Annotated in this window: 52 protein-coding genes and 1 pseudogene (1 of these 53 running past the window's edge); 28 read left to right on the forward strand and 25 right to left on the reverse strand. The window is 59.5% G+C overall.

From position 1 onward, the window contains the following. Window positions 1-386 precede the first annotated feature (386 nt). The 6 genes from AC1DWM_RS18695 (at window position 387) to AC1DWM_RS18720 (ending at window position 6,715) form a co-directional block, all read left to right on the forward strand. Window positions 387-905, forward strand: coding sequence for an RNA polymerase sigma factor (locus AC1DWM_RS18695; protein WP_223515734.1), 519 nt, complete (start codon window positions 387-389; stop codon window positions 903-905). Further along, window positions 902-1,873 (forward strand): FecR domain-containing protein, encoded by a 972-nt coding sequence (locus AC1DWM_RS18700; protein WP_223515737.1) that lies wholly within the window; start codon window positions 902-904, stop codon window positions 1,871-1,873. Before AC1DWM_RS18695 ends, AC1DWM_RS18700 begins: the two co-directional genes overlap by 4 nt. A gap of 237 nt (window positions 1,874-2,110) precedes the next feature. After that, window positions 2,111-4,537 (forward strand): TonB-dependent siderophore receptor, encoded by a 2,427-nt coding sequence (locus AC1DWM_RS18705; RefSeq protein WP_223515740.1) that lies wholly within the window; start codon window positions 2,111-2,113, stop codon window positions 4,535-4,537. A gap of 73 nt (window positions 4,538-4,610) precedes the next feature. Next, window positions 4,611-5,741, forward strand: coding sequence for a PepSY-associated TM helix domain-containing protein (locus AC1DWM_RS18710; protein ID WP_477795842.1), 1,131 nt, complete (start codon window positions 4,611-4,613; stop codon window positions 5,739-5,741). After that, window positions 5,738-5,917 carry a hypothetical protein gene (locus AC1DWM_RS18715; RefSeq protein WP_007947719.1) on the forward strand — a complete coding sequence of 60 codons (180 nt, stop codon included), beginning with the start codon at window positions 5,738-5,740 and terminating at the stop codon, window positions 5,915-5,917. Before AC1DWM_RS18710 ends, AC1DWM_RS18715 begins: the two co-directional genes overlap by 4 nt. A gap of 168 nt (window positions 5,918-6,085) precedes the next feature. Further along, on the forward strand, window positions 6,086-6,715 hold the full coding sequence (locus AC1DWM_RS18720) for a glutathione S-transferase (RefSeq protein WP_223515745.1): 630 nt from the start codon (window positions 6,086-6,088) through the stop codon (window positions 6,713-6,715). A gap of 211 nt (window positions 6,716-6,926) precedes the next feature. Here the strand turns inward: AC1DWM_RS18720 and creD are convergent, their stop codons facing one another. The 4 genes from creD to rloA2 all read right to left on the reverse strand — a co-directional run bounded on the left by creD (window position 6,927) and on the right by rloA2 (window position 11,111). After that, complete coding sequence (creD, locus tag AC1DWM_RS18725; RefSeq protein WP_223515748.1) at window positions 6,927-8,297, reverse strand: cell envelope integrity protein CreD; 1,371 nt, start codon at window positions 8,295-8,297, stop codon at window positions 6,927-6,929. A gap of 149 nt (window positions 8,298-8,446) precedes the next feature. Further along, a complete protein-coding gene (creC, locus tag AC1DWM_RS18730) occupies window positions 8,447-9,865 on the reverse strand; it encodes a two-component system sensor histidine kinase CreC (protein WP_477795843.1) in 1,419 nt (472 codons plus the stop codon). Beyond that, a complete protein-coding gene (creB, locus tag AC1DWM_RS18735) occupies window positions 9,865-10,545 on the reverse strand; it encodes a two-component system response regulator CreB (RefSeq protein ID WP_477795844.1) in 681 nt (226 codons plus the stop codon). Before creB ends, creC begins: the two co-directional genes overlap by 1 nt. Window positions 10,546-10,604: 59 nt before the next feature. Further along, complete coding sequence (gene rloA2 / locus AC1DWM_RS18740) at window positions 10,605-11,111, reverse strand: retropepsin-like aspartic peptidase RloA2 (protein WP_223515756.1); 507 nt, start codon at window positions 11,109-11,111, stop codon at window positions 10,605-10,607. Between the two features lie 311 nt (window positions 11,112-11,422). On the opposite strand from rloA2, the gene AC1DWM_RS18745 reads away from it, so the two are divergent. After that, window positions 11,423-12,304: an acyltransferase gene (locus AC1DWM_RS18745; RefSeq protein WP_477795845.1), complete on the forward strand. Its 882-nt coding sequence runs from the start codon at window positions 11,423-11,425 to the stop codon at window positions 12,302-12,304. 7 nt (window positions 12,305-12,311) lie between these two features. On the opposite strand, the gene AC1DWM_RS18750 is transcribed toward AC1DWM_RS18745, so the two are convergent. Further along, window positions 12,312-12,866 (reverse strand): DUF2780 domain-containing protein, encoded by a 555-nt coding sequence (locus tag AC1DWM_RS18750; RefSeq protein WP_223515762.1) that lies wholly within the window; start codon window positions 12,864-12,866, stop codon window positions 12,312-12,314. A gap of 215 nt (window positions 12,867-13,081) precedes the next feature. On the opposite strand from AC1DWM_RS18750, the gene AC1DWM_RS18755 reads away from it, so the two are divergent. The 3 genes from AC1DWM_RS18755 to AC1DWM_RS18765 are packed head-to-tail and all read left to right on the forward strand — an operon-like array spanning window position 13,082 to window position 15,044. Beyond that, a complete protein-coding gene (locus tag AC1DWM_RS18755) occupies window positions 13,082-13,672 on the forward strand; it encodes a fasciclin domain-containing protein (RefSeq protein ID WP_477795846.1) in 591 nt (196 codons plus the stop codon). 56 nt (window positions 13,673-13,728) lie between these two features. Beyond that, window positions 13,729-14,373, forward strand: a complete 645-nt coding sequence (locus AC1DWM_RS18760; RefSeq protein ID WP_223515768.1) for a sigma-70 family RNA polymerase sigma factor — start codon at window positions 13,729-13,731, stop codon at window positions 14,371-14,373. Then, window positions 14,370-15,044, forward strand: a complete 675-nt coding sequence (locus AC1DWM_RS18765; protein WP_477795847.1) for an anti-sigma factor — start codon at window positions 14,370-14,372, stop codon at window positions 15,042-15,044. Before AC1DWM_RS18760 ends, AC1DWM_RS18765 begins: the two co-directional genes overlap by 4 nt. Before the next feature lie 108 nt (window positions 15,045-15,152). On the opposite strand, the gene fdhA is transcribed toward AC1DWM_RS18765, so the two are convergent. The 8 genes from fdhA to AC1DWM_RS18805 form a co-directional block, all read right to left on the reverse strand. Further along, window positions 15,153-16,352: a formaldehyde dehydrogenase, glutathione-independent gene (fdhA, locus tag AC1DWM_RS18770; protein WP_007947729.1), complete on the reverse strand. Its 1,200-nt coding sequence runs from the start codon at window positions 16,350-16,352 to the stop codon at window positions 15,153-15,155. Between the two features lie 147 nt (window positions 16,353-16,499). Further along, entirely contained in the window at window positions 16,500-17,357 is an 858-nt protein-coding gene (gene purU / locus AC1DWM_RS18775) for a formyltetrahydrofolate deformylase (protein WP_007947730.1), read from the reverse strand. A 115-nt stretch (window positions 17,358-17,472) separates the two neighbouring features. After that, window positions 17,473-18,105 carry a sarcosine oxidase subunit gamma gene (locus AC1DWM_RS18780; RefSeq protein WP_223515774.1) on the reverse strand — a complete coding sequence of 211 codons (633 nt, stop codon included), beginning with the start codon at window positions 18,103-18,105 and terminating at the stop codon, window positions 17,473-17,475. 155 nt (window positions 18,106-18,260) lie between these two features. Further along, a complete protein-coding gene (locus tag AC1DWM_RS18785; protein ID WP_477795848.1) occupies window positions 18,261-21,278 on the reverse strand; it encodes a sarcosine oxidase subunit alpha in 3,018 nt (1,005 codons plus the stop codon). Next, entirely contained in the window at window positions 21,275-21,604 is a 330-nt protein-coding gene (locus tag AC1DWM_RS18790; protein WP_007947734.1) for a sarcosine oxidase subunit delta, read from the reverse strand. Before AC1DWM_RS18790 ends, AC1DWM_RS18785 begins: the two co-directional genes overlap by 4 nt. Window positions 21,605-21,618: 14 nt before the next feature. After that, window positions 21,619-22,869 carry a sarcosine oxidase subunit beta gene (locus AC1DWM_RS18795; protein ID WP_007947735.1) on the reverse strand — a complete coding sequence of 417 codons (1,251 nt, stop codon included), beginning with the start codon at window positions 22,867-22,869 and terminating at the stop codon, window positions 21,619-21,621. Between the two features lie 23 nt (window positions 22,870-22,892). Continuing rightward, window positions 22,893-24,146, reverse strand: a complete 1,254-nt coding sequence (gene glyA / locus AC1DWM_RS18800) for a serine hydroxymethyltransferase (protein ID WP_223515781.1) — start codon at window positions 24,144-24,146, stop codon at window positions 22,893-22,895. Window positions 24,147-24,428: 282 nt separating this feature from the next. Continuing rightward, complete coding sequence (locus AC1DWM_RS18805; protein WP_477795849.1) at window positions 24,429-25,139, reverse strand: TraX family protein; 711 nt, start codon at window positions 25,137-25,139, stop codon at window positions 24,429-24,431. Window positions 25,140-25,272: 133 nt separating this feature from the next. Between AC1DWM_RS18805 and AC1DWM_RS18810 the strand changes: the two genes are divergently transcribed. The 6 genes from AC1DWM_RS18810 to AC1DWM_RS18835 all read left to right on the forward strand — a co-directional run bounded on the left by AC1DWM_RS18810 (window position 25,273) and on the right by AC1DWM_RS18835 (window position 30,555). Further along, the gene (locus tag AC1DWM_RS18810) at window positions 25,273-26,313 is read left to right on the forward strand and encodes a threonine aldolase family protein (protein WP_223515786.1); all 1,041 of its coding nucleotides are present in this window, start codon (window positions 25,273-25,275) and stop codon (window positions 26,311-26,313) included. 249 nt (window positions 26,314-26,562) lie between these two features. After that, complete coding sequence (locus AC1DWM_RS18815) at window positions 26,563-27,096, forward strand: REP-associated tyrosine transposase (protein ID WP_223515788.1); 534 nt, start codon at window positions 26,563-26,565, stop codon at window positions 27,094-27,096. A gap of 129 nt (window positions 27,097-27,225) precedes the next feature. After that, window positions 27,226-28,050 carry an SDR family oxidoreductase gene (locus AC1DWM_RS18820; RefSeq protein ID WP_223515792.1) on the forward strand — a complete coding sequence of 275 codons (825 nt, stop codon included), beginning with the start codon at window positions 27,226-27,228 and terminating at the stop codon, window positions 28,048-28,050. Window positions 28,051-28,220: 170 nt separating this feature from the next. Further along, entirely contained in the window at window positions 28,221-28,706 is a 486-nt protein-coding gene (locus tag AC1DWM_RS18825; RefSeq protein WP_223515795.1) for an Hcp family type VI secretion system effector, read from the forward strand. After that, window positions 28,703-30,172 (forward strand): hypothetical protein, encoded by a 1,470-nt coding sequence (locus tag AC1DWM_RS18830; protein WP_477795850.1) that lies wholly within the window; start codon window positions 28,703-28,705, stop codon window positions 30,170-30,172. Before AC1DWM_RS18825 ends, AC1DWM_RS18830 begins: the two co-directional genes overlap by 4 nt. Continuing rightward, entirely contained in the window at window positions 30,169-30,555 is a 387-nt protein-coding gene (locus tag AC1DWM_RS18835; protein WP_223515801.1) for a hypothetical protein, read from the forward strand. Before AC1DWM_RS18830 ends, AC1DWM_RS18835 begins: the two co-directional genes overlap by 4 nt. A 517-nt stretch (window positions 30,556-31,072) precedes the next feature. On the opposite strand, the gene gbcB is transcribed toward AC1DWM_RS18835, so the two are convergent. Then, window positions 31,073-32,173, reverse strand: a complete 1,101-nt coding sequence (gene gbcB, locus AC1DWM_RS18840) for a glycine-betaine demethylase subunit GbcB (protein WP_223515818.1) — start codon at window positions 32,171-32,173, stop codon at window positions 31,073-31,075. A 281-nt stretch (window positions 32,174-32,454) separates the two neighbouring features. Here gbcB and gbcA point away from each other — a divergent pair, with 281 nt between their 5' ends. Continuing rightward, window positions 32,455-33,750 carry a glycine-betaine demethylase subunit GbcA gene (gene gbcA / locus AC1DWM_RS18845; protein ID WP_223515821.1) on the forward strand — a complete coding sequence of 432 codons (1,296 nt, stop codon included), beginning with the start codon at window positions 32,455-32,457 and terminating at the stop codon, window positions 33,748-33,750. A 779-nt stretch (window positions 33,751-34,529) separates the two neighbouring features. On the opposite strand, the gene AC1DWM_RS18850 is transcribed toward gbcA, so the two are convergent. The 8 genes from AC1DWM_RS18850 to AC1DWM_RS18885 all read right to left on the reverse strand — a co-directional run bounded on the left by AC1DWM_RS18850 (window position 34,530) and on the right by AC1DWM_RS18885 (window position 44,307). Then, window positions 34,530-35,696 carry a retropepsin-like aspartic protease gene (locus AC1DWM_RS18850; RefSeq protein ID WP_477795851.1) on the reverse strand — a complete coding sequence of 389 codons (1,167 nt, stop codon included), beginning with the start codon at window positions 35,694-35,696 and terminating at the stop codon, window positions 34,530-34,532. A gap of 130 nt (window positions 35,697-35,826) precedes the next feature. Next, complete coding sequence (locus tag AC1DWM_RS18855) at window positions 35,827-36,393, reverse strand: GNAT family N-acetyltransferase (RefSeq protein ID WP_223515827.1); 567 nt, start codon at window positions 36,391-36,393, stop codon at window positions 35,827-35,829. Window positions 36,394-36,414: 21 nt separating this feature from the next. Next, a complete protein-coding gene (etfB, locus tag AC1DWM_RS18860; protein ID WP_149416464.1) occupies window positions 36,415-37,185 on the reverse strand; it encodes an electron transfer flavoprotein subunit beta in 771 nt (256 codons plus the stop codon). A 15-nt stretch (window positions 37,186-37,200) separates the two neighbouring features. Then, window positions 37,201-38,421, reverse strand: a complete 1,221-nt coding sequence (gene etfA, locus AC1DWM_RS18865; RefSeq protein ID WP_477795852.1) for an electron transfer flavoprotein subunit alpha — start codon at window positions 38,419-38,421, stop codon at window positions 37,201-37,203. Beyond that, complete coding sequence (gene dgcB / locus AC1DWM_RS18870; protein WP_223515833.1) at window positions 38,421-40,370, reverse strand: dimethylglycine demethylation protein DgcB; 1,950 nt, start codon at window positions 40,368-40,370, stop codon at window positions 38,421-38,423. Before dgcB ends, etfA begins: the two co-directional genes overlap by 1 nt. Window positions 40,371-40,545: 175 nt before the next feature. Then, window positions 40,546-42,606, reverse strand: a complete 2,061-nt coding sequence (gene dgcA, locus AC1DWM_RS18875) for a dimethylglycine demethylation protein DgcA (RefSeq protein ID WP_046052432.1) — start codon at window positions 42,604-42,606, stop codon at window positions 40,546-40,548. 15 nt (window positions 42,607-42,621) lie between these two features. Then, entirely contained in the window at window positions 42,622-43,152 is a 531-nt protein-coding gene (locus AC1DWM_RS18880) for a DUF5943 domain-containing protein (RefSeq protein ID WP_007947752.1), read from the reverse strand. 177 nt (window positions 43,153-43,329) lie between these two features. After that, entirely contained in the window at window positions 43,330-44,307 is a 978-nt protein-coding gene (locus tag AC1DWM_RS18885; RefSeq protein WP_223515836.1) for a dipeptidase, read from the reverse strand. A 234-nt stretch (window positions 44,308-44,541) separates the two neighbouring features. On the opposite strand from AC1DWM_RS18885, the gene AC1DWM_RS18890 reads away from it, so the two are divergent. The 3 genes and pseudogenes from AC1DWM_RS18890 (at window position 44,542) to AC1DWM_RS18900 (ending at window position 45,633) form a co-directional block, all read left to right on the forward strand. Further along, window positions 44,542-44,943: a lysozyme inhibitor LprI family protein gene (locus tag AC1DWM_RS18890; RefSeq protein WP_223515839.1), complete on the forward strand. Its 402-nt coding sequence runs from the start codon at window positions 44,542-44,544 to the stop codon at window positions 44,941-44,943. A 7-nt stretch (window positions 44,944-44,950) separates the two neighbouring features. Further along, window positions 44,951-45,184, forward strand: a pseudogene (locus AC1DWM_RS18895) (helix-turn-helix domain-containing protein); the annotation flags it as partial. 32 nt (window positions 45,185-45,216) lie between these two features. Further along, the gene (locus tag AC1DWM_RS18900; protein WP_223515841.1) at window positions 45,217-45,633 is read left to right on the forward strand and encodes a DUF3010 family protein; all 417 of its coding nucleotides are present in this window, start codon (window positions 45,217-45,219) and stop codon (window positions 45,631-45,633) included. 138 nt (window positions 45,634-45,771) lie between these two features. On the opposite strand, the gene AC1DWM_RS18905 is transcribed toward AC1DWM_RS18900, so the two are convergent. After that, window positions 45,772-46,731: a GlxA family transcriptional regulator gene (locus AC1DWM_RS18905; protein ID WP_477795853.1), complete on the reverse strand. Its 960-nt coding sequence runs from the start codon at window positions 46,729-46,731 to the stop codon at window positions 45,772-45,774. Between the two features lie 209 nt (window positions 46,732-46,940). Here AC1DWM_RS18905 and choX point away from each other — a divergent pair, with 209 nt between their 5' ends. The 6 genes from choX (at window position 46,941) to AC1DWM_RS18935 (ending at window position 52,411) form a co-directional block, all read left to right on the forward strand. Then, window positions 46,941-47,885 carry a choline ABC transporter substrate-binding protein gene (gene choX / locus AC1DWM_RS18910; RefSeq protein ID WP_477795854.1) on the forward strand — a complete coding sequence of 315 codons (945 nt, stop codon included), beginning with the start codon at window positions 46,941-46,943 and terminating at the stop codon, window positions 47,883-47,885. A 101-nt stretch (window positions 47,886-47,986) separates the two neighbouring features. After that, window positions 47,987-48,874, forward strand: coding sequence for a 3-dehydrocarnitine:acetyl-CoA trimethylamine transferase CdhC (cdhC, locus tag AC1DWM_RS18915; protein WP_223515850.1), 888 nt, complete (start codon window positions 47,987-47,989; stop codon window positions 48,872-48,874). A 138-nt stretch (window positions 48,875-49,012) separates the two neighbouring features. Then, window positions 49,013-49,978, forward strand: coding sequence for an L-carnitine dehydrogenase (locus AC1DWM_RS18920; protein ID WP_223515853.1), 966 nt, complete (start codon window positions 49,013-49,015; stop codon window positions 49,976-49,978). 126 nt (window positions 49,979-50,104) lie between these two features. Continuing rightward, on the forward strand, window positions 50,105-50,581 hold the full coding sequence (locus tag AC1DWM_RS18925) for a thioesterase family protein (protein WP_477795855.1): 477 nt from the start codon (window positions 50,105-50,107) through the stop codon (window positions 50,579-50,581). Between the two features lie 14 nt (window positions 50,582-50,595). Next, window positions 50,596-51,759 (forward strand): gamma-butyrobetaine dioxygenase, encoded by a 1,164-nt coding sequence (locus AC1DWM_RS18930; protein ID WP_477795856.1) that lies wholly within the window; start codon window positions 50,596-50,598, stop codon window positions 51,757-51,759. A gap of 388 nt (window positions 51,760-52,147) precedes the next feature. Beyond that, on the forward strand, window positions 52,148-52,411 hold the full coding sequence (locus tag AC1DWM_RS18935) for a hypothetical protein (protein WP_223515862.1): 264 nt from the start codon (window positions 52,148-52,150) through the stop codon (window positions 52,409-52,411). A gap of 99 nt (window positions 52,412-52,510) precedes the next feature. On the opposite strand, the gene gbdR is transcribed toward AC1DWM_RS18935, so the two are convergent. Together gbdR and AC1DWM_RS18945 are read right to left on the reverse strand one after the other, a co-directional pair. Further along, window positions 52,511-53,614: a choline metabolism transcriptional regulator GbdR gene (gene gbdR, locus AC1DWM_RS18940; protein WP_150780568.1), complete on the reverse strand. Its 1,104-nt coding sequence runs from the start codon at window positions 53,612-53,614 to the stop codon at window positions 52,511-52,513. Between the two features lie 539 nt (window positions 53,615-54,153). After that, window positions 54,154-55,530: an L-serine ammonia-lyase gene (locus tag AC1DWM_RS18945; protein ID WP_223515865.1), complete on the reverse strand. Its 1,377-nt coding sequence runs from the start codon at window positions 55,528-55,530 to the stop codon at window positions 54,154-54,156. 436 nt (window positions 55,531-55,966) lie between these two features. Here AC1DWM_RS18945 and AC1DWM_RS18950 point away from each other — a divergent pair, with 436 nt between their 5' ends. Next, window positions 55,967-56,914, forward strand: a complete 948-nt coding sequence (locus AC1DWM_RS18950) for a choline ABC transporter substrate-binding protein (RefSeq protein ID WP_223515868.1) — start codon at window positions 55,967-55,969, stop codon at window positions 56,912-56,914. Window positions 56,915-56,981: 67 nt separating this feature from the next. Further along, a protein-coding gene (gene choW, locus AC1DWM_RS18955; protein ID WP_223515871.1) for a choline ABC transporter permease subunit crosses the window boundary here: on the forward strand, window positions 56,982-57,671 show its 5' portion. The gene runs 156 nt beyond the window's last position; the window shows 690 of its 846 coding nt (coding positions 1-690); its start codon is at window positions 56,982-56,984; its stop codon lies beyond the right edge, outside the window.

Below are 57,671 nucleotides of genomic sequence, written 5' to 3' on the forward strand. Positions count from 1 at the left end.
GCGCAAGTGCGCTCCAACCCCTGCTAGAAAACATTGACCCCAGGTCAGACCGTCGCGGATTGATGCCTGCGCTCCTACCGGCCTTCGAGGCCTGAATGTAATCGGCATACCGTGAGCTCAACCAATGTTGGCCAGAAGCCAAAGATGGCTTCCTCGAATAGGCCTTATACATAGATGCAACCGGGTAGCAGTGTTTGAAAAGCAGGTAGACAGTGGGGGCGAGTCCATACATAGGAGCATGGCTTGCCCGCGATGAACGATGACAGGTCGAACTGAATGCACACCGCCCCCACTCACCCGACCAGCGCCAATTGCGTACCGTCCCCGCCTCTGCGACAATCGCGAACAATTCTCGTTAGTTAATACTTCCCAATCGGTGATGTTGCGTGTCGTCAATCCAAAGCCCCCACCGTGAGCTCGTTGGTGCGTTATATCGCGACCATCGCAGTTGGCTATTGGCCTGGCTGCGACGCAACGTGGCTTGCCCGCAACGTGCAGAAGACCTGAGTCAGGACACTTTTGTGCGGTTGCTGGGTCGGGATGAACTGAAAGAGCCTCGCGAGCCGCGCGCGTTTCTGGTGGCGATTGCCAAAGGCCTGCTGTTCGACTATTTCCGCCGCGCCGCGCTGGAACAGGCCTACCTCGCCGAACTGATGCTGATCCCCGAAGGCGAACAACCGTCGGTCGAGGAGCAGCAGATGATCCTCGAGGACCTCAAAGCCATCGACCGCCTGCTGGGTCAGCTGTCGAGCAAGGCCCGGGCCGCGTTTCTCTATAACCGCCTCGACGGTCTAGGTCATGCCGAAATCGCCCAGCGACTGGGCGTCTCGGTGCCGCGTGTTCGGCAATACCTGGCCCAGGGCATTCGTCAGTGCTACATCGCGTTGTATGGTGAGCCGGTATGAACCCGGTCAGCTCCAAACCGGTATCGGCCAAGGTGCTGGATGCGGCGATTGCCTGGCAATTGTCCCTGGACTCAGGCAATCCGGTGGAGCGCGAAGCGTTCAGTCAATGGCACGCGGCCCACGAGGAACATGCCCGAGCCTGGCGCCAGTTGGGCATGCTCGACCAGCGCTTCAGCGTTGCCAACGGCCCGGCCCGTACGGCTTTGCTGCAATCGCGTGAAAGCATTCGCCGCCGTGTGCGCAAACTGGGCAGCGGCGTGGCCAGCGTTGTCGCGGTGATCGGGCTGGCCCTGTTTGCCGGTGATCGTTATCTGCCCCTCGACTACTGGCTGGCCGACCAGCGCACCGCCACCGGCGAGCAGCGCGCCCTGCGCCTGGCGGATGGCACGCTGATCAACCTCAATACCCACAGCGCCGTGGACATCCGTTTTGATGAGAAGCAGCGGCGGATCATCCTTCAAGAAGGCGAAATCCTCGTCGAGACCGGTCACGGCGATGCCCGGCCGTTTATCGTCGAAACCCGCGAAGGCAGCATGCAAGCGCTAGGGACGCTCTTCCTGGTCAAGCGCGAGGAACAAGGCACGCGCCTGAGCGTGTTGAAGTCCGCGGTGGCGGCGCATCCGCAATCGAGTTCCGAGGAACAGATTCTGCACGAAGGTCAGCAAGTGCTGATACGCAGCAATGGCCTGGGGCCGGTTGTCGCCCTCAACCTCGGCGCCGACGCCTGGACCCGCGGCATGCTGGTGGTCGACAACGCTCGCCTGGAAGATCTGGTACATGAGCTCGCTCGGTATCGTCGCGGGTATTTAGGCGTAGCACCGGAGATTGCCGACCTGCGCATTACCGGCAGTTTTCCGCTGCACGACACCGACAAGGCACTGAGCACCCTGTTGCCGACCCTGCCGGTGCAGATTGAACAGTACACACCGTGGTGGGTGACGGTGGCGAAAGCTGACCTAAAACCTTAAGTCATGCGGTGTCTGATCGGCCGCCTTCGCGAGCAGGCTCGCTCCCACAGTTTGATCTTAGGTGTACACAGAATTTGAGCCCGCAGGAGAACCCCTGTGGGAGCGAGCCTGCTCGCGATGAGGCCATCAGCCTCATCAATTTTCTGAATCTAAATTATTTTCATCCAGCCCTATCACTTTTTGATTCTCGTACGGCACCTAAGCAATTGAGAAATATTTCCATTTAGGAGCCGCTGTATGCCCCGTTCGCTCTACAACTTGTTGCGCCCCAGCTTGCTGGCTGTCGCCATTGCCTTTTGCACGCCTTTGGCCAGTAGCCAACTGATCGCCGCTGAACAAGCATCCAGCGTTCGCGCCTACAATCTGCCGGCGGCACCGTTGGCCAGCACCCTGAACCAGATTGCGAGTCAGGCCGGTCTGGCGCTGTCGTTGAATCCATCGCTGGCCGCAGGCAAGTCCTCGGCACCGGTGCAGGGTCAGTTCGACGCTGCTGGCGCCTTGCGTGAAGCCTTGCGCGGCACGGGTCTGCAACTGGAGCAAAGCAGCGCCGGCACCTACAGCCTGGTCGCCATTCCCGAGGGCACACTGGCCCTGCCGGAAACCGCCGTCATCGGCGTGGACAATACCGAAACCGCCTGGGGCCCGGTAGAAGGCTACCTGGCCACTCGCACCGCCGCCGGCACCAAGACCGATACAGCGCTGGTCGACGTGCCGCGCTCGATTTCGGTCGTCACCCGCGACCAAATGGACGACCGCAATGTGCAAAACCTCGATGACGCCGTGCGCTACATGCCCGGTATCACCGCCAGCAGCTACGGCAGCGACACCCGCGCCGACTGGCTGCGCGTTCGCGGTTTTGAACCGACCCAGTTCCTCGACGGCCTGCCACTGCCTAAAGGCGTGTATGCCAACCCGAAACAAGAAACCTGGAACCTCGATCGCCTGTCCGTGCTGCGCGGCCCGGCCTCCTCGGTTTACGGCCAGACCCCGCCGGGCGGCCTGCTGGACATGGTCAGCAGGCGTCCAACAGCTATAGAGAGCAACGAGATCGATCTGCAATACGGCAGCGACAATTATCGTCAGATCAACTTCGCCAACACCGGCAAGATTGATGACGAAGGCCAGTTTCTTTACAGCCTGAGCGGTGTGGTGCGCGACAGCGGCACGCAGATCGACCACGTCGACAACAAGCGCTACAACATCGCACCCAGCCTGACCTGGAACATCGACCCGGACACCCAGTTCACCTTGCTGACGCAATTCACCCGCGACGATACCGGTATCACCAGCCAGTTCCTGCCGGTGCAAGGCACCAAAATCGACATGCCGTTCGGCGACATTTCCCATAACAAGAACCTTGGCGATCCGGACTGGGAATACTACGACCGCACCTATTACGCGCTGGGCTATGCGTTCGAACATCGCCTGAACGACGTCTGGCAGTTCAAGCAGAACCTGCGTTACACCAAGTCGGACCTGTCATTCCAGGCCATCACCGTCGGCGCGTATCCGTTCACCCAGGTTGATGACGCTGGCAACGTTGGCCGCACCACCACCAGCGTCGAAGAAGACATCAGCCAGTTCGCCGTGGATAACAACTTCCAGGCCGACTTCGCGACAGGCGACGTGCGTCACACCGTGCTGCTGGGTCTCGACCACCAGCGCAGCAATACCAACTACCTCTCCATCTTCGGCACCGCACCGCCGATCAACGTCAATAACCCGATCTACGGTTTGCCAATCGAGCGTCCGGACCGTTCCACCGCGTTCTACGATTACGACCAGAAGACCTACCAGACCGGCCTGTACGCGCAGGATCAGATGGTCCTCGACCATTGGCTCGTGACACTCGGCGGACGTGAGGACTGGGTCCACACCGGCACCAAGTTCTTCAACAAAGACGATGCCACCAACACCCAACGTGACAAGAACTTCAGCGGCAACGCGGCGATCAGCTATGTGTTCGACTCGGGCTTTGTGCCGTACCTGTCGTACGCCGAGTCCTTCCAGCCCACGACCGGCGCTTCGGCCTCGGCCACCGAATCGTTCAAACCCACCAAAGGCAATCAGTGGGAGCTGGGCATCAAATACCAACCACCCGGCAGCAACACCCTGCTGACTGCCGCAATCTACGACCTGACCCAGAAAAACGTTTCGGTCACCACCAACGTTGGCGGCACGTCGATCACCAGCCAGACCGGCGAAGTCAAAGTCAAAGGCCTGGAGCTGGAAGCCGTTTCCGACGTCAACGAAAACCTCAAGCTCATCGCGGCGTACACCCTGGCCAAATCCGAAGTACAAGATGGCGAATTCAAGGGCAATCGCCTGCAACTGATGCCTAACCAACAGGCGTCGCTGTGGGCTGACTACACCTGGCACAACGGCGTACTGGACGGCTTCGGCGTAGGTGCCGGCGCTCGCTACACCGGCAATACCTACGGCGATCAGGCCAACACCGAGCTGGGCAAGGCAGATGCCTACACCGTGTTCGACGCCGCTGTTCATTACGACCTCGGTCGTCTGGACAACAGCCTGAAAGGCGCATCCCTGGCTTTGAACGCCACCAACCTGCTCAACAAGGACTACATCTCCACTTGTGACGGTTTCTACTGCTACTACGGCGACCTGCGCAGCGTCGTCGCCAGTGCAAGCTACAAGTGGTAATCGTTTGACCTGACATGCCCCAAAACCAGGCCGCCCTATTCCGGGCGGCTTTGGTATTTCTGAAGGCCTGGAAATGAAAAGTAAAACAATTCGCCGCTGGTCCTTTGTCCACACCTGGACCAGCCTGATCTGCACGGTTTTCCTGCTGATGCTGGCACTGACCGGGTTGCCGTTGATCTTCCACCACGAGATCGACCACCTGCTGGGCGATGCCGCCGAGTTGAAGCAAATGCCGGCGGACACGCCAATGCTCGATTTGCAGCAGCTGGTGCTGGCGGCTGAAAAGCATCGTCCCGGTGAGGTCATGCAGTATTTCGGTTTTGAAGACGATGAGCCCAATGGTGCCGTAACAATCATGGCGGCTACCGCCGGCACCGAACCAAACTCGTCGCACACCTTCATGCTCGACGCCCGCACCGGCGAAGCCGTGGAAATGCCATCGGCCAATGGCGGTTTCATGATGGTCATGCTGCGCCTGCATGTGGACATGTTTGCCGGTCTGCCGGGCAAATTGCTGCTGGCGTTCATGGGGCTGATGTTTGTGGTCGCCATCATTTCCGGGGCGGTGCTGTATTTGCCGTTCATGCGCCGCTTGAAGTTCGCCACGGTACGCCAAGACAAATCCACCCGCCTGCGCTGGCTTGATCTGCATAACCTGATCGGTGTGGTCACACTGACCTGGGCCCTGGTCGTCGGCGTGACAGGCGTCATCAGCGCCTGCGCCGACCTGCTGATTGCTGCCTGGCGCAACGACAGCCTGAACGCGATGGTCGCGCCGTACCGCGACGCGCCACCGCTGACGCACATCGCACCGACGACCCGCCTGCTCGACATCGCCAGGGAGGTTGCTCCAGACATGACGCCTGACTTCATCGCCTTCCCCGGCACGCGGTTTTCCAGCGAGCACCATTACGCAGTGTTCATGAAAGGCAGCACCCACCTGACTTCGCACTTGCTGACTCCGGTGCTGATCGACGCCAGCACCCTGCAAGTCACCGCCGTGGCGGAACGGCCGTGGTACATGGACGCCATGGGCATGTCGCAGCCACTGCACTTCGGCGATTATGGCGGCATGCCAATGAAGATCCTCTGGGGGACCCTCGATGTGCTGACCATCATTGTGCTCGGCAGTGGGGTTTACCTGTGGGTGGTGCGGCGCAAAGCGGCAAAACCTGTGCTCGAACACGCCGAGGCTCAAGCATGAAGCCAAGGCAATCGAACTTCTGGAAGGTCTTCGGCACGCCCACGGTTATCGCCTTGCTCAGCGCCGCCGGGTTATTCGCGGCGCTGCTGGGTGATGGCGTGTGGGACGCCTTGAGCTGGCTTGGTCTAGGCGTTCCCGCCTTCTTCGCCCTGCGCGGCCTGCTGCAACGCCGCTGAACTGTGTAGGAGCGAGCCTGCTCGCGATGAGGCCGTCACAGTCAACATTGTTGTTGCCTGTTTCACCGCTATCGCCGGCAAGCCGGTCTCACTCCTACAGGGTTCGACCTTGAGCTATCGGGTCAACGCGCTATGCTGCCCGACACTGCCACCGACCGAGACGTTGCCATGTCCGCCCCCAGCATGACCCTGTACCACAACGCTTTATCGCCCTTCGTTCGTAAAGTCATGGTGTTGCTGCACGAGACCGGTCAGACCGGCCGCGTGGCGCTGCAAGACTGTGTGCTCACGCCGGTCAGCCCCGATCAGTCGCTCAACGAAGACAACCCGCTGGGCAAAATCCCCGCCCTGCGCCTGGCCGACGGCAACGTCATCCATGACAGCCGGGTGATCCTCGATTACCTCGATCATCAGCACGTCGGCAACCCGCTGATCCCGCGCGAAGGTTCTGCGCGCTGGCGGCGCCTGACCCTGGCCTCGCTGGCCGACGGGATCATGGACGCTTCGGTGATGGTTCGTTATGAAATGGTCCTGCGCGACCCGCAGAAGCATTGGGACGAATGGCTGGACGCCCAGCGCGACAAGATTCGTCGTGGGTTGGCGCTGCTGGAAAAAGACGCGATTGCCGAGCTGACCAGCCATTTCGATGTCGCGGCGATCAGCGTTGCCTGTGCGTTGGGTTACATCGACTTGCGCCATCCGGATCTGGAGTGGCGCGAGGCGAATCCGCAATTAGCGACGTGGTATTTCGAGGTGAGTCAGCGTCCTTCGATGTTGGCGACGATGCCCAAGGTTTAGATTGACGTCGGCTGTACCGGCCTCTTCGCGAGCAGGCTCGCTCCCACAGTTTGATCGTTGGTGTGCACAGATTTTGTGCTCACTGGAGATCCCCTGTGGGAGCGAGCCTGCTCGCGAATGGACCACATCTGATCTAATGGAAACAGCTCAAAAATCAGCGTCGCCAAAACCTCCCCTTCCCGCTGATCCTCCCTCAACCCCAACGACCGGCTCATTCCACTGCCCCCAGATCAAACTCCATCGGCTTGGCGCTCTTCTGCCCGATCCCGTACCAGTCCAGCTTACGGGTCAGCACCATAAACACCCCGAGCAAGCCGAACAGCAACAACGAGCCCATCAGCAGTGCGTAATCCTCGGCACTCAGCAAGCCGTAGAGCAAGCCGTACAAGGCCGCCAACCCCGCCGAAAAACTCAAGCCATGCCGCACGCTGTGCAGCACATGGCAGACATAGAACCCGATCAACAACACGCAGCCAGCGGACGACAACAAATACGCCAGGGCAAAACCGATGTGTTCGGACAGCGACAGCAGCAACAGATAAAAAAACGCCAAGGCCACGCCAACCAACGCGTACTGCACCGGGTGCACCGCCAGGCTTTTCAGCACTTCGAACAGGAAGAAGCCTGCGAACGTCAGGACGATGAACAGCAAGGCATATTTGATCGCACGATCACTCTTGAGGTACTGGTCAACCGGGTCGATGAAGCTCACGCCGAAGCTGCGCCCGTTGTACGCCTCGCAACCATCGCCGGACACGCAACTGCTCAGCGCTTCTTGAAGGTTGGTGGAGAAGAACGAGGTCTGCCAATTGGCGGTGAAACCTTGATCGTTAACTTCACGCTGGGCCGGCAGGTAATTGCCGATGAAGCTTGGATGAGGCCAGTTGGCGATCAACGACACCTTGCTGGTTTTGCCCACCGGCAGAATCTGCAACTGACCGGTGCCCTGCAAACGCAGGTCAAAACCGAAGGCCAGCTCCGTGGTTTTTTTTGCGTCCAGCGCTGGCAGCGTCACGTGTACACCTTCACCCAGCCAGCCCACCTGGCTGCCCGGAACGAAGTCCAGAATCTGGCCGTTCAGGTCCAGCTTTAATGCGTTTTCAATGCCGCGAATGTCGCTGATGCCAACTGCTAAAAACGGCTGGTCGAACTGGTAATCAGCGAAGTCTTCCTTGATGCCCAGTTGCGCCGGCACCGAGAAATGCCCGCTGATGTGGTTTTCCGCGTGGAACAGGCGTGCCTCGTAAATGCCGCGCGAGCGCAGTTCTGTCTGGATCTGACCATCGAGTTCGAAGCGCTCTGGCAGGAAGTACAAGCGACCGCGTTCTTCACCGATGTCCTGGTAGCGCTCGTTGGTTTTCTGGTTGAGCTTCCAGGTGCGCACCACTTTGCGATACGGCACCACCATCAGCGGTCCGCTCAGTTGCTGGCTGAAACTGGAACTGCGGGCGATGTCTTCCAGCACACCGTCGCGCAGTTGCTGACGCTCCTGGATGATGCCGTTGATCATCAACAGCGGGATCAGTAACAACAGAATCAGAAGGGCTATGGCCCCGAGTTTTAGGGTCAGGCTGCGGTTCATGGGACTCTCCCTGTTTGGATAGAGAGAGTCTGGAATGGCTGTGTGGGGAATTTATGGGGGGAATATGGAGATTATGTGGAGACTGGGCCGGCCCCTGTGGGAGCGACGGTGCGACGATTCGACCTGCTCGCGATAGCCGCGACTCGGTCCTAAGCCAGGCACAACCTCACTTCAACACCGCCTTCGACATTGCCAATGCTCAACGAACCGCCATGCAGCTTGACCACTTCCTCCACAAAATTAAGCCCCAACCCGGTGCTTTTGCGGCCATTGTCGGGGCGCGGCAGCGAGTAAAAACGTTCGCTCAAGCGCGGCAGTGCATAGTCGGGAATCGCCTCGGCCTGGTTGAACAGTTTGAACTCAATCTGCTCCCCCATTCGCTCGGCGCTAAAACGCAGCACACCCTGGAACGGGGTGAAATCCAGCGCATTCTCCAACAAATTCCCCAGCGCCTGACGCAACAGAAACGGCTCCCCGGTTATCGCCAGATCCGCTGGAATCCGTTTTTCAATGCGCAACTGCTTGCCTTCAATCCGCGCCGCCTGAGCCTTCAACAATTCATCCACCAACCCGGTCAACGGCACCGCCACCCGCTCCTCCAGGCCTTGACGTTGTTCGACTTGAGCCAGATTCAGCAGCCGCTCAATCAACTGCTGCATGCGCACACTTTCACTGTCGATATTGCTGACGAACCGCTGCTGCTGCGCCACCGGCATCTCGCCTTGCAGCAATTCTGCCGCCCCGCGAATCGCCGCCAACGGGCTCTTCAACTCATGGGTCAGCGTGTGCACATAGCGCTCGACGTAGGCTTTGCCTTCGAGCTGCGTGCGCATCTGCTCGACCGCTGTCGCCAGTTGCTCCAGTTCACCGCCGCGATAGTGCGGAACTTCAACCCGTTGGCCTGCACTCACCGCTTGTGCATAAGCAGTCAACCGTCGTAGCGCCGCGCTCAGCCACCACGACAACAACGCGCCGAACAACAGGCCGAGACCAATCAGCCCGGCGCCATAAGCCAGCAATCGGCGCTCGGTGCGATCGACGTAAGGCTGCAACGAGCTGTTGGGCTTGGCCACAGTCACCACGCCGATGATCTGGCCGTTGTCGCGAATAGGTGCGCCAACGTGCATCACCGAGGAGTTCGTATCGTTCGGATCGTTGCGCGTGGAGCGTGCGCCGTATTCCCCGCGCAGGGTCAGGTAGACATCGTTCCAGCGCGAGTAATCCTGCCCCACCGCCACGCCGCTGGAATCCAGCACCACGAGGCCTTTGGCGTCGGTGACGTAGATGCGGTGATTGACCTGATTCTTCGGCAACCCCCAGATGCTCGCCTTGGGTTGTCGCTCGCCGTAGGCTTTGAGCAATTGCGGCCAGCGATTCTGATTGAGGGTGCCGGCCTTGAAGTCGTCGCGCAGGACCTCGGCCATCAGGTTGGCAGTGTCGACCAGGGTTTCTTCGGTGGACTGGCGAACGCCCGGGCGGATTTCTTCCATCACGGTGTTGAGCACGAAGTAACCGGTCAGGCCGATGAACAGCACGTAGACCAGGAAAATTCGGATCCCCAGCGGCATCAGCTGTGCCCCGGGCTGTAGCTGTAACCGAGGCCGCGATGGGTCTGGATCGGCTCGGCGTCCGCCCGCACCAGACGCAATTTGGCGCGCACGCTCTTGATGTGGCTGTCGATGCTGCGCTCGTAACCGGCATCGGCGGCGATGCCCAGCGCATCCAGCAACTGCTCGCGGCTGAACACCCGCTCGGGTTGTTCCAGCAGACATTGCAACAGGCGGAACTCGTGACGGGTCAGGCTCAGCGCTTGACCGCGATAGTTGATTTGCACCCGATCACTGTCGATCCGAAACAACCCCGATGAGGATTCGGCGACAGTCCTTGGCGCCATGCGTTTGAGAATGGCCCGGACCCGGGCGGCCACTTCCCGTGGGCTGAACGGCTTGACCACGTAATCGTCGGCGCCGATTTCCAGGCCCACCACACGATCGATTTCAGCATCGCGGGCACTGAGGAAAATCACCGGCACTTCGCTGAAACGGCGCAATTGTTTGCAGGTTTCAAAACCGCTGATATCCGGTAGACCAATGTCGAGAATGATCAAATCGGCCGGCGTGGCGCGCTGATGGTCCAGCGCTGCCGCGCCAAGGCTCAGCCAGGTCGTGGTGAAGCCTTCACCCTGCAACGCGAAAATCAGAGTGTCGGCAATCGCCGCTTCGTCTTCGACAATCAAGATATGAGGCATGGCGTCCTGGCCCGGCAGTTAAGTGGGCGAACGGTGCCCCAAGGCTGATTCGCCGTCAATCAGCAGTCGGGTTTGTCTGCCGTGAAACGTCGCGCCGGGTTCACCGCCGCGCCGAATTCACGCAAGGCTTTGGCGCCGATCAACAAAGGGTAGTTGAAGCTGCTGCGGTCGGTCAGGTTGACCTCGACGGTGCGCTTGACGTTGCCCAGGCACAGTTCCAGGTCAACCACCGGGCGCTTGGTGGGTGCGACCACGTCCGCGTCATCCTCATCTTCTTCGGAGCGGGTCTTGATCTTGCTGATCCGCGCGACCTTGTGTTCGTAGACCTTGTTGCTGGCGCCCTTGGTGGCAAGGCGGAAACGCACCCATTCTTCGCCGTTGCGGGTGAAGGTTTCGATGTCCTTGGCCGACAGCGACGCGGTCAGGGCACCGGTGTCCATCTTGGCCTTGAGGACTTCGCCGCCGATTTCCGGCAGCGCGATGTATTCGTAACGCCCATACAGGGTCGGCTCGGCGGCCAGGACCGGCAGGGCCACCAGGGAAAGCAGTGCGAGGATCGATTTCACGTAATGGGCATCCATAAGGAGTGGGCAGCGGGATTTTAGACCGCCAGCGAGCAATTCGTTCGTTCCTGAGATCGCATCGCGAGCAGGCTCGCTCCCACGGTGGATTGGGAGTACACAAAGTTTGTGAACGACACAAACCCTGTAGGAGCGGGCTTGCCCGCGAAGAGGCCCGATCAATCACCACAACAGCTTGACCAGTCCAATTTCACTCAAGCATATCGGTCCAAAGGTGAAACATTCGTCACCCCCGATTTGGCCTCCCACCCCAAGCTGCTTATCATGGCGCGCCCAAATGATCCCAAGAGTTACTTATGCGCCGCCTGCTCACCGGCTGTTTCGTTACCCTGCTGCTGTTGCTCAACACCCTGATCCTGATCGGGCCGCTGATGGTGTTTGCCCTGTTCAAACTGGTCCTGCCCGGTCGCTTTCGCGATGACGCCTCATCGGCGGTGATGTGGGTCGCCGAGACCTGGGCCGAGATCGACAAGCTGATCTTTCGGCTCTGCATCCCTACCCGGTGGGACATCCGTGGTGGCGCTGACCTGCGCGTCGATACGTCTTATCTGGTGATCAGCAACCATCAATCCTGGGTTGATATCCCGGCGTTGATCCAGGCCTTGAATCGCCGGACGTCGTTTTTCAAGTTCTTCCTCAAGAAAGAGCTGATCTGGGTGCCGTTCCTTGGGCTGGCATGGTGGGCGCTGGATTACCCGTTCATGAAGCGCTACACCAAGGCCTTCCTGGCCAAGCATCCGGAGCTGGCAGGCAAGGATCTGGAGATCACCAAAGCGGCGTGCGAGTTGTACAAGCGTCAGCCAGTGACGGTGGTCAATTACCTGGAAGGCACACGCTACACCGCCACGAAAAGCGCCCAGCAGCAATCACCCTTCACTCACCTGCTTCGGCCCAAGGCCGGCGGTGTGGCGTTCGTGCTGGCGGCGATGGGCGAACAGTTGGACGCCGTGCTCGATGTGACGGTGGTGTATCCGCAGCAGACGATTCCGGGGTTCTGGGACTTGATCAGCGGCAACGTGCCGAAGGTCATCATCGACATCAAGACCCGCGAACTCGACCCCGCGCTGTGGCAGGGCGATTATGAAAACGATCCGCTGTTTCGCGAAAAAATCCAGAACTGGGTCAACCAGCTCTGGATCGAAAAGGATCGACAGATCGACGCATTGCGCGCCGAGTGACGTTGAATCAAATGCCGGTGCCGGCGCCCCAGATTCCGCCCAGGCTTTCCAGCAACGAACCGCCAACGCCTTGCTGACCGAGGAATTGCAGAAGCACCGGGGTAAACAGGCCGATCATTCCACTGTCCATTCCCAATGCGCTGAATGCGTTGCTCAGGTCGTTGGTGTTCTTCACATTGCCCAGGGCGTTGTCCAGACCGGCGGCTTTGCCGGACGAACCGAGCAAACCGGCGAGGGCGCCCAGCTCACCACCGCCCGACAAAATGTCGATTCCCGGTACGCTTTTGGCCAACTCCGAGTAATCGGTCGAACTCAATTGATTTTTGGCCAACCCAAGCATCGCCCCGGCGCCGCCAACGGCTTGTTGTGGCGTCACGTTCAATTGGGTCAGCGCACTCAGCAGGTCGGCCGTCTGCGGGGTCGGCGCGTCCGCGGTGGCTGCGTTATCGCCCTGCATGCCGGAGATGGCATTGGCCGCATCGAACAGGCTGAACTGAGCAAAGACCGGACTGGCCGCCAGACACATCAGCGAAGCCAGTGCAAAACCGCGTGAAATCTTCATCCAGACATCCTCATGTGCCATGAAAACCGCCCGGCTATGGGCGGCGAAAAACTATGTGTTGGACTGGCATCCCAGGGGATTGTTCCAAGCCTTGGCGAGCCCCTGACGAACAGTCGAAAAAGAATGTACCGGCGCTGCATCCAGTCTGGCCCCGCCCGCGTATATCAAGCACGGACAGACAATCCTGGCCGATTCCCTTCACGAGGATCATCACCATGAAATGCACATCGATCAAAACGCCGTTGATTGCCAGCCTGCTGACCCTTGCCCTTGGTGGCGGACTCGTCCTGAACACCGTGCAAGCGGCAGACACGAGCCACGCTGTCATCGTCGGCGGCCAAAGCATGATGCCGAGCAAGGACATCATCGATAACGCGGTGAACTCCGCCGACCACACCACCCTGGTCGCCGCCGTGAAAGCCGCAGGCTTAGTGGACACCCTAAAGGGCAAAGGCCCGTTTACCGTGTTCGCCCCAGTCAACTCGGCCTTCACGGCCCTGCCCGCCGGGACGGTCGATACGTTGCTCAAACCTGAAAACAAAGCAGCATTGAGCAAACTCCTGACCTACCACGTGGTCGCCGGCAAGCTCGACATGATGACCCTGGCCGAGAAGATCAAGGCCGGTGGCGGCAAGACCGAGCTCACCACCGTTGCCGGCGGCAAGCTCTGGGCGACGATGAACGGCCCGCACAACATCACCATCAAGGATGAAAAAGGTGACGTCGCCGACATCACCACCTATGACGTATACCAGTCCAACGGGGTGATTCAGGTCATCGACAAAGTGCTGATGCCGAAAAGCTGAGTCGTACCGCCGGCCCCGCCCATCGGGGTCGGCGGTTTTTTTCGAGGTGTCCGGCCGTGAATGGAACAACCGAGCGCAGTGAACTAACCTCTGCCTGCAACCGGTCCCGCACGCAGCCCGCCGCCGGTCCCTCGATTGTCTGGAGAACTGCTATTTCCACCGCCGACATCGATCAACTCAGGCAGCTGTTAGCCCAGTGTTCACTGGGTGACCGCCGCGCTTTCGAGACGCTTTACCGCAGCGTCGGCCCACGCTTGCACGGTGTGGCCCTGCGCTTCATGGGGCGTCCGGATCTGGCTGAAGAAGTGCTGCAGGAAAGCTTTGTGCGCATCTGGAACAACGCCTCGCGCTATGACGCGCACCTGTCGGCACCGCTGACGTGGATGATCAACATCACGCGACACCAGGCCATCGACCAGTTACGCAAGCACCGCGATCGGCCGCTGACTGACCTGCAAGAGCAGGCGCTGGTGGATGAAAGCCCCTCGGCCCACGAACAATTGACCAGCGCCCGCGAAGCCAACGCCTTGAACCGTTGCCTGGAAACGCTCGAAGGCATGCAACGCCAGTCGATCACCGTGGCTTACTTTCAAGGTTTGTCCTGCTCGGAACTGGCCCAGCACCTGGCCGCGCCGCTGGGCTCGGTCAAATCGTGGATCCGCCGTGGCATGGAACGCCTGCGCAGGTGCCTTGAATCATGAACTATCAAACCCCGTCCCTGCGCCGTGCGCTTGCTGCCGATTACGCCATAGGCCTGATGTCTTCTGCCGCGCGCCGGCGTTTTGAGCAGTTATTGCTGGAAGACGCGGCGTTGCGTGCAGAACTGGCGCAGTGGCAGGAAAGTTTGGCCAGCCTGACGGAAGCCCTGCCGGAGCAACCGGTGCCGGAGCGGGTGTGGCACGGGATTACCGCACGGATCGAGCCGCAAGTGCTGCATGTTCCGGAAAAACGGCAATTCTGGAACTGGTTGCGAGTAACGGCAGCGGTGTGTTCGCTGGTGATCGCCGTGACCCTGGGTGTGATTTACAACCGTGACAATGCGCGTTACAGCGCCACATTGATGACCGCCAACGCGCAGCCAGCGCTGAAGGTCGAAGCGCACGAGGATTACCTGAACGTCGAACCGTTGACCCTTGCGGCGATTGATCCGGGGCAAAGCCTGGAGTTGTGGGCCATTGCGGCAGATGGCAAACCGATATCTCTTGGCCTGCTCCCGGCGGGCGGCAAAGGCAAGGTTGAGTTGAACGACGCGCAGAAAGCGTTGATTGGCAAACCGATAGCGCTGGCGGTGAGTCTTGAACCGAAGGGCGGCTCGCCGACCGGGCAACCGACCGGGCCAGTTCTGTACCAAGGTGCGTTGGCAGCCCTCTAAGTGTGATCGTTCCCACGCTTTACGTGGAAACGATCAGCAGCGTGGGAACGATCAACACACCAAAAAAAACGGCGACCCGAAGGTCGCCGTTATGCGTTGCTTGAAGCCTTACGCAGCGCTGAACAGTTTGTGCGGATCAATCACAAACTTCTTCGGCACGCCCGCATCGAACTCACCATACCCACGTGGCGCGTCATCCAGGCTGATGACTTCCACGCCGACGATGTCGGCAATGTGGATGCGGTCCCACATGATCGCCTGCATCAGCTGGCGGTTGTACTTCATCACAGGTGTCTGGCCGGTGTGGAAGCTGTGGGATTTGGCCCAGCCCAGACCGAAGCGAATGCTCAGGCTGCCCATTTTCGCGGCGGCGTCCACCGCACCCGGGTCTTCCGTCACGTACAGGCCAGGAATACCGATTTTGCCGGCCACACGAACCACGCCCATCAACGAGTTGAGCACGGTGGCCGGAGCCTCGTGTTTCACGCCGTCATGGCCGTGGCCGCGTGCTTCGAAGCCTACGGCGTCGACGGCGCAATCCACTTCCGGTTCGCCCAGCAATGCAGCGATTTGTTCGTGCAGAGGGGTGTCCAGGGACAGGTCGGCGATTTCGAAACCTTGAGCCTTGGCGTGGGCCAGGCGGACGGTATTGACGTCACCGATGATCACCACTGCCGCGCCCAACAGGCGAGCGGAAGCAGCTGCGGCCAGGCCAACCGGGCCAGCGCCGGCGATGTACACGGTGCTGCCTGGGCCGACGCCGGCAGTCACTGCGCCGTGGTAACCGGTTGGCAGGATGTCGGAGAGGCAAGTCAGGTCGCGGATTTTTTCCATCGCGCGATCGCGATCCGGCAGTTTCAACAAGTTGAAGTCGGCGTACGGCACCATTGCGTATTCCGCCTGCCCGCCGGTCCAGTCGCCCATGTCGACATAACCATAGGCACCGCCCGGACGGGCCGGGTTAACGCTGAGGCAGACACCGGTGTGCATTTCCTTGCAGGAACGGCAGCGCCCGCAAGCCACGTTGAACGGTACGGACACCAGGTCGCCGATTTGCAGGTTTTCGACGTCGCTGCCCTTCTCGATGACTTCGCCAGTGATTTCGTGGCCCAGTACCAGACCGGTCTGAGCGGTGGTACGGCCGCGCACCATGTGCTGGTCGGAACCACAGATGTTGGTGGACACCACACGCAGGATGACAGCGTGGTTAATCTTCCTGCCGCGCGGGTCCTGCATTTTTGGATAGTCGATTTTCTGTATTTCGACTTTACCATTGCCGAGATACACCACACCACGATTGCCAGACATGCTTTCACCTCGCTGTTGTTTTTATGTAGCGGTCGCGTCGCCATGGATCGGCGGCGCGTTGATTGCTCGGGTTATTGCCTGTGTCTTTTTGCGTTGTTTGGGAGGGCCTCTTCGCTGGCAAGCCAGCTCCTACAGGGGAAACGCGAACTAAAGAACGACGGTTCTGTTGGCGTTCAAAAAAACCCGTCTTTCAATGTGATAACCAACCGCCCGCGCCAACGTCAGCCCTTCAATATCCCGCCCCTTGGCGATCAGATCTTCCGGGTAATGACTGTGGTCCACCGCCTCAACGCCTTGGGCAATGATCGGCCCTTCGTCCAGGTCGTTGTTGATGTAATGCGCCGTGGCGCCGACCAGTTTCACGCCCTTGTTGTAGGCCTGGTGATACGGCTTGGCACCCTTGAAACCGGGCAGCAGGGAGTGATGAATATTGATCGCCTTGCCGTCGAGTTTGCGGCACAGCTCGGGCGACAGCACTTGCATATATCGCGCAAGGATCACCAGTTCGGCGCCGGACTCTTCGATCACCTGCCACACTTGACGCTCCTGCGACGGCTTGTCGTTGGGGTCCAGCGGGAAGTGGTAATACGGAATCTGGTGCCAGTCGGCCAGCGGCTTGAGGTCCGGGTGATTGGAAACCACGGCGGCCACGTCCATCGACAATTGGCCGATGCGCTGGCGGTAAAGCAAATCGTTGAGGCAGTGATCGGCCTTGGAGACCATGATCACCACTTTTGGCCGGTAGTTCGGCGCGGTCAGTTCGAAGATCATGCCGAAATTGGCACCACGTTCTTCGAGACCGGCGCGGAAGGCTTGCTCGTCGAAGCCGTCGGGCTGACGGAATTCCACGCGAATGAAAAAACGGCCCGAGAGCCGGTCATCGAAGGAATGGTGCTCAGTGACGTAGCAGCCCTGCTCGAACAAAAAGCGGGTCACCGCGTCCACGGTGCCGAGGACGCTGGGGCAGTCGGCGGTCAGAATCCATGTGTCTGGGGCGCGGCTCATAGTGCGGTGACTCCTGTTCGTTATGGGCAACCGCTGCTCGTAATGGGCAACCGCTGCGCGGTTGATCGCTGGCAAGCCAGCTCCTACAGGAGCTGGCTTGCCAGCGAAAGCAATCTCAAGCCTGAACGCTAAGCCCGTACTCAGCCGACGCATCCTGCAACCACAACCACCAGTAATCCGAGAAGCTGCGACGGATCAGCAGTTCCCAGGTGTCTTCAGCGGTATGACGGATCACCAGTTGCGACTTGGCGAACACCGTGCCAACCGCCTTGCCCACCGGGAAGCTGTTGGGGTGCACGTCGTAGCTGGTGGACTTCATCAGCACCTGACGCACTTTCGGGCCGCTGAGTTCGAGGATCTGCTGGCCGCCGCTGACGTTGGTGATTGCAATGTGCAAATCGCCCAGCGCTTTGCGCAGCTTTTGCTCGGCGGCGAATTCTTCACCGGTCGGCACGATCAGCAGCCATTCATCCGGCCCCATCCATTGCAGGCTGGTTTCGCCTTTGATGACGACGGTCAGCGCACCCGGCAATTCGATGCCGAGCGCTTTGTGCACACCGGCGGCAAATGCAGCATCGTGGCCATCGCCACGAATGGTCAGGTGGCCGAGGAGTTTTTTCTCACGCACGGTCACGCCGGCATTTTTGCGGCCCTTGCCCGCCAGGCTGGCGAGGTCGGCATGATGCAGCGACGACTCGGCCTTGGCCCCGGTGGTTGGGCGTTGTTGGTAAACATTGGCTGCGGTCATAAAGCACCTTTCCTGAATTCTGTTGTGAAGCTAGCGGTGTCCGGACTGGCGCCTTCGCTGGCAAGCCAGCTCCTACAAATTCGCGCAAACCCTGTAGGAGCCGGCTTGCCGGCGATTCAGGCGACGCGGTGCATCAGATGCACCGCGCCTCGCCTTTAAACGTTCTGGCGATCACCCTTAGGATCGAAGAACACCGAAGAAACGATTTCCGCCTCGATCACGCTGCCATCTGCCAGCGGTGCGAACACTCGCTCACCGATGCGCTTCAACCCGCCTTTCACCACGCCCATGGCAAACGAATAGCCGAGGGAGTTATGCAGGTAGCTGGAGGTAACGTGGCCGACCATGGTCATCGGGATCGCTTGCTTGGTGTTGAACACCAATTGCGCACCTTCCGGCAGCCACTTGGTCGGATCGATCGGCTTCAGGCCCACCAGTTGCTTACGTTGATCACGCACGCAGTCTTCGCGGTTCATGCCACGCTGACCGATCCATGAAAAAGGTTTAGTGCGACCGACACACCAGCCCATGTTCAAGTCGTCCGGTGTCATCGAGCTGTCAGTGTCCTGACCGACGATGATGAAGCCCTTCTCGGCCCGCAGGATGTGCATGGTCTCGGTGCCGTACGGCGTCAGGTTGTATTGCTTGCCGGCCTCGACGATTTTCTCGAGCACGCCCATGGCGTAGTCGGCTTGCACGTTGACTTCGTACGACAGCTCACCGGTAAACGAAATCCGGAATACCCGTGCTGGCACACCGCCGACCAGACCTTCTTTCCAGGTCATGAACGGGAAGGCTTCGTTGCTCAGGTCGATGTCGGTGACGTGGCTGAGCAGCTTGCGGCTGTTCGGCCCGGACAGGGTCATGGTTGCCCAGTGATCCGTCACGGAAGTGAAGTACACCTTCAGTTCCGGCCATTCGGTCTGGTGGTAGATTTCCAGCCATTGCAGCACGCGTGCGGCGCCGCCCGTGGTGGTGGTCATCACGAAATGGTTGTCGGCGAGGCAGGCAGTTACGCCGTCGTCGAAGACCATGCCGTCTTCTTTACACATCAGGCCGTAGCGCGCCTTGCCCACATCGAGCTTGGTCCAGGCGTTGGTGTAGATGCGATTGAGGAACTCACGGCAATCCGGGCCCTGGATATCGATCTTGCCCAAGGTCGACGCATCCAGCAGGCCGACGCTGTCGCGCACGGCTTTGCATTCGCGTTTCACGGCGGCATGAATGTCTTCACCGGTTTTCGGGAAGTACCACGGACGTTTCCACTGACCGACGTCTTCAAACTCGGCACCGTTTTTCACGTGCCAGTGATGCAGTGCAGTGTGACGCACCGGCTCGAAGATGTGCCCACAGTGACGACCGGCCACAGCGCCGAAGGTGACCGGCGTGTAGTTCGGGCGGAACATGGTGGTGCCCATCTGCGGGATGGTCACGTTCAGCGAACGGGCGGCGATGGCCAGGCCGTTGACGTTGCCGAGCTTGCCCTGGTCCGTACCGAAACCCAGTGCGGTGTAGCGTTTGACGTGCTCGACCGACTCGAAGCCTTCGCGGGTCGCCAGTTCGATGGCGGCGGCGGTGACATCGTTTTGCAGGTCGACGAACTGCTTCGGCGCCCGTGCGGTAGCTTTTTCGTGTGGCACCTGGAACAGCGCCAACGTTGGCTCTTCCAGACGGCTCAAGGCTTTTGGCAGTACGCCTTCGACTGTTTGGAAACCGGCTTCGGCAGCGGCGCGAGCGCCCCCTTCAAAACCATCGGCGAGGGAATCGCCGAGGCCATAGACGCCGTTGATGCCACCGACGCACACGCGTTTTTGCGGCGCTTCGCCCGGTACGAAACCGAGGATGTCTTCACGCCAGATCGGCTTGCCACCCAAGTGCGAAGCCAGGTGAACCACCGGGCTGTAACCACCGGAGCTGGCAACCAGATCGCATTCGAGCCACTCGCCAGGGCTGGTCACCGCGTGGGCTTTCACATCAATCGCCGCCACACGAGCAGCGGTCACGTGCTTGCTGCCACGGGCCTCGATCACGGCGCTGCCGGTCAGGATGCGAATGCCTTTGGCGCGTGCTTCTTCAACCAGGGCACCACGCGGATTGCTGCGGGCGTCGGCGATGGCCACCACTTGCAGGCTGGCGTCGAGCCAGTCCAGCGCCACGCGATAGGCGTGATCGTTGTTGGTCGACAGCACCAGTTTTTTGCCCGGTGCCACGCCATAACGACGCACGTAAGTCGACACAGCGCCGGCGAGCATGTTGCCCGGCACGTCGTTGTTGCCGTAAACCAGCGGACGCTCGTGAGCGCCGGTCGCGAGAACAACACGCTTGGCGCGAACACGGTGGATGCGCTGACGCACCTGGCCAATTGGCGCGCGGTCGCCGAGGTGATCGGTCAGGCGCTCGTGAATGGTCAGGAAGTTATGGTCGTGGTAGCCGTTGACCGTGGCGCGCGGCAACAGCAGCACGTCCGGGGTGTCTTTGAGCTCGGCGATGACGCTGGCGATCCATTCGGCAGCAGGCTTGCCGTCGAGGCTTTCGCGGGAGTCGAGCAGGCTGCCGCCGAACTCTTCCTGTTCATCAGCGAGGATCACACGGGCACCGCTGCGCGCAGCGGCCAGTGCAGCGGCCAGGCCAGCAGGGCCAGCGCCAACGATCAGCACATCGCAGTGCTGGTTCATGTAGTCGTAAGTGTCCGGATCGTTCTCGGTCGGCGAGCGGCCAAGACCGGCGGCTTTACGAATGTACTTCTCGTAAGTCATCCAGAACGATTGCGGGTACATGAAGGTTTTGTAGTAGAAGCCCGGCGGCATCAGCTTGCCGCCGACCTTGCCGAGAATCCCCATCATGTCGTTGTTCACGCTTGGCCAGCCGTTGGTGCTGGTGGCGACCAGGCCTTGGTACAGCGCTTGTTGCGTGGCGCGTACGTTCGGAATCTGTGTGGCTTCTGTCGCGCCGATTTGCAGCACGGCGTTCGGCTCTTCGGCGCCAGCAGCGAAGATGCCGCGCGGACGGGAATACTTGAAGCTGCGACCGATGATGTCGACGCCGTTGGCCAGTAGGGCAGCGGCCAGCGAGTCGCCTTCAAAGCCTTTGTAGCTCTGGCCGTTGAAGGTGAAGTTCAGCACTTTGTTGCGGTCGATCCGACCACCGTTGGACAGGCGATTGATCTGGCTCATACCTTCGCTCCCAGAGCCTGCGCGGCCGCTTTCGGACTTTCAGTCTTGTCGGTGAACTGCGGCTTGGTGCCGATCTTGTAGGTTTCGAGAATCTCGTAAGTCACGGTGTCGCGGGTGACGTTGAAGTACTGACGGCAACCGGCGACGTGATCCCAAAGCTCGTGGTGCAGGCCGCGAGGGTTATCGCGGAAGAACATGTAGTCGCCCCACTCCTCGTCGGTGCAAGTGGTCGGATCCAGTGGACGCGGGATGTGCGCCTGGCCGGATGCATGGAATTCCTCTTCGGAGCGCAGTTCGCCGCAGTGAGGACAGAAGATATGCAACATGGGGATTTCTCCTGTTAGTGGGCAACCGCAGCAGCGCCGTGTTCATCGATCAACGCACCGTTGTGGAAACGGTCGATGGAGAAAGGTGCGGCCAATGGGTGCATTTCACCCTTGGCCAGGCTTGCGGCAAATACGTTGCCCGAGCCAGGTGTCGCCTTGAAGCCGCCGGTGCCCCAACCGCAGTTGAAGAACATGTTCGGCACCGGGGTTTTCGAAATGATCGGGCACGCATCCGGGGTGGTGTCGACGATGCCGCCCCACTGCCGGTTCATGCGTACGCGGGACAGCACCGGGAACATCTCGACGATGGCCTGGATGGTGTGCTCGATCACCGGGTACGAACCACGCTGGCCGTAGCCGTTGTAGCCGTCGATACCGGCGCCGATCACCAGGTCGCCCTTGTCGGACTGGCTGATGTAGCCGTGCACGGCGTTGGACATGATCACGCTGTCGATAATCGGCTTGATCGGCTCGGACACCAGCGCTTGCAGCGGGTGGGATTCGATCGGCAGGCGGAAACCGGCGAGTTTGGCCATGTGCCCGGAGTTACCGGCGGTCACTACACCGACGCGCTTGGCGCCGATGAAGCCCTTGTTGGTTTCAACGCCGATGCACACACCGTTTTCCTTGCGGAAGCCGATCACTTCGGTCTGTTGAATCAGGTCCACACCCAATGCGTCAGCGGCACGGGCAAAGCCCCAGGCCACGGCATCGTGACGGGCCACGCCGCCGCGACGCTGGACGGTGGCGCCCATCACCGGGTAGCGAGTGTTTTTCGAGCAGTCGAGGTACGGAATCTCGTCGGCCACTTGCTTGGCATCGAGCAGTTCGCCGTCCACGCCGTTGAGGCGGTTGGCGCTGACCCGACGCTCGGAATCACGAATGTCCTGCAGGGTGTGGCACAGGTTGTAAACGCCGCGCTGGGAAAACATCACGTTGTAGTTCAGGTCCTGGGACAGACCTTCCCACAGTTTCATCGCGTGTTCGTACAGGTGCGCCGACTCGTCCCACAGGTAGTTGGAGCGAACGATGGTGGTGTTGCGCGCGGTGTTACCGCCGCCCAGCCAGCCTTTTTCGACCACAGCCACGTTGGTGATGCCGTGTTCCTTGGCCAGGTAGTAGGCGGTCGCCAGACCATGCCCGCCACCGCCGACGATGACCACGTCATAGACCTTTTTAGGGGTCGGCGTGCGCCACATTTTCTGCCAGTTTTCGTGATGGCTGAGGGAGTGTTTGAAGAGGCCGAAGCCCGAGTAGCGTTGCATAGTCATTTACTCCAAAACCGCGCTCAGCGATAAACCGGGAAGTCCGCGCACAGGGCAGAAACCTGCTCGGCGACATTGGCCTCGACATCGGCATCGCCGAGGTTGTCGAGGATGTCGCAGATCCAGCCGGCCAGCGTGACGCACTGGGTCACCTTGAAGCCGCGCGTGGTCACCGCCGGGGTGCCGATACGCAGGCCGGAGGTCACGAACGGCGACTGTGGATCGTTCGGGACAGCGTTCTTATTCACGGTGATGTGGGCGCGACCGAGTGCTGCATCCGCCTCTTTGCCGGTGAGGCCCTGACGAATCAGGCTGACCAGGAACAGGTGGTTATCGGTACCGCCGGACACTACATCGTAGCCGCGTTTGATAAATACGCCGGCCATGGCCTGGGCGTTGTCGATCACTTGTTGTTGATAGACCTTGAAACCAGGCTCCAGCGCTTCCTTGAAGCACACTGCTTTACCAGCGATCACGTGCATCAACGGGCCGCCCTGGGCACCGGGGAATACCGCAGCGTTGAGCTTCTTCTCGATTTCTTCGTTGGACTTGGCCAGGATCAGGCCGCCACGCGGACCGCGCAGGGTCTTGTGAGTGGTGGTGGTCACCACATCAGCGTACGGCAGCGGGTTCGGATACAAACCGGCGGCGACCAGACCGGCGACGTGCGCCATGTCGACGAACAGCAGGGCACCGACTTTGTCGGCGATCTGACGGAAGCGCGGGAAGTCGAGGGTCTTGGAGTAGGCCGAGAAGCCGGCAACGATCATCTTCGGTTGGCATTCAACGGCCAGACGTTCGACTTCGTCGTAGTCGATCAGCCCGGTTTTGGTGTCGATGCCGTACTGCACGGCGTTGTACAGCTTGCCCGAGGACGACACTTTTGCGCCGTGGGTCAGGTGACCGCCGTGGGCCAGGCTCATGCCGAGAATGGTGTCGCCGGCTTGCAGCAGTGCCAGATAGACGGCGCTGTTGGCCGAGGAACCGGAGTGCGGCTGCACGTTGGCGTAGTCGGCACCGAACAGTTGCTTGGCGCGTTCGATGGCCAGGGCTTCAACCTTGTCGACGTGCTCGCAGCCGCCGTAGTAGCGCTTGCCCGGATAGCCTTCGGCGTATTTGTTGGTCAGGCCACTGCCTTGCGCTTCCATGACGCGTTTGCTGGTGTAGTTCTCTGACGCGATCAGCTCGATGTGATCTTCCTGGCGTTGCTCCTCGGCATTCATCGCCGCCAGCAGTGCATCGTCGTAACCCTGGATCTGGTCTTGCTTGCTGAACATCGCGTCTCTCCCAGCGGCGGTGGTGCGCCATTCGTCTCGGTGAGGCATGTGCCTTTCGGCTGTGCCCTTTGAATGCGATGGTATGACCGGCGCAGGCAGGTCAAATGCCTATGGACGCCACGCAAAGGTGCGTTTACGACATGGCGGAAAATGGCAGGCTCAACACAACCTTCGATTCAGCACAGATCCCTGTAGGAGCTGGCTTGCCAGCGATGGGGCAGCACATCCGGCATTGATATCGGCAGACCCACCGCAATCGCTGGCAAGCCAGCTCCTACAGGGTTATGCGATGGCCTGTCGTAATGCGAGCAACAGCAGGAAATGCGCGGGATAGAGGGCATAGGCCCAGCGGCGCATCGGCGGTGGATGGACGCCTTTGGCGTGTCGCAATAGCAACATTCCAAGCAATGGCGCGATCAGACAAGCGACGATGCCGGGAACGGCAGCACTGTTGCCCAGCTTCGCGGCGTAATACAGCACGTGCCATTCATTGGCCGCCAAGCAGATCACACCCGGCAACAGGCTGAAGTACCAGGGCCGATTGATCACCAGCAACATCGCCAACGGCAACAGCACCCCGAAGAAACCAAACATCACATGTTCCCGGAACAATGCCGCCAGCGTCAGAGCGCCGACCGCCAGCAGTCGCGATGGCAGTGTCGGGTGCTGCCAGCCACGCGCAACCAACAGACCGAGCGCCAGCGTGGGCATCACATTCAAGGTGGCGGGATCAGGAATGTACAGCCTGTAAGGGATCTCGCTGATAGCACTGAACAGCAGCAACCAGCCCAAATACCGCCATTGATGCTTAACTTCCCGTGCACGGAAAACATTCACCGCCATCGCCAGACAAAACCACGGAAAGGCCAGTCGTCCCGGGACATACAGCAGATCGACGGAATAACCGACATATCGCAGGTGATCGAGCACCATGCTCAATAGCGCCAGCCACTTGAGCAGATCCAGTGCCCCATCCCGTTGAGTCATGTGCATAATTGCCCGTCGTCTTTGTGTTTTTCTGTCAGACGCATCGCGTGTGCTCCCCGGATGATCTTCGGTAAAGTGCGCACCATCATTGACCACGAGTCGCTTCACCATAAGCGTCTCGACCACGGAAAGCAGGGCCATGACCGATAAGAGCCAACAATTCGCCAGCGACAACTATTCCGGTATCTGCCCTGAAGCCTGGGCGGCGATGGAACAGGCCAACCACGGCCACCAGCGCGCTTACGGCGACGACGAATGGACCGCTCGCGCGTCCGACGACTTCCGCAAACTGTTCGAAACCGACTGCGAAGTGTTCTTCGCCTTCAACGGCACCGCTGCCAACTCGTTGGCCCTGTCGTCGCTGTGCCAGAGTTACCACAGCGTGATCTGCTCGGAAACCGCCCACGTCGAAACCGACGAATGCGGCGCACCGGAATTCTTCTCGAACGGCTCCAAACTGCTGATCGCCCGCACTGAAAACGGCAAGCTGACCCCGGAATCGATCCGCGAAGTCGCCCTCAAGCGCCAGGACATCCACTACCCGAAACCGCGCGTCGTGACCCTGACCCAGGCGACCGAAGTCGGCAGCGTCTACACCCCGGAAGAAATCCGCGCCATCAGCGCCACCTGCAAAGAGCTGGGCCTGAACCTGCACATGGACGGCGCGCGGTTCTCCAATGCGTGCGCGTTCCTCGGTTGCTCCCCGGCAGACCTGACCTGGAAGGCCGGTGTTGACGTGCTGTGCTTCGGTGGTACCAAAAACGGCATGGCAGTCGGTGAGGCAATTTTGTTCTTCAACCAAAAACTGGCTGAAGACTTCGACTATCGCTGCAAGCAGGCCGGGCAGCTGGCATCCAAGATGCGCTTCCTCTCGGCGCCGTGGGTCGGGATTCTGGAAAACGACGCCTGGCTCAAATACGCCCACCACGCCAACCACTGCGCGCAGTTGCTGGCCGAACTGGTCAGCGACATTCCCGGCGTGGAATTGATGTTCCCGGTGCAGGCCAACGGCGTATTCCTGCAACTCTCGGAACCGGCCATCGCCGCACTGACCGCCAAGGGCTGGCGCTTCTACACCTTCATCGGCAACGGCGGCGCACGCTTCATGTGCTCGTGGGACACCGAAGAAGAGCGCGTACGGGAGTTGGCCGCAGACATTCGCGAAGTCATGTCCCGCTGACGTTACGCATGATCGTTCCCACGCTCCGCGTGGGAATGCCTCTCGGGACGCTCCGCGTTCCTGTATCACGACCGGTGCAAAGTCGGACATCGTTGCGACGCGGAGCGTCAAGGGCTGCATTCCCACGCGGAGCGTGGGAACGATCACTGGTAGCGCGTCGTAATTTCCCACTGGTTGCACAGCATCCTCCTCTAGCACAGCCACACAACCACGCTCACCCTAGCCATTCCCTCGCAAAGGAATGCACCCATGGGCCGAAGCCGCTACACCATCACTGAACCCGACAAACCACATTTCCTGACCTGCACGATCATGGAATGGTTGCCGCTGTTCATCCGTCCGTACATCGTCGACCACCTACTCAATTGCTGGCGTTATCAGCAGTCCCATAAAGATCTGAAGCTGTATGGCTATGTCATTCTGGAGAACCATCTGCACTTTGTCGCAGAGGCTCCAGACCTCAACAAATGCCTCAGCCAGTTCAAATCATTCACCGCCCGGCAAATCATCGATGACCTGCAGAACAAAGGTGCCGAGCGCGCATTGCAGCGCCTGCGCTTTAGTAAACGCGCGCACAAGCAAGACCGGGTTTACCAACTGTGGCAGGAAGGCTCACACGCAGAAATGGTGTACAGCGAAACGGTGATGCGCCAGAAGCTGGATTACATCCACTACAACCCGGTGAAGCGTGGGTATGTAGATTTGCCAGAACACTGGCGATATTCAAGCGCCCGAGACTACGCAGGGAAAGAGGGCCTGATAGCAATTAAACGGTGGTACTGAGACGGCGATCGCGGTGATCGTTCCCACGCTCCGCGTGGGAACGATCAATAGCTGCGCCCTGCTGACCTGGTCTACATTGTCTGCGAGCGGTTTTGATCCGCTCTCATAACAATAATCAGGAGCGCACGCATGTCATTGAAAGGCAAAACCCTGTTCATCACCGGCGCCAGTCGCGGGATTGGCCGTGAGATCGCGCTGCGCGCGGCGCGTGACGGGGCCAACATTGTGATTGCGGCCAAAAGCGCCGAGCCACACCCCAAGTTGCCGGGCACGATTTTCAGTGTGGCGCAGGAAGTCGAAGCGGCGGGTGGCCAGGCGTTGGCCTTGCAAGTGGATGTGCGTGACGAAGACGCGGTGCGAAAAGCGCTGGCCCAGGCCAACGAACATTTCGGCGGCATCGATGCGCTGATCAACAATGCCGGCGCCATCAAGTTGACCGGGGTTCAACACATCGAGCTCAAGCGTTTCGACCTGATGCACCAGATCAATACCCGCGCCGTATTGCTGTGCAGCCAGGCCGCCCTGCCCTATCTGAAAAAAACCGGCGGGCACATTCTCAACCTGTCGCCGCCGTTGAATCTGGCGACCAAGTGGTTCGCGCAATACAGCCCCTACACCGTGACCAAATACGGCATGAGCATGCTGACGCTGGGCATGAGCGAGGAATTCAAAAATTACGGCATCAGCGTCAATTCGCTGTGGCCACAGACCATGATCGCCACCGCCGCCATTGAGTTTCAACTCGGCTCGCGGGAATCCTTCAAGCATGCGCGCACGCCGGTGATCATGGCGGATGCCGCCCACGTCATTCTGGACAGCAGCGGGCGCAGCATCACCGGGCGATTGCTGATTGATGAGGAAATCTTGAGAGAACACGGGGTAACGGAATTTGAGCACTATCGGTTCGCGCCTGATTCAACCGAGACGCTGATGCCGGATCTGTTTATCGACTGACGCTGTCCCCGCGAAGACGTCGATCCTGTCCTACGGACGGGGTCGGCGCAGATGTTCTCAAATTGTTTCAATCGCTGCTTTTCAGAAACGGACTACTCCAGAGACTACATAAACCCGGGAAGTCCTCGTCCTAGACTGCCGAATCCTATTTCAAACAAGGAATGGCAGCGATGGCGAATCCCGGCTACATGACGATCACAGGCAAAGCTCAAGGCCTGATTTCAGCGGGTTGCTCGACCCCGGAGTCGGTTGGCAACAAGTATCAGGCGGCGCACACCGATGAAATCATGGTGCTAGCCTACAGCCACAACCTGACCAACGATGGCAACCTCGGCAAGCCCACCCACTTTCCGGTCATCGTCACCAAAAATGTCGACAAATCCTCGCCGCTGCTGACCCAGGCACTCGCAAACAGAGAAGAGCTCGACTGCACGATCAGTTTCTATCGCACATCCGCCATGGGGCAGCAGGAAAAGTATTTCACCGTCTCCCTCGACGGGGCCGTTGTCGCCAATCTGACGCAGGATGTACCCCATGTGATTCTGCAAAACGACGCGGAGCCTCAGGAGTTGCTGGCGTTGCGATATCGGGGCATCAGCTGGGTTCACCACACGGCCGGCACCACCGGGTACGCCTCGTGGGGCGAAGAGGGGTGACGCTCGAGCGCCACGACCTCTGGGACGTCCAAAGCGCCGCCGCCAAGCTGATCGGGCATGCCCACTCGATCAGCGCCCGTCACCTGGCTTTCGGCACGGCCCGCGTGCGTTTCAACCAGCAGGCCGCCGATTACGCCAAGCGCATCGCCGATGAAGTCACCTCAGGTCGGAAGAGCCCGGAACAAGGGATACGGGCGCTGGTTCAGGAACAGCACAACCTCTTGAAGCAGTCCCGACTCTTGATGTTGAAGAAACACGGTGCGATCCCCGAAGCGGTCAAGCAGACGCCGCTGTCGATGCTCACGCTAACGGCGCCGCAACCCGACCCGGAGCGCCTGTTACGGGAGGTGCATGCACAGAATCTCAAAGCTCTAAACACGAGAGCCAAAAACACCACTCACGCCCCTCGTCCAGCGTCCCGCGTTCCCGGTTTTTTCCCTCAGGAACGCTGGCCGGCGGAGGTTCCAGCACCAGAGGAGCCGGGGTTTTACATCGTGCCCAAAAGCATTTCAGCCGAGAAACTTGAGACCCAACTGTTCCCGTCTCCCAACCCGAGCGTCATCGCTAAATTCAGAACTTTGAATCCGAACCTGGATCTGGTGAAAGCCGGATCGATGATTGTCCTGAGCGACCCGGACCATCAGCAATGTACGTATGAAGAATCTCTGCTGATGCAAACCGCTCAAATCGTCAGCACTGCGCTGGAGCCGTTGACGGTGGAGGAGGCGGATTTTATGGCGCAGCACTATGGCGTTATTCAGACCGCGCTCTCGGATGAATCGAAAGTGATTGGCGTCACCACAGCCATGGCGTCCAATCATCTGGATGGCATAAAAACCATTCTGAAAGACATTGAGAACCTGCATACCAATACGCTCGAGGCAAATGGCAGCCTGAATTCAAAGAAATTCAAAAAACAGCGTGCCCGCCTGCTCAAAAATCTGGACGGCCAACTCACCAAGTTGACGAAGAAAACCATCGGCCTCCCTGATTATCCAAATCTCAAAACCGCACTTGGCATCGACAACCCACACCTGGTGCACCGCTGGAGAAAAGCCGGCGGCATCGGCCAGGCTCCCGGCTATGCCACTCATATTCAGGCCGTCACCAAAGCATCGCAATACGTCAAATATGGCGGTTGGATTGGCACAGCTGTGGGAGGTAGCGCATCAGCCATGAAGGTTCAGGATGTTTGCAGAAATGGAAGTACCGAGGCGGGTCAAAAAGTGAAGTTCACGGAGGCTGGAAGCTTCATTGGCGGGGTGGGTGGCGGTGCCCTTGCCAGCGGTATTTTGACTTCGACCGCAACTACGGCAATTTGCGTTGGCGTTGGTGTCTCAACAGCTGGCGTCGGAATTCTTCTATGCGGAATTTTTGTCGCGGGAGCTGGCTCCTTCGCTGGCGGATACGCCGGCGAAAAATTGACTGAATACGTGGCCGAGTCTATCTACGAGAACACAAAATGAGCCTTAGTGTTGCAGAAAATATTTTCATGGTTGCGGGCATTATAGTTGTCGTCGGAATTTTCACCCTTCTCGGCTTCATGCTCTACATAGCAAAAACCAAAATAGATATCATCTTGAGCAGCCTTCAGAACAGCCCTTTCTCCATAACCCTTATAACACTATGGCACGGAGGCCCGGGGGGGCGAATACGTATGGTTGGGGAAGTTTGCGGCATTCTGTGGAGGCCCAAATACCACATTCAAAGCGGCTTGCTAGACCCACAGGACATTGAAAACTTCCCGCCAAAACTTAAACGCCAGTTGCTGCTGACACGTAAACTCATGATTTATTTTGGAGCGGCAATGGTGTGCTTATGGCTGATCGCTGAACTTGGCCTCGTCTAAAATTATTTAAACTTACAGCAGACAACATCATATGAATAAAAACAATTCTGACATGCCAGTAAAAAAGCCCCACAAGAACAAAGAATACATAAATAAAAATTACGCATCTAAAGACAAAATGACACCAAAAGCACAAATTAGATTTGTGTTGATATTTAACACAATCGCAATAATCTTTATCGGGATTGCGATACGAGCTATTCATAATCAAAAAATCGCCATCCCTTACCTGGGCCGACACGTACCTTGGCACGAATTTACAGGGCTAAGTTTGTTTTTCCCGGTATCTATTCTTCTTTTATTCGCGGCATGCCTGATATCACTCGCGGTGCTCACCGCAAGGTACAACATCAAATACGATTCATCCCTATATAGAAAGATCTGCTTTTACAGTTTTATCACAGGAGTTTTCCTGCATCAGGTATCTCTTTTTTTCGGCGTTAGCCTGAAATAACCATACATCACGATGATTAACAACCGACCTCCCACACGGCAGATCGGCTATTTCACATGTCTCTCAAAACTCAATCCGCACATCCCCCTTCGGCACACTGCAGCAAGACAAAATAAACCCTTCCGCCTCGTCTTCCTCGGTGATCCCGCCGTTGTGTTCCATGTCGACTTCACCACCGAGCTTCATCACCTTGCATGTCCCGCAAATCCCCATCCCGCACGCCTTCGGAATCAACAGGCCCAACTTGGCCGCCGCAGCGTGAACGGTTTCCCCCGGTGCCACACGAATACTCTTGCCAGACGCCGTGAACTCCACCTGATGCAGATCCGCCGCATCGATTTCCGGGGCGTCGGCCGCTTGTTCAGCGTGTTCCACGGCATCGGCGCGCGCCTCTGGCGGGGTCGCGCCGAAGGATTCTTCGTGGTAACGCGACATGTCGAAGCCAGCGGCTTCCAGCAAGCGCTTGACCGCGCTCATATACGGCGTCGGGCCGCAGCAGAACACTTCGCGCTCAAGGAAGTCCGGCGCCATCAATTCAAGCATTCTGTGGTTCAGGTAACCGCGATAACCAGCCCAGGGCTCACCCATGCCATGCTTCTCGCAAATCAGGTGCAGGCTGAAGTTCTCGATCCGCGATGCCATGTGCTCCAGCTCGCGGTGGTAAATGATGTCTTTAGGCGAACGTGCGCTGTGGATAAACACCATGTCGACATTGCCGTTGGTGTCGTAGAACCAGCGCGCCATGGACATCACCGGGGTGATGCCGACACCGCCGCTGAGGTAGAGCACTTTCGGTGCGGTGAAGTCCATGGCGTTGAACAGCCCGACCGGCCCGTGCACCGCCAGCTCCTGGCCTTCGTGCAGGGTGTCGTGCAGCCAGTTGGAGACTTTGCCGCCCGGCACGCGCTTGATCGTCACCGAAAAGCTGTAAGGCACCGATGGCGAGCTGGAAATGGTGTAGGAGCGCATGATCGGCACCCCTTCGATTTCCAGCTCCAGGGTGACAAACTGCCCCGGTTTAAAGAAGAACAGGATCGGCTGGTCAGCCATAAAGCAGAAGGTGCGCACATCCCAGGTTTCCTGGATGACTTTGACGCAACGGACGATGTGTCGACCATTGGCCCAGGTCTGGGTCGTTACCGGATTCAGGAAGCTGTTGGACATGCTGTTCTCCACCGCCGATGCTCGGCCTTATGTTGGCGATTCTGCGTAACGTGCGAACCACCCATTTACCTATCTGCGACATTCACATACTTATCGCGACCAGCCAGCAGCTACCGGGGGTTGCGCGTCGGGAACAGAGTGGGCCATGTCGCTCGTGGATAAGGTTCTGGCCGGCGTCGGCCCCACACTCGCCCCATACCAAGACACATCCTTTACACCTTGCGTAGCAAACCTGATCAGCCACTTTCGCGGCCACGCAGATGGCCTTGAGGAAAAACACGATGGACGTCACCACTACCCTGAGCCTCGGCGATCCACTGGAACCCGCACGCAAGGCCACCGCGCAGATGCTGCAAGAGCGCGAGCGTACTTTCTCGCTGCCGCAGCCGTTTTACTCTGACGAGCGGCTGTTTGATATCGACATGCAGGAAATCTTCCAGAAAGAGTGGTTGATCGCCGGCATGACCTGCGAGATCCCGACCAAGGGCAACTACCTGACCCTGCAGGTCGGCAAGAACCCGATCATCGTGATTCGCGGCGCTGAAGGCGTGGTGCATGCGTTCCACAACGTCTGCCGCCACCGTGGTTCGCGTCTGTGCACCAGTGAAAAAGGCAAAGTCGCCAAACTGGTCTGCCACTACCACCAGTGGACGTATGAGCTGGACGGTCGCCTGCTGTTCGCCGGCACCGAAATGGGCGCCGACTTCGACATGAACCAGTACGGCCTCAAGCCGGTGAACGTGAAAACCGCTGGCGGCTACATTTTCATCAGCCTGTCGGAGAACCCGCCGGCCATTGATGACTTCCTGTCGACGCTGAACCATTACATGGAACCGTACGACATGGAGAACACCAAGGTGGCGATTACCACCACCTTGATGGAAAAGGCCAACTGGAAACTGGTGCTGGAAAACAATCGCGAGTGCTACCACTGCAACGCGTCGCACCCGGAACTGCTGAAAACCCTGCTGGAATGGGACGACGTCACCGACCCGCGTGCCGACCAGGCCTTCAAGGACCACGTCGCCGCCTCTGCCGCCGCCTGGGAAGCCGAAAAGATCCCTTACGCCCACGCCAGCTTCGGCCTGCGCAACCGCATCGTGCGCATGCCGCTGCTCAAAGGCACCGTGTCGATGACCATGGACGGCAAACAGGGCTGCGCCAAACTCATGGGCCGCATCAAAAACCCGGACCTGGGCTCGATGCGCATCCTGCACCTGCCGCACTCGTGGAACCACTGCATGGGCGATCACATCATCGTCTTCACCGTGTGGCCGATCAGTGCTCAGGAAACCATGGTCACCACCAAGTGGATCGTCCATAAAGACGCGGTCGAAGGTGTGGACTACGACGTTGAACACATGCGCAAGGTCTGGGACGCCACCAACGACCAGGACCGTCGCCTGGCCGAAGAGAACCAGCGCGGCATCAACTCCACCGCGTACCAGCCAGGGCCTTACTCCAAGACCTATGAGTTTGGCGTAGTGAACTTTGTGGACTGGTACAGCGAGCGTTTGCTGAACAACCTCGGGGCCGAGCCGGCGCCGTACCTCAAAGGGGTTCCTGTACAAGGTTAAGAGCAAAAGCTTCGCGAGCAAGCTTGCTCCTACAGGTCTGGGTCGTTCACAGAATGTGTATACACCTCAGATCCTTTGTAGGAGCAAGCTTGCTCGCGATAGCGCCATCCGCGTCACGCACCCCCTTCTGACTCACCGCAATCTTAGAACTGTACGAAATATGACCTATTCCGTTCAGCGCTATGCCGCCCGCACCTCCCAGCCTTCCACAAACAAGTTATCCACACCTCCACCCACAGCTATTGGGGACAAGTGTGGCTTTACCGAAAACTTTCTCCACAGAAACCGAAGAAAATCCGTGACTTATCCAGAAGCAGGGTTTTGAACAGCGGCTGGTTGTTTTTTGACCAAAACCTTACAGGGCACGTTCTACGTGGCTTGCAGAGGATGGCAAACACCTTATCCACAGAAGCGCCAACAGACTTTGGGGGCAACTTCCGTCCTTCTGTGGAAAACCGCTGAAAGCCGCGATAAATCGGGGGGTTGCGCGACGTTTACCGGTCCAGATCGACGATTTGATCGTTTTTCGATCAATCACCTGAAGTGCCCGGTTTATATGGCCTGTAGCGGTTAGCGAACATCTTATCCACAGAAGCGCCAACAGAGATTGGGGGCAAGTATTGGAGCACGGGAAACCTTATCCACCGCAAAAAGCCTGTAAAAACCGCCAGTTAGGCTGGTTACTTTTTGTACGAAGACTTGCATGGCTTGATTTGTATGGGGTGTAGCGAGGGACAAACACGTTATCCACAGAAGCGCTCACAGGGTTTGTGGGTAAATCAGATTTTATTCAGGCATAAGCGACCCGATTCAGTGTCCAGGTTCAATTCATAGTCATTGAATGCCCGCCACCCAAGCAGAATCGAAGGCACGTACTGCCCGTCCAACAACGACGGCGGGATGGTGAAGCCCGGGTAGTATTTGTAGGTCACTACCCTGATGTTCCCGGACAAATCCAACTCGCCCTTGAAGGTCTGGTGATGCGAGTGTTCGGCGACGTGAATGGGCGAGTCACCAGGCGAGGCCGATGTCAGGTAATCCACATTCCCGGTATCAAGAATCGCCAGCGTCGCCCGACGATCCAGCCGTGCGGAAATGGTCAGTCTTTGATTGATGTCCGCACGCGAATAGGTAATGGGCGAATCGCACCGCTTGGGAGGTTTCGCGTTGAGTTCGAGGGTCTTTTTCGTGAGCTTCAAACGTCCCAGCTTTCCGATCAGATCAAGCCCCAACAAGTTATCCCGGTCACTGACAAACACCAGGACATTCCTGAACTCGCTCCCGCCGATCTTCAAAGACTCGAAGATCCCGAGTTTTGCAGGCAGACCATGTTCCCCATAAAAGGTTCTGTAGCCGTAATGGGAGTCGGTTAATAACGTGATGCCCATCCGCTTCGCGGTTTCGTCGTTGACCCGGGTTTGCGGGGCGCCGGTATCCACGATAAAGCGTGTCGAGACACCATTGGCCGCTTTGACGTCGATGTAGGGCAGCACTTCGTCCGTGACGTAACCCTCACTGGGATGTGGATAAATCGTCAGCACCTCTTGTCGCCGGGAGCTGGTCACCGAAAAATCGCCGACCGCGCGCAGGGTGGCGATCGACAAGCGGCCGAACATGGAAAACAAGACGTTGAGCTCGGGGTCACTTGCGATGGCCTGAGCATGGCGGCGCTTGATCGCCAGGTAGTAATCAGGCAGCTGGTTGGCGGCTTTGGCTTCAAACATGCGGGCGAAAACGGTCACTGAGCAATCGAGGTGATTTGCGGCGTCCACGACCTTGTCGCATTGCTTGCGCAGTTGGGCCAAGGACGCTGTTTGCCCTGGCTCCGACTCTAGCCACGTGTAAAAGTCCTGATTGGACTCAGTGTTGGCAGCCGCCATCAACCCCGCAGGCACGCACATCACCGCACAGAGCAACCAGGTAGCACGCTTACGCAACGCCTTCATGTTCAACCCACGCATAAAAACGGGTTTTATGACTCAGCGCTGAACGTTTGAAAGCTCCGTGAACCGTGCTGCACCCTTAACCAGCGCACAGCAAAACTGTAGCTCACCGAGCGGCGGCGAGTGGCAGCCCTTAAGGCCGGTACATCAGATAGGCTTCCCCCGTGACCCGAATCATCGGGTGGGGCGTGATCTGGCAGGTGTCGACGATACGAAAGCCATGTCGCTCGTAAAACCGCCGGGCGCCGGTGTTGGCGGCATAGTCGATCAGGCTCAGGCCATTGAGCCCCAACTGGTTTGCCCGGTCGTAGGCGAATGCGAGGAATTGCTTGCCCAGGCCCTGGTTCCGCCAGCCCTCATGTAGCGCGAGGCTGGAGATATACAGGGTGTCGGGGATTTCCATCGTGGCATAGGGCGCCAACACAGGATCAGTCACCGGAGCCGCCAGCGGATCGTGGCGCATAACATAGCTGTGCATCATGCCGACGACTTCCCCGTTTGCCTCGGCGATCAGGCAATTTTGATAGGAAAAGTCCACATCGTCGCGGGCATAGCGGGTGGCGCCGACGTCCAGCAGATCCTGGCCGGGCTCTGCTATCTGGCTCCAGATATAATCCGAAGCGCCCTCTGAAGAAATCTGGAACAACCGCGCAATCTCCCGCGCATCGCAGCGCCGGGCCGAACGAAACTCAACAGCCATTTACTTCCCCCCAACGGACCGCTAGCGGACCACACCTTCTTCAATCAGCAATTTGAGAATGGCTTCAGCCCCCGCTTGCGCCGTCACGCCTTTAAGCACCTGCCCGCCGCCGCCACTGGCCTTGGCCGTGGCTGCTTTCATCCGGTCCGCGCCGCTCTTGGCCTTGATCACCTTGAGGCGTTTTGGCCGGGGTTTGGCCGGTTGCAACGTGGCGACCGCCAGCAGTTCATCGTCGATCACTTCGACTTCATCGGCTTGCAGCACGCCACGTCGAGCCGGACCGTAGGCGCTCTGCCGAGGCTTCGGCGCAGCGTTATCCACAGTGGCGAGAAACGGCAGGCGCACTTTCAATCGACGGCGCTGGCCACGGGGCAAAGCCTGAAGCACCAACGCAGAACTGCCATCGATGGACTCCACTTGAGCCAAACCGACCACCAATGGCCAGCCGAGGCTTTCCGCCAACAAAAACGGCAACATGCCCGAGCCTTCACCGGTTTCGGCCTGACTGCCGGTCAGCACGACTTGTGCCCCCGCATCGCGCAAATAGGCGGTCAACGCTGGCAGTGCATCGGCACCTGAAGGCTGCTCAAGCACATGCAATTGTTCCAGCCCCATGCCCAGGTAGGCGCGCAGTGCAGGTTCAGCGACATCGCCGGCATGCAGCACTTGCAGGTTATCCCCAGCCAGTTGCAAGCCCAGCTCCACCGCCCGCGCATCCTGCTCCGCGCGACGTGGCCGGCCGGAGGTCGGATGGGCGCCGATGGACACCAGGCTGATGATTTTCGTGCTCATAACCCTTTCCTTCCCTTAAGCCGCATCGCGCTTGGCGTCGTTGCGGTAAGCCTCTACCGCGTCGATCAAGGCTTGAAGAATCTCGGCGCTCTCGCCGATCACCGACAGGTCGGCCCGTTTGATCATGTCGCAGCCAGGATCGAGGTTGATTGCCACCACCTTGTCGCAGGCACCGATGCCTTGCAGGTGCTGGATCGCCCCGGAAATCCCCACGGCCACGTAAACCCGCGCGGTCACCCAGGTGCCGGATGCGCCAACCTGACGGTCACGGGCCATAAAGCCATCGTCCACCGCCACACGGGACGCGCCTTCGGTAGCGCCCAACGCCTCGGCCGTCCGGTGGAAAAGTCCCCAGTCCTTGACCCCATTGCCGCCAGAGAAGATGAACTCGGCTTCGGCCATCGGAATTGCCGCCGGGTCTACCGCCACCGCGCCCAGATCTTCGATGCGCGAGAGGCTGCGCACCACGGTTGTGGATAACTCCACCGCCAAGGCTTCGTGACGGGTTTCACTGACTGGTTCGGCGCATTCGGCAGCGGCCAGGATCAAGCGTGCCACCGGGCGCGCAAGGTCCTGCAAACCGGCACCGGCGCGGCCGATGCATTCCTGATCCTTGACCTGCCAGACCCGCGTGGCCGGGCGTTCACCCAGCGCAGCAGCAAAACGCCGACCGAGTTCACCACCGCCGCTGCGACTGTCCGGCAGTAACCAGTGACGCGGGCTGAACTGGTTATCCACAGCCCGCAGACCCTGGACACGTTGTTCCGGTGCATAACCGCTGAATTCGTCGCCCTCCAATACCAGCAAGCGGTCAACGCCTGCGGTGGCAAAGGCATTCTCTTTGTGCTCGCCAAAGACCACGGCCAATACCGCGCCGTCCTTGCCGGCCAATTGATGAGCCAGGCCGAGCAAGTCGCGGTCGTGGCTGCTCAAGCGGCCGCCGACCATGTCCGGCACCACGCTGATGTAAAACGCCGGTGCAGGCACTTGATGCAGCGGCAATTGCACTTCAACAGCGGCAGTGCGTTTAGTCGCCCCGCCCTGCTGAGCGCCGCTGCGGTCAATGCGCTTGATGCCGTTGGGGCCGATAAAACCGATGCCATGCAGATTCTTGCGGATGACGCCGTTCGGCCCCATCCAGCTGTGTTGCGCCGGTTGCATGGCCGCGTGCAGCGGGTGCAGGCGGTTGCGGGCAATCCATTCGGCGCGGGGGTCGCGGCGGATAATATCGCTCATCAGTGGGCCTCCGCGGGTTCACGTTGGGCCGGTGCAGCCGGTTTGCTCGGTGCGGCATCTTCGAGCAATGCATCGGCGACCAGTTCGGCGATGTCCTTGATCAGCGGACGCGGTTCGACCACGCCTTCAAGCATCGCGGTGCATTGCGGACAACCCACGGCCACCAGTTCGGCGCCGGTTTCGCGGATGTCTTCCATGCGCATGTCAGGGATCCGTTGCTTGCCCGGAATGTCGGTGATCGGCGCACCGCCACCACCGCCGCAGCAGCGCGAGCGGAATCCGGAGCGTTGCATCTCTTTCACTTCAATCCCAAGGGCGCGCAGCACTTCGCGCGGCGCCTCGTATTCACCGTTGTAGCGACCGAGGTAGCACGGGTCGTGATAGGTCACGCTGCTGCCTTTGTGTTGACCGAGGTTCAGGGCGCCAGCGTCGATGATTTCCGCCATGTAGGTGCTGTGGTGCTGCACGAGGTAGTTGCCGTCGAAGGCGCCGTACTCGTTTTTCAGCACGTGGAAGCTGTGCGGGTCGCAGGTGACGATGCGGTTGAAGCTGTACTTGGCCAGGGTCTGGATATTGCGCTTGGCCAACAGCTGGAACGTTGCTTCGTCGCCCAGGCGTCGGGCCACGTCACCGCTGTCGCGCTCTTCCAGACCGAGTACCGCGAAGTCGACCTTGGCCGCTTTCAGCACTTTGACGAAGGCACGCAGGGTGCGCTGGTTGCGCATGTCGAAAGCACCGTCGCCGACCCAGAACAGCACGTCGACGGATTTCTTCTCGCTCATCAGCGTGAGGTTCAGGTCCGCCGCCCAGTTCATCCGCCCGCCCGGTGCAAAGCCGCCAGGGTTGTCGGTGGCAATCAGGTTTTCGAGGACTTCGGCGCCTTTGTTTGGCGTGGCACCTTTTTCCAGGGTCAGATGGCGGCGCATGTCGACGATGGCGTCGACGTGCTCGATCATCATCGGGCATTCCTCGACGCAGGCGCGGCAAGTGGTGCAGGACCACAGGGTTTCAGCGTCCACCAGACCGTTGACGATCGGTTGATGCGGGTTGCCTGCGTGTTCACCGATGGCTTTGCCTGGATACGGGCTACCGGCGAACTTGGCATCGGTGCCACCAGCCAGACCGACCACCATGTCCTGAATCAGTTTTTTCGGGTTCAGCGGCTGGCCGGCGGCGTAGGCCGGGCACGCGGCTTCGCATTTACCGCACTGCACACAGGCGTCGAAGCCGAGCAGTTGGTTCCAGGTGAAATCCTTGGGTTTTTCCACGCCCAGCGGCGCGGTCGGGTCGTTGAGGTCCAGCGGCTTCAAACCGGTGGAACGGCCGCCATTAAAACGCTCGGCGCGACGGTGCCAGGCCAGGTGCAGCGCACCGGCGAAGGCGTGCTTCATCGGCCCGCCCCAGGTCATGCCGAAGAACAGTTCCGAAACGCCCCACAACACGCCGACGCCAAGGATCGCAGCTACCAGCCAACCACCGAAGTTTTCCGGAAGGATGCCGGCGACCGGCAGGGTCAACAGGAAGAACGATGCCGAGAACGCCAACAGGCTTTTCGGCAGGCGCATCCACGGGCCTTTGGACAAACGGGCCGGAGGGTTGCGCCGACGCAGGTAGACGAAGATCGCACCGACGAACATCACTGCCGTCATCAACAGCAATGCATAACCAAGGATGCGGTTATGCAGGCCGAAACCGTGAACCAGAATCGCCAGCACGATGGACGCCACCGCACCACCGGCCGTGGCGACGTGGGTGTTGGCGATATATTTGTCCCGCGCGACGACATGGTGCAAATCGACCATGTAGCGCTTGGGCATGGCGAACAGGCCGCCGATCAGGTCGACTTTCGAAGCCCGGCCCCGGCGCCACATAGCCACCCGCCGCAATGCGCCGAGGACAGCAAGGCCCAGGGCAGCGAACAACAGGATTGGAAGAAGGGTGTTCAACATGGTGGAGCTCCCAAAGACCGCAGGGTCTTGCAGGCCAAACTACCTGGATGCCTTGCCCGAATCCCTGTAGGAGCAGAGCTTGCTCGCGATGGCGGTATTTCTACCGCCAAAGATGCATCGGAAGTTCCAACGCTATCGCGGGCAAGCCTTGCTCCTACAGGTTATCCACAAGCTCTTAGAAATCCTTGCACAACCGCAGGGCGTCATAGATCGCCGCGTGGGTGTTGCGCTGCGCCACGCAGTCGCCGATGCGGAACAGCAAGTAGCCGTCGCCCGCCTGGCTCAGTGAAGGTTGCGGCTTGATCGCGAACAGGGCTTCGATGTCCATCTGGCCTTTGTTGCGCGAGCCTTCCTTCAGGGCGTAGTAGATTTCTTCGTCCGGACGCACGCCGTTTTCGACGACGACCTGGTCCACCACCCGCTCCTCTTTGGCGCCGGTGTATTCGTTTTCCAGCACCGCCACCAGCTTGTCGCCTTCGCGGTAGACCTTCTCCAGCATCATGTCCCCGGTCATGATCACTTCTTTCGGGTACATGCTGCGGTAGTACGTCGGGAACGACGTGCCGCCAATCGCCACGCCCGGCTTGATGTCGTCAGTGACGATCTCGACCTGGCTGCCTTTGTCGGCGAGGAAGTCGGCGGTCGACATCCCGGTGAACTCGCAAATGGTGTCGTAGACCAGCACGTTCTTGCCCGGCGCAACCTTGCCGTCGAGGATGTCCCAGCTGCTGACTACCAGGCCTTCAGCCGCGCCCCAGTGTTCGTTCTGCTCCAGGAACGGATGACCGCCAACGGCGAGCACCACCACATCCGGACGCAGATCGAGAATGGTCGCTGCATCGGCTGCCACGCCCAGGCGCAGGTCGACTTTCAAACGCGCCAGTTCCAGCTGGAACCAACGGGTGATACCGGCGATCTGGTCCCGTTGCGGGGCTTTCGAAGCGGTGGTGATCTGGCCGCCGATGAATTCTTTCTTCTCGAACAGGGTCACATCGTGGCCACGTTCGGCGGACACACGAGCCGCTTCCATCCCGGCAGGACCGGCACCGACCACCACAACCTTGCGCTTCACACCGGTCGATTTCTCGATGATGTGCGGCACGCCCATGTACTCACGGGAGGTCGCGGCGTTCTGGATGCACAGCACGTCCAGGCCTTGATACTGACGGTCGATGCAATAGTTGGCGCCGACGCATTGTTTGATCTGGTCGACCTGGCCCATTTTGATCTTGGCGATCAGGTGCGGGTCGGCGATGTGGGCGCGGGTCATGCCGACCATGTCCACATAGCCGCCTTCCAGAATACGGGTCGCCTGGTTCGGGTCCTTGATGTTCTGCGCATGCAGTACCGGGGCCTTGACCACTTCCTTGATACCGGCCGCCAAGTGCAAAAACGGCTCCGGTGGATAACTCATGTTCGGAATCACGTTGGCCAGGGTGTTGTGGGTGTCGCAACCCGAACCCACCACGCCGATGAAGTCGATCATGCCGGTGTCGTCGTAATACTTGGCGATCTGCTTCATGTCCTCGTGGGACAAGCCGTCCGGGTGGAATTCATCACCGCACAGACGGATGCCGACGCAGAAATCGGGGCCGACTTCCGCCCGCACAGCCTTGATCACTTCCAGGCCGAAACGCATGCGGTTCTCGAAGCTACCGCCCCATTCGTCGGTACGTTTGTTGACCCGTGGGCTCCAGAACTGGTCGATCATGTGCTGGTGCACCGCCGACAGTTCGACGCCGTCCAGGCCACCGGCCTTGGCGCGAGCTGCTGCGCTGGCGTAGTTGCCTATCACCCGCCAGATTTCTTCCGGCTCGATGGTTTTGCAGGTCGCGCGGTGCACCGGCTCGCGGATGCCCGACGGCGACAGCAGGGTTGGCCAGTGCTCGCCGTCCCAGCGGGAACGACGGCCCATGTGGGTAATCTGGATCATGATCTTGGCGCCATGCTTGTGCATGGCATCGGCCAGGTTCTGGAAGTGCGGAATGATCCGGTCGTCGGCCAGGTTGACCGACTTCCACCAGCCTTGCGGGCTGTCGATGGCCACGCTGGAAGAACCGCCGCAAATCGCCAGGCCGATCCCGCCCTTGGCTTTCTCTTCGTAATACTTGACGTACCGGTCGGTGGTCATGCCGCCATCGGTGGCATACACCTCGGCATGCGCGGTGCTGAGCACGCGGTTACGGATGGTCAGTTTGCCGATCTGGATCGGCTGAAACATTGCTTCGAAAGCCATGGCGGGTTCCTCGACTTACAACGGCTTGACGGTGAACAGGCCGTCGTCGTGGCCTTCTTCGGAGCCACCGTAGACTTGCTCGGCAACTGTACGGATCTTGCTGCCACGGGCTTGCAGAATCTGGTCCATGGCACCGGCAAACCAGCCGGTGAACATGTAGTCGACCTTGCGCCCGACCTTGCCGTACACGTAGACGAACGCCGAGTGTTCGAGCTTGACGCTGGCAGTGCCCTTGTCGAGGTCGATATCCTGGATCTTGAACAGACCCCAGCCACGTTGCGACAGGCGCTTCATGTAGTGCTCGAATACCGCAACGCCTTCCAGGCCGTGGCATTCAGCTTCTTTTTCACACCAGTGCCAGGCGGACTTGTAGCCGGCCTTGTAGAGGATTTCAGCGTAGGCTTCGGCGCCCAGCACTTCCTCGATGCCCATGTGGTTATTTACGAAGAAGTGACGTGGCACGTACAGCATTGGCAGGGCGTCGGAGGTCCAGACACCGGTTTCGCTGTCGACTTCGATTGGCAATTGCGGGGCGATTTTAGCCATGGGTAAAGCTCCAGAATTCAATGTGTTGAGGCGATAGCTAGCCGTAGCAGCTGTCGAGCCTGCGAGGCTGCGAGGCTGCGTTGGGCTGCGAAGCGGCCCCCGAGGGCGGTCCTTCGGACCGCAACGCAGCCTCGTGCCTCGGCAGCTGCTACAAAGATCGTTGTTTAAAAAGTGGCGTTATTCGCCCCAGACGTCCTTGAGGACGTTCACCCAGTTCTCGCCCATGATCTTGCGCACCACGCGCTCGGAATGGCCGCGCTTGAGCAAGGTTTCGGTCAGGTTCGGGAACTCGCCGACGGTGCGGATGCCCAGCGGGTTGATGATCTTGCCGAAGCTGGTGAGACGGCGGGCGTAGCCTTTGTCGTGGGTCAGGTATTCGAAGAAGTCCTGGCCATGGCCCTGGGTGAAGTCGGTGCCGATACCGATGGCGTCTTCGCCGACGATATTCATCACGTACTCGATGGCTTCGGCGTAATCGTCGATGGTCGAATCGATGCCCTTGGCGAGGAACGGCGCGAACATGGTCACGCCGACGAAACCGCCGTGATCGGCGATGAACTTCAGTTCTTCATCAGACTTGTTGCGCGGGTGAACTTTCAGACCCGATGGCAGGCAGTGGGAGTAGCACACCGGTTTCTTAGATTCGAGGATGACTTCTTCAGAAGTCTTGGAGCCCACATGAGACAGGTCGCACATGACGCCAACGCGGTTCATCTCGGCGACAATTTCACGACCGAAACCCGACAGGCCGCCATCGCGCTCGTAGCAGCCAGTGCCCACCAGGTTCTGGGTGTTGTAGCACATCTGCACAATGCCGACGCCGAGCTGCTTGAACACCTCGACGTAGCCAATCTGGTCTTCGAACGCGTGAGCATTCTGGAAGCCAAAAAGGATGCCGGTCTTGCCTTGCTCTTTGGCCTTGCGGATGTCGGCGGTGGTGCGCACCGGAATCACCAGGTCGCTGTTCTCGCGGATCAACTTCTGGCTCGCAGCAATGTTGTTGACGGTGGCCTGGAAGCCCTCCCACACCGACACGGTGCAGTTGGCCGCGGTCAGACCGCCCTTGCGCATGTCTTCGAACAGCTCACGGTTCCACTTGGCAATAATCAAACCGTCGATAACGATGCTGTCGGCGTGCAATTCGGCTGGGCTCATCAGGCTGTCCCCTATTAGTAATTCATGCGCCGAATCGTGTGCCGGCGCTTTGGGGCCAGCATATGCCTGAGGGAGGGGGCAGCCGGGTGCAAAAACGACAGGGGGTTTGCCGAAAGCGTCAATCTGCGACAAAGGGTCGCCAACGGACGTCATGGGCCACCTGTTCAAGGGCCTGCGCATGGGCCAGAATTCCCGGCATTACTGAATGCACTATTGGATTGGGGCGGCGGCGCAATGAAATCGATCTTCCTGGCTTTGGCACTGATAGCGACTGGCGTACACGCGGCTGAAGAGTCCGAAGACACCCCCTGCGACAAAGTCGAAAACGACATCCAGACCCTGGAATGCTCGGTCTACAGCAGAACCACCGCCGAAAACTTGCTCAAGGACAACTACCAGAGCCTGGCCGAGCGCATGCAAACAGCCTACGGCAAGAACCCGGCACAACTGGCCGACATCACCGCCAAACTCAAGACCGCCCAGCAGCAATGGCTGAAGACCCGGGATGCGGATTGCGCGGTCGAGGCGTTTCCGGCGACCAGCGGTAGCAAGGCGTTCACCATTGCGCAGAATGACTGCGTGGCGCGGATGAGTGATGAGCGGTCGGAGTTTTTGGAGTCGATTGGGCAGGAATAAACTTATAAGAATGGAGAATCATTTGATCCCACACGAAGTTGTCAGCCGCATTGTTGACGGCGCCCTACCCGTCAGGGCTTGGCGCGAACATCTGAACCTTACTCAGGATGAAGTTGCCAAACGCATGGGCATCTCCCAACCGGCCTTCGCCCAACAGGAGACGGTCGCCAAACCCCGCAAGGCAACTCGCGAGAAAATTGCCGCAGCTTTTGGCATCAATGCCGATCAACTTGAGCTGTAAGCTGCACGCCATCAGCCAGTTAAGGAATTCAAATGAAAGTCTGCGGCATCGAAATCAAAGGCAGCGAAGCAATCATCGCCGTGGCCTCCCTCGACGACCAAGTGCTGAGCCACGTTGCGCTGGCCACCAAGAAAATCGCCCTCGACGATGACGAGGACGCGGCGAACGTCAAAGTCTTTGCCGCTCAGGTCGCGTCGTTCGTGCGTGAGAACTCCATCGACCGGATCGCGATAAAGAAGCGCAGCAAGAAAGGCGAATTCGCGGGTGGGCCGACCACGTTCAAGATCGAAGGTGTTTTCCAGTTGCTGGAGAATTGCGAGGTGACGCTGCTGTCGCCGCAGACGATTAACGCACAGAACAAGAAGTTTGATTTTGAGCTGCCGGCGACGCTGAACAAGTATCAGCATGAAGCGTTTAAAGCGGCTTGCTCGGCGCTAATGAAGAAGTAGGAGCCACAGCAGATCAACACTGTGGGAGCGAGCCTGCTCGCGATAGCGGTGGATCAGTCGACATCAAGTTGTATGACAGACCGCCATCGCGAGCAGGCTCGCTCCCACAGGGGTCTATGGTGTTGTCGAAATCTGTGTTCAGACCAGCTCCCGCCCATCCCCCAGCCGTCGGCGGTCCTCGCGTGGACACCGCTCAAACTTCGCCCGATAGCTACGCGTGAAATACGACGGCGATTCAAACCCGCACGCAATACTCACCTCCAACACACTCATATCAGTCTGCCGCAACAACTGCCGCGCCTTTTCCAACCGTAAACGCAGGTAGAAATTGCTCGGTGTGTCATTCAGGTGCAGGCGAAACAATCGTTCCAGCTGCCGCCGCGTCACTTTGATCGATTCCGCCAGTTCCAGCGTGCTCAGCGGCGGTTCGCTGTGCTGTTCCATCTCGCCGATAACGTGGACAAGCTTCTTGTTGTTGATGCCATACCGCGTGGCGACTTCCATGCGCTGGTGGTCTTTGCGCGGACGGATACGGCCGAGTACGAATTGTTCGCTGACCTGGATCGCCAGTTCCGGGCCGTGGGCCTGGGCGATGAGGTCGAGCATCAGGTCGATGGAGGCGGTGCCGCCAGCCGAGGTGATGCGTCGGCGGTCGATCTCAAACAGCTCCTGGGTGACGCTGAGCTGTGGATAAGATTCCTTGAACGCGTCGATGGCTTCCCAGTGCAGGGTCAGGCGGTGGCCGTCGAGCAGGCCGGCCTCGGCGAGGATGAAGCTGCCGGTGTCGATAGCACCCAGGGTCACGCCTTCGTTGTCGAGGCGACGCAGCCAGTGCTCCAACGCCGGGGTGGCAAATTTCAGCGGCTCGAAACCCGCGACGACTAGCAGGATCGCACCTTTCTTCAACGGCTCCAGCGCCGCATCGGCGTTGACCGACATGCCGTTGCTGGCCAGCACCGCCCCGCCGTCAGCACTCAATACGTGCCAGCGATACAGCTCGCCGCGAAACCGATTGGCGACCCGCAGCGGCTCGATGGCCGAGATAAATCCAATGGCCGAGAAACCCGGCATCAACAAGAAGTAGAAATCCTGGGACATGGAGCGCACTCGATAGGCGGGTAACGTGAGGGCGGGTAGCGTGTGGACGTTGATACGCCACTTGCAAGCGGCATTCAAGAGGACAGGTCGCTGCAGTGCAAGAGCTGGTCGCCGTGGTGCGCTTTCATGGGGACTTAGCTGCGTAACTTGACATCACCGGCGCACAAAGACGACCGGACCCACAATAACGAACTGCCGAGGAACCTGAGATGAAACGACTGATCAGCAGCTGTGTTCTTGCACTCAGCGGTACCGCTTTGCTGAGCGCCAGTGTCATGGCCGCCGAACCCGCGTCATGCCAGAACGTGCGCATGGGCGTAGTGAACTGGACTGACGTAATCGCTACCAGCGCCATGACCCAGGTCCTGCTCGATGGCCTCGGCTACAACACCAAACAAACCAGCGCGTCCCAGCAAATCATCTTCGCCGGGATCCGCGACCAGCGCCTGGATCTGTTCCTGGGTTACTGGAACCCGCTGATGACCCAGACCATCACTCCGTTCGTCGATGGCAACCAGGTCAAAGTGCTGCAAGCCCCCAGCCTGAAAGACGCCCGCGCGACCCTCGCCGTACCGACCTACCTCGCCGACAAGGGCCTGAAAACCTTCGCCGACATCGCCAAGTTCGAGAAAGAGCTGGGCGGCAAGATTTACGGTATCGAGCCAGGCTCAGGCGCCAATACCCAAATCAAGGCGATGATCGCCAAGAACCAGTTCGGCCTCGGCAAGTTCCAACTGGTCGAGTCCAGCGAAGCCGGCATGCTCGCGGCGGTGGATCGCGCCGTGCGCCGCAATGAGGCCGTGGTGTTCTTTGGCTGGGCGCCGCACCCGATGAACGTCAACGTGAAGATGACCTACCTCACCGGCAGTGACGACGCCCTCGGCCCGAACGAAGGCATGGCCACAGTCTGGACCGTCACCGCACCGAAATACGCCGAGCAGTGCCCGAACATCGGTCGCTTGCTGAGCAACCTGACCTACACCGCCGAAGACGAGAGCCGGATGATGCAGCCGCTGCTGGATCACAAGGACGCCTTCGAATCGGCCAAGCAATGGCTGAAAGATCACCCGAAAGACCAGCAGCGCTGGCTCGAAGGTGTGACCACCTTCGATGGTAAACCCGCGGCTGAAAACCTGAAACTGACCAGTAAATAGACCCGAACCGAACCACCGACACGCAGCCCGACCGGGCTGCGAACGGGATTATTACGCCTAGCCTTTCTCCTAAAAAGCACTTGCCTGTAAGGAACCGCCCAATGAACCACGACGTCATCATCACCTGCGCACTCACCGGTGCTGGCGACACGACCAGCAAGAGTCCACACGTGCCGGTCACCCCGAAACAAATCGCCGCCGCCGCCGTGGAAGCCGCCAAGGCCGGCGCCACCGTGGTTCACTGCCACGTACGCAACCCCGAAACCGGCAAGTTCAGCCGCGACGTAGCGCTGTACCGTGAAGTGATGGAGCGCATCCGCGAGGCCGATGTCGACATCATCGTCAACCTCACCGCCGGGATGGGCGGCGATCTGGAAATCGGCGCCGGCGAGAACCCGATGGAGTTCGGCCCGAACACTGACCTGGTCGGCCCACTGACCCGTCTGGCCCACGTCGAAGAACTGCTGCCGGAAATCTGCACCCTCGATTGCGGCACCCTGAACTTCGGCGATGGCGACACCATTTACGTGTCCACCCCGGCGCAACTTCGAGCGGGCGCGAAGCGAATTCAAGAGCTGGGCGTGAAAGCCGAGCTGGAAATTTTCGACACCGGTCACCTGTGGTTCGCCAAACAGTTGATCAAGGAAGGCCTGCTCGACGACCCGCTGTTCCAGCTGTGCCTGGGCATCCCGTGGGGCGCGCCGGCCGACACCACCACCATGAAAGCCATGGTCGACAACCTGCCGGCCAACGCGGTGTGGGCGGGGTTCGGCATCGGTCGCATGCAAATGCCAATGGCCGCGCAAGCGGTGCTTCTCGGCGGCAACGTGCGGGTCGGTCTGGAGGACAACATCTGGCTGGACAAAGGTGTGCTGGCGACCAACGGCCAACTGGTCGAGCGTGCCAGCGAAATCCTCAGCCGCCTCGGCGCCCGGGTGCTGACCCCGGCTGAAGGTCGCAAAAAAATGGGCCTGACCAAGCGCGGTTAAACCGTTATCCCCAACCCCTGTAGGAGCCGGCTTGCCGGCGAAGAGGCCGGTACATCCGCCGCATTTTCTGCGGTGCTGAAATCGCCTTCGCCAGGCCGGCTCCTACAGGGGATCACCGAATACTTTCAGGATGTCGCCATGAGCTTTATCACCGAAATCAAAACCTTCGCAGCCCTGGGCAGCGGTGTCATCGGCAGCGGTTGGGTGTCCCGCGCCCTCGCTCACGGCCTCGACGTTGTGGCCTGGGACCCGGCACCCGGTGCCGAAGCTGCCCTGCGCAAACGTGTCGCCAATGCGTGGGGCGCATTGGAGAAACAAGGCTTGGCGCCTGGCGCCTCTCAGGATCGCCTGCGCTTTGTCGCGACGATTGAAGAGTGCGTACGCGATGCGGATTTTATTCAGGAAAGCGCCCCGGAACGCCTGGAGCTGAAACTGGAATTGCACAGCAAAATCAGCGCAGCGGCCAAGCCGAATGCGTTGATCGGTTCCAGCACCTCGGGCCTGTTGCCGAGCGAGTTCTACGAGAGTGCAACGCACCCGGAACGCTGCGTGGTCGGCCACCCGTTCAACCCGGTTTATTTGCTGCCGCTGGTGGAAGTGGTCGGCGGCAAAAACACCGCGCCTGAAGCCGTTCAAGCAGCAATGAAAGTGTATGAATCCTTGGGCATGCGTCCGCTGCATGTGCGCAAGGAAGTACCCGGCTTTATCGCCGACCGCTTGCTCGAAGCGCTGTGGCGCGAGGCGCTGCACCTGGTGAACGACGGTGTGGCGACCACCGGGGAAATCGACGATGCAATCCGCTTCGGCGCAGGCCTGCGCTGGTCGTTCATGGGCACGTTCTTGACGTACACCCTGGCCGGCGGTGATGCCGGGATGCGCCACTTCATGGCGCAGTTCGGGCCGGCCTTGCAGTTGCCGTGGACGTATCTGCCCGCGCCGGAGTTGACCGACAAATTGATTGATGATGTGGTGGATGGCACTACTGACCAGTTGGGCACGCACAGCATTTCGGCGCTGGAGCGCTATCGTGATGATTGCTTGCTGGCAGTGCTGGAGGCGGTGAAGACCACCAAAGAGAAGCATGGAATGGCCTTTGCCGACTAGCTGGCCCCCTGTAGGAGCTGGCTTGCCAGCGAAAGCGGTGTATCTCGGTGTATCTGTCACACCGCGCTGTCCCATTCGCCGGCAAGCCGGCTCCTACAGGCTCTCCTTACTACAGGACCTGATCGCATGCCCGCTCTTACGACCTACAGCACCAAAATCATCCCCGACTGGGTCGACTACAACGGCCACCTGCGCGACGCCTTCTATCTGCTGATTTTCAGCTACGCTACCGACGCGCTGATGGATCGCCTCGGCATGGACAGTAACAACCGCGAAGCCAGCGGCCACTCGCTGTTCACCCTCGAATTGCACCTCAATTACCTGCACGAAGTGAAGCTCGACGCCGATGTCGAAGTACATACGCAGATCATTGACCACGACAGCAAACGCCTGCACCTCTATCACAGCCTCCATCTGGTGGGCGATGACAAGGAACTGGCCGGCAACGAGCAAATGTTGCTTCACGTCGACCTCGCCGGGCCACGATCCGCACCGTTCAGCGAACTGTCGCTGAGTAAGCTGCAAGCCATCGTTGCCGAGCAAGCCGACCTGACCACCCCAGACTACATTGGCCGAGTGATCGCTTTACCCCCAAAAAAATAATAAGGAGATCGCCATTGAACACCGCCGCCGCTTTTGCCGACTTCCGTACCTATCCGTTGATCAGCGCGTTAACCGCCGTGCAAACCTTGGCGGACCGAATTCAAGTGAAATGGGCGGACGGTCGTGTCAGCCCCTTTCATCACCAGTGGTTGCGCGACAACTGCCCATGCCCGCAATGCGTCTATACCGTGACCCGCGAGCAAGTGCTGGAAATCGTCGATGTCGCCGAAACCCTGCTACCGACCGAGTCGAGCGTCGATGCCGAAGGTTGCCTGAGCATCGAGTGGGAAGATGGCCACCGCAGCCGCTTCGATCCGGGCTGGTTACGCGCCCATGCCTATGACGATGAATCCCGCGCCGAACGCGAGGCCGGCAAACCCAAAGCGCGGCTTTGGTGCAGCGATTTGCAGTTGCCGGTGTTCGATTACCAGGCGCTGATGAATGACAACGACGCCCTACTGCAATGGCTGCTGGCGGTGCGCGATGTCGGCCTGACCCAGGTTCGCGGCGTGCCTACTGAGCCGGGTTCGCTAAAGCTGATCGCCCAGCGGATTTCCTTCATCCGCGAGAGCAATTTCGGCGTGCTGTTCAACGTGCAATCCAAGGCCGATGCCGACAGCAATGCCTACACCGCTTTCAATTTGCCGTTACACAGCGATCTGCCAACCCGGGAGCTTCAACCGGGGCTGCAATTTCTGCATTGCCTGATCAATGACGCCGACGGTGGCGAGAGTATTTTCGTCGACGGTTTTGCCATCGCAGAAGCCTTGCGCAATGAAGATCCCGAGGCGTTCCAAAGCCTTTGCGAAATCCCTGTGGAGTTCCGCAACAAGGACCGTCACAGCGACTACCGCTGCCTGGCGCCGATCATTGCGCTGAATGCTTTGGGACAGGTGTCGGAAATCCGCATGGCGAATTTTCTGCGCGGGCCGTTTGATGCCTCCGTGGAGCAGATGCCCAGGCTGTATCACGCTTACCGACGTTTCATTGCAATGACCCGCGAAGCGCGGTTTCGGGTGATGATGCGGCTCAACCCTGGTGAGCTGTGGTGCTTCGACAATCGCCGCACCCTCCACGCCCGCAATGCGTTCGATCCCGCCAGTGGCGCCCGGCATTTTCAGGGGTGCTATGTGGATCGGGATGAGTTGTTGTCGCGCATCCTTGTATTGCAACGTTAGACCGCGTCATCGTTCTTCGCGAGCAGGCTCGCTCCCACAGTTGACCGAGTTCTCTCAGAGGAATGCGGTTGAGTGTAGGAGTGAGCCTGCTCGCGATGGCGTCAGCCCAGACAACACAACTTTCCCTGATTCACAGACAAAAAAAACCCCGATCAAGCCGTGACAAGATCGGAGCTGAGGAGGGTACTGTCGAGGAGCCGTTGCGCGAGGGTGACCAAACCTTCGTGTTGCCAGCTGAGTCCAGTGTGCCCACTCTCTTGATTCGTAAGATAGCCGAAAACGACCTGCTCATAGGTATTGCAGCCATTGCGACAAATCGCCCTTGCCGCCGCCGCATCCCCCTACGAGAATCGAGCCAAGACACCGTTCCCTGAAGAAGGATTGCGTCATGATGTACGCCGATTTGATCGACCAGGAAGACTTGTTGGGCCAGCTCAAGGCGTTGGGATTTGCAGTGCCCCCGGGCGCCACCGCTGAGCAGGCCTGCGAATGCGCGGTACGGGGCTTGAACAACGAACGGGCAATGGAACTGCGGACCATGGTCAAGCAGATGTACACCAGCAGCGCGACCATCCTGCCGGCGGTGCGTCAGGCCATCGACAAGCAATTGTTGCCGGCATTGGCGGAGTACCAGCAGAGCCCCCGAACCTGATAGAACCCATCGCGAGCAGGCTCGCTCCCACACTGGATCTCCATCACACCGAAGATCCCCTGTAGGAGCCGGGCTTGCCCGCGATGAAGTCGCCTCTGTTTAAAGCCTTACACTGGCGAAAGTCGACTCGTTCCGCGCCTGACTCAAAGCCGACAACGGCCCGGACAACGGCGACAGCACCAGTGCCTGCGGCAGCGGCATCATCGCCACCTGTTGCGTGGTGTTGGAACCTACGCGCTCGTCACGCGGTGGAATGCCGAAGTATTCGCGGTAGCACTTGGAGAAGTGCGGCGTGGAAACAAAGCCACACACCGACGCCACTTCGATGATCGACATCGGCGTTTGCTTGAGCAACTGCCGGGCGCGGATCAGGCGCAGTTTCAGGTAGTAACGCGACGGCGAGCAGTGCAGATACTTCTGGAACAGTCGCTCCAGCTGACGTCGCGACACAGCGACGTACACCGCCAGTTCATCGAGGTCGATCGGCTCTTCGAGGTTGGCTTCCATCAGCGCAACGATTTCCTGCAACTTCGGCTGATTGGTCCCGAGCATGTGCTTGAGCGGCACGCGCTGGTGATCTTGTTCGTTGCGGATACGTTCGTAGACAAACATTTCCGAGATTGCGGCGGACAGTTCACGGCCGTGATCGCGGCTGATCAGGTGCAGCATCATGTCCAGTGGCGCGGTGCCGCCGGAACTGGTGAAACGGTTACGGTCCAGGGTGAACAAGCGCGTGCTCATGACCACACGCGGGAAGGCTTCCTGCATCGAGGCCAGGCATTCCCAGTGCACGCTGCAATCAAAACCGTCCAGCAGGCCGGCGCAGGCCAGGGCCCAGCTGCCGGTGCAGACCGCGCCGAGACGACGTGACTGACGCGCCTGGCTTTGCAGCCATGACACGTGCTCACGAGTGACCGTGCGTTGGATACCGATACCGCCGCAGACAATGATGGTGTCCAGGGCGGGGGCTTTGTGCATGGAACAGTCGGGGGTGATCTGCAGGCCGTCACTGGCCCAGACCTGACCGCCATCGACTGTGATCGTGGTCCAGCGATACAGCTCACGGCCGGACAATTGGTTGGCCATGCGCAGGGGTTCGACTGCGGAGGCCAGAGAAATCAGCGTGAAATTGTCCAACAGCAGAAAGCCGATGGATTGAGGCGCACGGTTCTGGGGTTGGGCCCCGGAGTTGAACGTCGTCATCGCGGTATCTCCTCACACAAAGCGGGTGATGGCCTCAGGCGGAGGCTCTTTTTATTGCCATCGTTCTCGCGTGGGAGACGGGCTTTGTAATGACAGAGCAATTGCCATGCCTAAAATTGAATGCGCGTTCAATAACTCCTGAAAACGACGTCGGAATGTGTCTGGATATGACGCGCGTGGAGTAGGGGATAAAAGTGCCATCAGGCAGAGCAAGTGCCCTGTCCTGCTGGTGGTGAGCAAATCGGTAGCACTTGTGGGAACAGGGCTGTGAGGTGCCTGGAAAGAGTGTCACCGCAGGCACGGGTGACGGGTGGTCGAAGCTTAGTTGAATCCCTGATCTCGGGAAAGGCGCTTATCTGTAAGCGACGCGCCAAAAGGTGGCGCGTTTGGGATCAGGTGTTCACTTAGCGCGCAGTTTTGACTGGTCTGGCGCTATCGCGAGCAAGCTTTGCTCCTACAGAAGCCGGGCGTGCCGACTTTTGGTGATCGGCAACAAACCTGTAGGAGCAAAGCTTGCTCGCGATTGGATCAACTCGGTCTCAGCACTCCACCGCGCTAACCGCCAACCCACCGCGCGAAGTCTCTTTATATTTGTCATGCATATCGGCGCCGGTATCGCGCATGGTGCGGATCACCCGGTCCAGCGAGATAAAGTGCTGACCATCCCCACGCAGCGCCATTTGCGCCGCGTTGATCGCTTTCACCGCCGCAATCGCGTTGCGCTCAATGCATGGCACTTGTACCAGACCGCCCACCGGGTCGCAGGTCAGGCCGAGGTTGTGTTCCAAGCCGATTTCGGCGGCGTTGCACAGCTGTTCCGGCGTGGCGCCGAGAATCTCCGCCAACCCCGCCGCCGCCATCGCGCAGGCCGAACCCACTTCGCCCTGGCAACCGACTTCGGCACCGGAGATCGAAGCGTTCTTTTTGCACAGAATCCCCACGGCTGCGGCGCTGAGGAAATAGTCGACGACATTGGCATCTGTCACCGATTCGCTGAACTTCATAAAGTAGTGCAGCACCGCCGGAATGATCCCCGCCGCGCCGTTGGTCGGCGCTGTCACCATTCGCCCGCCAGCGGCGTTTTCTTCGTTGACCGCCAGCGCGAACAGGTTGACCCACTCCATGGCGCTCAAGGTCGAGCCGATCACGTTCGGCTTGCCCAGCTCCTGCAAGCTGCGGTGCAACTTCGCCGCGCGACGACGCACATTCAAACCGCCGGGCAAGATGCCTTCGTGCTTGAGGCCCTGGTCGACGCAATCCTGCATGGCGCGCCAAAGCTTCATCAGGCCGGCGCGGATTTCTTCCTCACTGCGCCAGACCTTCTCGTTGGCCATCATTAACTCAGCCACGCGCAGGTTGTGCTTCTGGCAAAGGCTCAGCAACTCGACGGCGCTGGAGAAATCGTACGGCAACACGGTGCGATCCAGATCGACCACACCGCTGGACGCCTGGGCTTCATCCACGACAAAACCGCCGCCGACGGAATAGTAGGTGTCGCGATGCAGTTCGCCGTGATCGCCTTCGACGATCAGGGTCATGGCATTGGGGTGGAAAGGCAGGTTTTCGTCGATCAAGCGCATGTCCCGCGCCCAGATGAAGGGCACCGACAAGCGACCGTCGAGGAGCAACGTGCGGGTTTCGCGCAGGGTTTCGATACGGATGCCGATTTGCGACGGGTCGATCGCGTCCGGCCACTCGCCCATCAAGCCCATGATCACCGCGTTGTCGCTGCCGTGACCGATGCCGGTGGCCGACAACGAACCGTACAGTTGAACTTCGACGCGACACACTTGCTCCAGCAAATGCTTCTCCCGCAGCGACTCAACAAACAATGCGGCGGCCCGCATAGGCCCCACGGTGTGTGAACTGGAAGGGCCGATGCCGATTTTGAACAGGTCGAAAACACTGATAGCCATTACTGCCGAACTCCTGGATGTGCCGACTCCAGACGCAAAAAGCGCCCAGTGGCGGAGCTGCTACGCTCAAGCTGCAATCCGCCGAGATGGCCGCATCATCAGGCTTTTGTCATGTCGTTCGACGTCTCACACCGACGCACTCCTGCCCACTAACGCCGCAGGGCGGCAACGCAATGTTTTCGCCGTTTTTTAGCGGATCAGAGGGAGAAAGAGGGCTGAAAAAAGCTGTAAACGACGTCACCGACACTGGATGCGACCCTCCCTGTACTGGTTACGACGCACCCTGTAGGCGTCAGATTTTCACTGGTACATGATCGTATCGACTCGATTGCAAGGCGCCGTGGTAGAGATGTCTCCAAAACGCCATCCAACCGCAACCTATAAGTGCGGTGGTCCAGTCGGAACACTGCCAAAAAAAACACCAAGGAGTCCATCCATGAAAGGTTCCCCGTCGTTGTTGTTGGCCGCCATGCTGAGTCTGCCGTTACTGGCTCAAGCTGCTGAACCCGCCCAGTGCAGCACCGTAAACTTCTCCGATGTCGGCTGGACCGACATTACCGCGACAACCGCCACCACCAGCGTCGTGCTCAACGCCCTCGGCTACAAGACCAAAACCACGATGATTTCCGTGCCGGTGACCTACAAGTCCCTCGCTGATGGCAAGAACATGGACATCTTCCTGGGGAACTGGATGCCGACCATGGAAAACGACATCAAGGCCTACCGCGATGCCGGCACAGTCGACGTCGTGCGCACCAACCTGACAGGCGCCAAGTACACCCTCGCCGTGCCGCAAGCGCTGTACGACAAAGGGCTGCATGACTTCGCCGACATCCCAAAATTCAAGAAAGAACTCGACGGCAAAATTTACGGCATCGAGCCAGGAAACGACGGCAATCGCCTGATCCAGAGTATGATCGACAAGAACGCCTTCGGCCTTAAAGACGCTGGTTTCAAAGTGGTCGAGTCCAGCGAAGCCGGCATGTTGTCGCAGGTCGATCGCGCGCAGAAGCGCGACACCGCCGTGGTCTTCCTCGGCTGGGCACCACACCCGATGAACAAGCGCTTCAAGATTCAATACCTGACCGGTGGTGACGAGTTTTTCGGCCCGGACTTCGGCGCCGCCACCGTGGCAACCAACACCCGCAAGGGTTACACCCAGGAATGCAGCAACGTCGGCCAACTGCTGAAGAACCTGGAATTTACCGTCGACATGGAAAGCGCTCTGATGGGCAACATCCTGGACGACAAGATGAAGCCTGACGCGGCCGCCAAGGCCTGGCTGAAAAGTAATCCACAGGTCCTCGATACCTGGCTCGCTGGCGTGACCACCATTGACGGTAAACCTGGCCTGGAGGCCGTGAAAGCCAAGCTCGCGCAGTAAATCGCTTACGCCGGGCGGCTTCGGCCGTCCGGGCTGTTTATTTCCTTGCATGCGGACGTTCACTACCATGCTGATTGATCAGAAAATCCCTTTAGGCCAGTACATCGCGGGCTTCGTTGAATGGTTGACGCAACACGGCGCCAGCACCTTCGACGCAATCGCCATGACACTGGAAACGATGATCCACGGCGTGACTTTTGCGCTGACCTGGTTCAACCCGCTGGCATTGATCGGCCTCATCGCGCTACTGGCACACTTTATTCAACGCAAATGGGGACTGACGGTTTTCGTCATCGCCTCCTTCCTGCTGATCCTCAACCTGGGGTACTGGCAGGAAACCATGGAAACCCTCGCCCAGGTGCTGTTCGCCACCCTGGTCTGCGTGGTCATCGGCGTGCCGTTGGGCATTGTCGCCGCGCACAAACCGATGTTCTACACACTGATGCGCCCGGTGCTCGATCTGATGCAGACCGTGCCGACCTTCGTGTACCTCATTCCTACCCTGACCCTATTCGGGCTGGGTGTGGTCCCGGGCTTGATCTCGACGGTGGTGTTCGCGATTGCCGCGCCTATCCGCCTGACCTACCTGGGCATTCGCGATGTTCCACAGGAACTGATGGACGCCGGCAAAGCCTTCGGCTGCTCGCGCCGTCAACTGCTCTCACGGATTGAACTGCCCCACGCCATGCCAAGCATCGCGGCCGGCATCACCCAGTGCATCATGCTGTCGCTGTCGATGGTGGTGATCGCGGCACTG

The organism is Pseudomonas sp. P4_C8 (assembly GCF_056401975.1).

Coding starts and splice junctions, on each gene's coding strand:
- AC1DWM_RS18700 (WP_223515737.1), top strand. CDS start 902: ATGAACCCGGTCAGCTCCAAACCGGTATCGGCCAAGGTGCTGGATGCG.
- AC1DWM_RS18705 (WP_223515740.1), top strand. CDS start 2,111: ATGCCCCGTTCGCTCTACAACTTGTTGCGCCCCAGCTTGCTGGCTGTC.
- AC1DWM_RS18710 (WP_477795842.1), top strand. CDS start 4,611: ATGAAAAGTAAAACAATTCGCCGCTGGTCCTTTGTCCACACCTGGACC.
- AC1DWM_RS18715 (WP_007947719.1), top strand. CDS start 5,738: ATGAAGCCAAGGCAATCGAACTTCTGGAAGGTCTTCGGCACGCCCACG.
- AC1DWM_RS18720 (WP_223515745.1), top strand. CDS start 6,086: ATGTCCGCCCCCAGCATGACCCTGTACCACAACGCTTTATCGCCCTTC.
- creD (WP_223515748.1), bottom strand. CDS start 8,297: ATGAACCGCAGCCTGACCCTAAAACTCGGGGCCATAGCCCTTCTGATT.
- creC (WP_477795843.1), bottom strand. CDS start 9,865: ATGCCGCTGGGGATCCGAATTTTCCTGGTCTACGTGCTGTTCATCGGC.
- creB (WP_477795844.1), bottom strand. CDS start 10,545: ATGCCTCATATCTTGATTGTCGAAGACGAAGCGGCGATTGCCGACACT.
- AC1DWM_RS18745 (WP_477795845.1), top strand. CDS start 11,423: ATGCGCCGCCTGCTCACCGGCTGTTTCGTTACCCTGCTGCTGTTGCTC.
- AC1DWM_RS18750 (WP_223515762.1), bottom strand. CDS start 12,866: ATGAAGATTTCACGCGGTTTTGCACTGGCTTCGCTGATGTGTCTGGCG.
- AC1DWM_RS18755 (WP_477795846.1), top strand. CDS start 13,082: ATGAAATGCACATCGATCAAAACGCCGTTGATTGCCAGCCTGCTGACC.
- AC1DWM_RS18765 (WP_477795847.1), top strand. CDS start 14,370: ATGAACTATCAAACCCCGTCCCTGCGCCGTGCGCTTGCTGCCGATTAC.
- fdhA (WP_007947729.1), bottom strand. CDS start 16,352: ATGTCTGGCAATCGTGGTGTGGTGTATCTCGGCAATGGTAAAGTCGAA.
- purU (WP_007947730.1), bottom strand. CDS start 17,357: ATGAGCCGCGCCCCAGACACATGGATTCTGACCGCCGACTGCCCCAGC.
- AC1DWM_RS18780 (WP_223515774.1), bottom strand. CDS start 18,105: ATGACCGCAGCCAATGTTTACCAACAACGCCCAACCACCGGGGCCAAG.
- AC1DWM_RS18785 (WP_477795848.1), bottom strand. CDS start 21,278: ATGAGCCAGATCAATCGCCTGTCCAACGGTGGTCGGATCGACCGCAAC.
- AC1DWM_RS18790 (WP_007947734.1), bottom strand. CDS start 21,604: ATGTTGCATATCTTCTGTCCTCACTGCGGCGAACTGCGCTCCGAAGAG.
- AC1DWM_RS18795 (WP_007947735.1), bottom strand. CDS start 22,869: ATGCAACGCTACTCGGGCTTCGGCCTCTTCAAACACTCCCTCAGCCAT.
- glyA (WP_223515781.1), bottom strand. CDS start 24,146: ATGTTCAGCAAGCAAGACCAGATCCAGGGTTACGACGATGCACTGCTG.
- AC1DWM_RS18805 (WP_477795849.1), bottom strand. CDS start 25,139: ATGCACATGACTCAACGGGATGGGGCACTGGATCTGCTCAAGTGGCTG.
- AC1DWM_RS18810 (WP_223515786.1), top strand. CDS start 25,273: ATGACCGATAAGAGCCAACAATTCGCCAGCGACAACTATTCCGGTATC.
- AC1DWM_RS18815 (WP_223515788.1), top strand. CDS start 26,563: ATGGGCCGAAGCCGCTACACCATCACTGAACCCGACAAACCACATTTC.
- AC1DWM_RS18820 (WP_223515792.1), top strand. CDS start 27,226: ATGTCATTGAAAGGCAAAACCCTGTTCATCACCGGCGCCAGTCGCGGG.
- AC1DWM_RS18825 (WP_223515795.1), top strand. CDS start 28,221: ATGGCGAATCCCGGCTACATGACGATCACAGGCAAAGCTCAAGGCCTG.
- AC1DWM_RS18835 (WP_223515801.1), top strand. CDS start 30,169: ATGAGCCTTAGTGTTGCAGAAAATATTTTCATGGTTGCGGGCATTATA.
- gbcB (WP_223515818.1), bottom strand. CDS start 32,173: ATGTCCAACAGCTTCCTGAATCCGGTAACGACCCAGACCTGGGCCAAT.
- gbcA (WP_223515821.1), top strand. CDS start 32,455: ATGGACGTCACCACTACCCTGAGCCTCGGCGATCCACTGGAACCCGCA.
- AC1DWM_RS18850 (WP_477795851.1), bottom strand. CDS start 35,696: ATGAAGGCGTTGCGTAAGCGTGCTACCTGGTTGCTCTGTGCGGTGATG.
- AC1DWM_RS18855 (WP_223515827.1), bottom strand. CDS start 36,393: ATGGCTGTTGAGTTTCGTTCGGCCCGGCGCTGCGATGCGCGGGAGATT.
- etfB (WP_149416464.1), bottom strand. CDS start 37,185: ATGAGCACGAAAATCATCAGCCTGGTGTCCATCGGCGCCCATCCGACC.
- etfA (WP_477795852.1), bottom strand. CDS start 38,421: ATGAGCGATATTATCCGCCGCGACCCCCGCGCCGAATGGATTGCCCGC.
- dgcB (WP_223515833.1), bottom strand. CDS start 40,370: ATGTTGAACACCCTTCTTCCAATCCTGTTGTTCGCTGCCCTGGGCCTT.
- dgcA (WP_046052432.1), bottom strand. CDS start 42,606: ATGGCTTTCGAAGCAATGTTTCAGCCGATCCAGATCGGCAAACTGACC.
- AC1DWM_RS18880 (WP_007947752.1), bottom strand. CDS start 43,152: ATGGCTAAAATCGCCCCGCAATTGCCAATCGAAGTCGACAGCGAAACC.
- AC1DWM_RS18885 (WP_223515836.1), bottom strand. CDS start 44,307: ATGAGCCCAGCCGAATTGCACGCCGACAGCATCGTTATCGACGGTTTG.
- AC1DWM_RS18890 (WP_223515839.1), top strand. CDS start 44,542: ATGAAATCGATCTTCCTGGCTTTGGCACTGATAGCGACTGGCGTACAC.
- AC1DWM_RS18900 (WP_223515841.1), top strand. CDS start 45,217: ATGAAAGTCTGCGGCATCGAAATCAAAGGCAGCGAAGCAATCATCGCC.
- AC1DWM_RS18905 (WP_477795853.1), bottom strand. CDS start 46,731: ATGTCCCAGGATTTCTACTTCTTGTTGATGCCGGGTTTCTCGGCCATT.
- choX (WP_477795854.1), top strand. CDS start 46,941: ATGAAACGACTGATCAGCAGCTGTGTTCTTGCACTCAGCGGTACCGCT.
- cdhC (WP_223515850.1), top strand. CDS start 47,987: ATGAACCACGACGTCATCATCACCTGCGCACTCACCGGTGCTGGCGAC.
- AC1DWM_RS18920 (WP_223515853.1), top strand. CDS start 49,013: ATGAGCTTTATCACCGAAATCAAAACCTTCGCAGCCCTGGGCAGCGGT.
- AC1DWM_RS18925 (WP_477795855.1), top strand. CDS start 50,105: ATGCCCGCTCTTACGACCTACAGCACCAAAATCATCCCCGACTGGGTC.
- AC1DWM_RS18935 (WP_223515862.1), top strand. CDS start 52,148: ATGATGTACGCCGATTTGATCGACCAGGAAGACTTGTTGGGCCAGCTC.
- gbdR (WP_150780568.1), bottom strand. CDS start 53,614: ATGACGACGTTCAACTCCGGGGCCCAACCCCAGAACCGTGCGCCTCAA.
- AC1DWM_RS18945 (WP_223515865.1), bottom strand. CDS start 55,530: ATGGCTATCAGTGTTTTCGACCTGTTCAAAATCGGCATCGGCCCTTCC.
- AC1DWM_RS18950 (WP_223515868.1), top strand. CDS start 55,967: ATGAAAGGTTCCCCGTCGTTGTTGTTGGCCGCCATGCTGAGTCTGCCG.